The 44,962-nt window shown below is 42.6% G+C and carries 42 protein-coding genes and 2 pseudogenes; 40 read left to right on the forward strand and 4 right to left on the reverse strand.

Annotation, left to right across the window (positions count from 1 at the left end; genetic code table 11):
• Window positions 1–134: 134 nt before the first annotated feature.
• The 11 genes from DWX73_RS06675 to DWX73_RS06725 all read left to right on the forward strand — a co-directional run bounded on the left by DWX73_RS06675 (window position 135) and on the right by DWX73_RS06725 (window position 10,892).
• Entirely contained in the window at window positions 135–1,184 is a 1,050-nt protein-coding gene (locus DWX73_RS06675) for a LacI family DNA-binding transcriptional regulator (RefSeq protein ID WP_118348051.1), read from the forward strand.
• 81 nt (window positions 1,185–1,265) lie between these two features.
• Entirely contained in the window at window positions 1,266–4,340 is a 3,075-nt protein-coding gene (locus tag DWX73_RS06680) for a glycoside hydrolase family 2 TIM barrel-domain containing protein (protein WP_118348053.1), read from the forward strand.
• Window positions 4,341–4,373: 33 nt separating this feature from the next.
• Window positions 4,374–5,282, forward strand: a complete 909-nt coding sequence (locus tag DWX73_RS06685; RefSeq protein ID WP_118348055.1) for a carbohydrate ABC transporter permease — start codon at window positions 4,374–4,376, stop codon at window positions 5,280–5,282.
• A complete protein-coding gene (locus tag DWX73_RS06690; protein ID WP_118348057.1) occupies window positions 5,282–6,115 on the forward strand; it encodes a carbohydrate ABC transporter permease in 834 nt (277 codons plus the stop codon). The genes DWX73_RS06685 and DWX73_RS06690 overlap by 1 nt, the downstream gene beginning before the upstream one ends.
• A 24-nt stretch (window positions 6,116–6,139) precedes the next feature.
• Entirely contained in the window at window positions 6,140–6,658 is a 519-nt protein-coding gene (locus tag DWX73_RS14285) for an ABC transporter substrate-binding protein (RefSeq protein WP_118348059.1), read from the forward strand.
• The gene (locus DWX73_RS06700; protein ID WP_199413544.1) at window positions 6,601–7,431 is read left to right on the forward strand and encodes an ABC transporter substrate-binding protein; all 831 of its coding nucleotides are present in this window, start codon (window positions 6,601–6,603) and stop codon (window positions 7,429–7,431) included. Before DWX73_RS14285 ends, DWX73_RS06700 begins: the two co-directional genes overlap by 58 nt.
• Before the next feature lie 66 nt (window positions 7,432–7,497).
• Window positions 7,498–8,865, forward strand: coding sequence for an MATE family efflux transporter (locus tag DWX73_RS06705; RefSeq protein ID WP_118348063.1), 1,368 nt, complete (start codon window positions 7,498–7,500; stop codon window positions 8,863–8,865).
• Between the two features lie 7 nt (window positions 8,866–8,872).
• The gene (locus tag DWX73_RS06710; RefSeq protein ID WP_118348065.1) at window positions 8,873–9,766 is read left to right on the forward strand and encodes a DMT family transporter; all 894 of its coding nucleotides are present in this window, start codon (window positions 8,873–8,875) and stop codon (window positions 9,764–9,766) included.
• Window positions 9,738–10,325, forward strand: coding sequence for a M20/M25/M40 family metallo-hydrolase (locus DWX73_RS06715; RefSeq protein WP_118348067.1), 588 nt, complete (start codon window positions 9,738–9,740; stop codon window positions 10,323–10,325). The genes DWX73_RS06710 and DWX73_RS06715 overlap by 29 nt, the downstream gene beginning before the upstream one ends.
• On the forward strand, window positions 10,322–10,528 hold the full coding sequence (locus tag DWX73_RS06720) for a hypothetical protein (protein WP_118348069.1): 207 nt from the start codon (window positions 10,322–10,324) through the stop codon (window positions 10,526–10,528). Before DWX73_RS06715 ends, DWX73_RS06720 begins: the two co-directional genes overlap by 4 nt.
• Window positions 10,488–10,892: a hypothetical protein gene (locus tag DWX73_RS06725; RefSeq protein WP_118348071.1), complete on the forward strand. Its 405-nt coding sequence runs from the start codon at window positions 10,488–10,490 to the stop codon at window positions 10,890–10,892. The genes DWX73_RS06720 and DWX73_RS06725 overlap by 41 nt, the downstream gene beginning before the upstream one ends.
• Before the next feature lie 75 nt (window positions 10,893–10,967).
• Here the strand turns inward: DWX73_RS06725 and DWX73_RS06730 are convergent, their stop codons facing one another.
• Genes DWX73_RS06730 through DWX73_RS06740 form a run of 3 tightly spaced genes read right to left on the reverse strand, consistent with a single transcriptional unit; the run spans window position 10,968 to window position 12,052 of the window.
• On the reverse strand, window positions 10,968–11,582 hold the full coding sequence (locus tag DWX73_RS06730; RefSeq protein ID WP_118348073.1) for a manganese catalase family protein: 615 nt from the start codon (window positions 11,580–11,582) through the stop codon (window positions 10,968–10,970).
• Window position 11,583: 1 nt separating this feature from the next.
• A complete protein-coding gene (locus DWX73_RS06735; protein ID WP_118348075.1) occupies window positions 11,584–11,853 on the reverse strand; it encodes a spore coat protein CotJB in 270 nt (89 codons plus the stop codon).
• 4 nt (window positions 11,854–11,857) lie between these two features.
• Window positions 11,858–12,052: a spore coat associated protein CotJA gene (locus DWX73_RS06740; protein WP_334294654.1), complete on the reverse strand. Its 195-nt coding sequence runs from the start codon at window positions 12,050–12,052 to the stop codon at window positions 11,858–11,860.
• Window positions 12,053–12,221: 169 nt separating this feature from the next.
• Between DWX73_RS06740 and DWX73_RS06745 the strand changes: the two genes are divergently transcribed.
• The 26 genes and pseudogenes from DWX73_RS06745 (at window position 12,222) to DWX73_RS06870 (ending at window position 39,065) form a co-directional block, all read left to right on the forward strand.
• Entirely contained in the window at window positions 12,222–12,464 is a 243-nt protein-coding gene (locus DWX73_RS06745; RefSeq protein WP_118348079.1) for a hypothetical protein, read from the forward strand.
• A 102-nt stretch (window positions 12,465–12,566) separates the two neighbouring features.
• The gene (locus tag DWX73_RS06750) at window positions 12,567–12,998 is read left to right on the forward strand and encodes an ACT domain-containing protein (RefSeq protein ID WP_118348081.1); all 432 of its coding nucleotides are present in this window, start codon (window positions 12,567–12,569) and stop codon (window positions 12,996–12,998) included.
• Window positions 12,999–13,208: 210 nt separating this feature from the next.
• On the forward strand, window positions 13,209–14,117 hold the full coding sequence (nadA, locus tag DWX73_RS06755) for a quinolinate synthase NadA (protein WP_118348128.1): 909 nt from the start codon (window positions 13,209–13,211) through the stop codon (window positions 14,115–14,117).
• Window positions 14,118–14,133: 16 nt separating this feature from the next.
• Window positions 14,134–15,437, forward strand: a pseudogene (locus DWX73_RS06760) (L-aspartate oxidase).
• Complete coding sequence (gene nadC / locus DWX73_RS06765; RefSeq protein ID WP_118348083.1) at window positions 15,430–16,287, forward strand: carboxylating nicotinate-nucleotide diphosphorylase; 858 nt, start codon at window positions 15,430–15,432, stop codon at window positions 16,285–16,287. Before DWX73_RS06760 ends, nadC begins: the two are co-directional and overlap by 8 nt.
• Window positions 16,288–16,307: 20 nt before the next feature.
• Window positions 16,308–16,826 carry a transcription repressor NadR gene (locus DWX73_RS06770; protein WP_118348085.1) on the forward strand — a complete coding sequence of 173 codons (519 nt, stop codon included), beginning with the start codon at window positions 16,308–16,310 and terminating at the stop codon, window positions 16,824–16,826.
• Window positions 16,827–16,892: 66 nt separating this feature from the next.
• A pseudogene (gene asnB / locus DWX73_RS06775) lies at window positions 16,893–18,772 on the forward strand (asparagine synthase (glutamine-hydrolyzing)).
• A 22-nt stretch (window positions 18,773–18,794) separates the two neighbouring features.
• Window positions 18,795–19,973 carry an FtsW/RodA/SpoVE family cell cycle protein gene (locus tag DWX73_RS06780; protein WP_118348087.1) on the forward strand — a complete coding sequence of 393 codons (1,179 nt, stop codon included), beginning with the start codon at window positions 18,795–18,797 and terminating at the stop codon, window positions 19,971–19,973.
• 135 nt (window positions 19,974–20,108) lie between these two features.
• Window positions 20,109–20,948 (forward strand): DegV family protein, encoded by an 840-nt coding sequence (locus DWX73_RS06785; RefSeq protein WP_118348089.1) that lies wholly within the window; start codon window positions 20,109–20,111, stop codon window positions 20,946–20,948.
• A 19-nt stretch (window positions 20,949–20,967) separates the two neighbouring features.
• Window positions 20,968–21,186 carry a hypothetical protein gene (locus DWX73_RS06790; protein ID WP_330413519.1) on the forward strand — a complete coding sequence of 73 codons (219 nt, stop codon included), beginning with the start codon at window positions 20,968–20,970 and terminating at the stop codon, window positions 21,184–21,186.
• A 444-nt stretch (window positions 21,187–21,630) separates the two neighbouring features.
• Window positions 21,631–22,068 (forward strand): division/cell wall cluster transcriptional repressor MraZ, encoded by a 438-nt coding sequence (gene mraZ / locus DWX73_RS06795; RefSeq protein WP_118348091.1) that lies wholly within the window; start codon window positions 21,631–21,633, stop codon window positions 22,066–22,068.
• Window positions 22,069–22,094: 26 nt separating this feature from the next.
• Window positions 22,095–23,030: a 16S rRNA (cytosine(1402)-N(4))-methyltransferase RsmH gene (gene rsmH, locus DWX73_RS06800; RefSeq protein ID WP_118348093.1), complete on the forward strand. Its 936-nt coding sequence runs from the start codon at window positions 22,095–22,097 to the stop codon at window positions 23,028–23,030.
• Between the two features lie 34 nt (window positions 23,031–23,064).
• Window positions 23,065–23,580: a hypothetical protein gene (locus DWX73_RS06805; protein WP_118348130.1), complete on the forward strand. Its 516-nt coding sequence runs from the start codon at window positions 23,065–23,067 to the stop codon at window positions 23,578–23,580.
• Window positions 23,581–23,591: 11 nt separating this feature from the next.
• Window positions 23,592–25,514 (forward strand): peptidoglycan D,D-transpeptidase FtsI family protein, encoded by a 1,923-nt coding sequence (locus DWX73_RS06810; protein ID WP_118348095.1) that lies wholly within the window; start codon window positions 23,592–23,594, stop codon window positions 25,512–25,514.
• 56 nt (window positions 25,515–25,570) lie between these two features.
• A complete protein-coding gene (locus tag DWX73_RS06815) occupies window positions 25,571–27,325 on the forward strand; it encodes a peptidoglycan D,D-transpeptidase FtsI family protein (RefSeq protein ID WP_118348132.1) in 1,755 nt (584 codons plus the stop codon).
• Between the two features lie 115 nt (window positions 27,326–27,440).
• Complete coding sequence (mraY, locus tag DWX73_RS06820; RefSeq protein WP_118348097.1) at window positions 27,441–28,400, forward strand: phospho-N-acetylmuramoyl-pentapeptide-transferase; 960 nt, start codon at window positions 27,441–27,443, stop codon at window positions 28,398–28,400.
• An 11-nt stretch (window positions 28,401–28,411) separates the two neighbouring features.
• The gene (gene murD / locus DWX73_RS06825) at window positions 28,412–29,767 is read left to right on the forward strand and encodes a UDP-N-acetylmuramoyl-L-alanine--D-glutamate ligase (protein ID WP_118348099.1); all 1,356 of its coding nucleotides are present in this window, start codon (window positions 28,412–28,414) and stop codon (window positions 29,765–29,767) included.
• Window positions 29,768–29,781: 14 nt separating this feature from the next.
• A complete protein-coding gene (locus DWX73_RS06830; protein ID WP_118348101.1) occupies window positions 29,782–30,867 on the forward strand; it encodes an FtsW/RodA/SpoVE family cell cycle protein in 1,086 nt (361 codons plus the stop codon).
• Window positions 30,868–31,024: 157 nt separating this feature from the next.
• A complete protein-coding gene (locus DWX73_RS06835) occupies window positions 31,025–31,996 on the forward strand; it encodes a cell division protein FtsQ/DivIB (protein WP_118348103.1) in 972 nt (323 codons plus the stop codon).
• 201 nt (window positions 31,997–32,197) lie between these two features.
• The gene (gene ftsZ / locus DWX73_RS06840; protein ID WP_118348105.1) at window positions 32,198–33,415 is read left to right on the forward strand and encodes a cell division protein FtsZ; all 1,218 of its coding nucleotides are present in this window, start codon (window positions 32,198–32,200) and stop codon (window positions 33,413–33,415) included.
• 280 nt (window positions 33,416–33,695) lie between these two features.
• Window positions 33,696–34,481 carry a sigma-E processing peptidase SpoIIGA gene (locus tag DWX73_RS06845; protein WP_118348107.1) on the forward strand — a complete coding sequence of 262 codons (786 nt, stop codon included), beginning with the start codon at window positions 33,696–33,698 and terminating at the stop codon, window positions 34,479–34,481.
• Window positions 34,482–34,494: 13 nt separating this feature from the next.
• Window positions 34,495–35,235 (forward strand): RNA polymerase sporulation sigma factor SigE, encoded by a 741-nt coding sequence (gene sigE / locus DWX73_RS06850; protein WP_118348109.1) that lies wholly within the window; start codon window positions 34,495–34,497, stop codon window positions 35,233–35,235.
• 120 nt (window positions 35,236–35,355) lie between these two features.
• Entirely contained in the window at window positions 35,356–36,978 is a 1,623-nt protein-coding gene (locus DWX73_RS06855) for an MBL fold metallo-hydrolase RNA specificity domain-containing protein (RefSeq protein ID WP_118348111.1), read from the forward strand.
• A 121-nt stretch (window positions 36,979–37,099) separates the two neighbouring features.
• Complete coding sequence (gene sigG, locus DWX73_RS06860) at window positions 37,100–37,876, forward strand: RNA polymerase sporulation sigma factor SigG (protein ID WP_118348113.1); 777 nt, start codon at window positions 37,100–37,102, stop codon at window positions 37,874–37,876.
• 251 nt (window positions 37,877–38,127) lie between these two features.
• A complete protein-coding gene (locus DWX73_RS06865) occupies window positions 38,128–38,775 on the forward strand; it encodes an HAD family hydrolase (protein WP_118348115.1) in 648 nt (215 codons plus the stop codon).
• A 26-nt stretch (window positions 38,776–38,801) separates the two neighbouring features.
• A complete protein-coding gene (locus DWX73_RS06870; protein ID WP_118348117.1) occupies window positions 38,802–39,065 on the forward strand; it encodes a glyoxalase in 264 nt (87 codons plus the stop codon).
• A 51-nt stretch (window positions 39,066–39,116) separates the two neighbouring features.
• Here DWX73_RS06870 and DWX73_RS06875 read toward each other — a convergent pair whose 3' ends face one another.
• Window positions 39,117–39,548, reverse strand: coding sequence for a hypothetical protein (locus DWX73_RS06875; protein ID WP_118348120.1), 432 nt, complete (start codon window positions 39,546–39,548; stop codon window positions 39,117–39,119).
• Between the two features lie 120 nt (window positions 39,549–39,668).
• Here DWX73_RS06875 and pth point away from each other — a divergent pair, with 120 nt between their 5' ends.
• The 3 genes from pth to DWX73_RS06890 all read left to right on the forward strand — a co-directional run bounded on the left by pth (window position 39,669) and on the right by DWX73_RS06890 (window position 44,830).
• Window positions 39,669–40,253 carry an aminoacyl-tRNA hydrolase gene (gene pth, locus DWX73_RS06880; RefSeq protein WP_118348122.1) on the forward strand — a complete coding sequence of 195 codons (585 nt, stop codon included), beginning with the start codon at window positions 39,669–39,671 and terminating at the stop codon, window positions 40,251–40,253.
• Window position 40,254: 1 nt separating this feature from the next.
• Window positions 40,255–43,611 carry a transcription-repair coupling factor gene (gene mfd, locus DWX73_RS06885; protein WP_118348124.1) on the forward strand — a complete coding sequence of 1,119 codons (3,357 nt, stop codon included), beginning with the start codon at window positions 40,255–40,257 and terminating at the stop codon, window positions 43,609–43,611.
• A 121-nt stretch (window positions 43,612–43,732) separates the two neighbouring features.
• Window positions 43,733–44,830, forward strand: a complete 1,098-nt coding sequence (locus DWX73_RS06890; RefSeq protein ID WP_118348126.1) for a peptidylprolyl isomerase — start codon at window positions 43,733–43,735, stop codon at window positions 44,828–44,830.
• The last annotated feature ends 132 nt before the right edge of the window (window positions 44,831–44,962 follow it).

The following is a 44,962-nucleotide window of genomic DNA, read 5'->3' on the forward strand; positions in this document are numbered from 1 at the left end:
AATAAAAATATACAAAAAAATAATTAAAAACAGAATAAAATAATAGAAAGGTGCTAAAACAGATGCTATAATTACATTATCAAAAAAGTTCGAAAGTAAAAAGTAGTAAAACTGTTTGGTAAAAAGGTGGTAAAATGACGACGTTAAAGGATGTGGCAGCAAAGGCAGGCGTATCACAGGCCGCAGTTTCAAGGGTACTAAAGAATGACAGAACATTTTCTGTATCGGAAGGAACGCGACAGAGGATTTTGAGAGCAGCGGAAGAGCTGGAATACCGGGGGCGTTCAGAACGGTTGGAACATACATTCGTAGACCTGCCGAAGGGAAAGATAGGAATCTTTCTTTTATATCAGGAATTGTTGGAAATTGAAGACAGTTATTATCAGATTGTTCGTCTGAGTTTAAAACGGGAACTGGAAAAGAATGGTATGAAAGTCGAAGAGATCTTTCTGGATACGATGGAAAAAGGAATCGAAAAGTTTTCAGAATTTCAGGGAATTGTCTTAGTCGGTCATCCGGGACTGTGGTTTCATGCAAGCGAGCTGAGGACATTGCTCAGAGAAGCAAATATTCCTGTTGTCTGTGCGGATTTTGAACTGGAAGACGGAGAACTGGATGCAGATTACATTGTCAATGATTTTGAGAGCGTTGTACAAAAAGCAGTAGAATGTTTTGAAAGAAATCGATATGAGGAAATTGGTTATATCGGAACGTATGGAATTGAGATTTATGGGGCGCTAAAGGCGGACAGGCGTTATTTATATTTTAAAAAGATGTTAGAGCAAAAAAAATTATTTAGGGAAGAGTTTGTCTGGCTGACAAACAATAGCTATATTACGAATGGATATGAACTCGGAAAGAAAATTTTAAGAGAGCATCGCAAACTTCCGAGAGCAGTATTTGCAGAAAATGACAGTCTTGCCATTGGATTTCTGCGTGCGCTGAAAGAAAACGCAGTCAGTGTTCCGGATGAAATTGCAATCATTGGATGCAATGATGTGCAATCAGCAGCATTTATGACTCCGCCGCTGACAAGTGTGCGTCTGGCTAATGATTTGATCGGAACGATGTCAGCGAGGCTTCTTCTGGAGCGGATGATGACCGGAAGAACAGAGAGTGTGAAGGTTGTTGTTCCGAATAAACTGATTATTCGGGGAAGCTGCAGTGATAGTCAGCCGTTATAACTATAAAAGATAAAAGCGAACTGCCGGTGACGGGCAGAAAAATATTACAAAAATATAGGAAATGATTTTAGGAGGGCCGATATGGAATTTAATTATCAACATCAGGACTGGAGTAATCTGAAGGTGCTTGGAAGAAACCGGATGCCGGTTCGTCCATTCTACACAGGATGGCAGTCAAAAGAAGATGCAAGAACAAAGAAAAAAGAAGAGAGCGGAAAGTATACTTGTCTGAATGGAACATGGAAATTTGCTTATTTTACATCACCATTCCTTGTTCCGGAAGGCTGCACAGCAGAAGTGTTTGATGACAGCGAATGGGATCAGATGCCGGTTCCGGGACATTGGCAGTTAAATGGATATGATCATCCACACTATAATGATGCTTACGCATTATTCCCGATTACAGATGATCCGACAATTCAGGCAGACAATCCGACAGGGGTGTACCGCAGAACACTGCAGATTGAAAAACAGGATACATTGGAATATATTTTACGGTTTGACGGTGTGGAAAGCGCTTATCATGTTTGGGTAAACGGACAGCAGGTCGGATATAGCCAGGGACCGAGAAATACAGCAGAATTTGACATTACACCATATGTAAAGCATGGAGAAAATGTGCTTGCTGTTGAAGTTTATAAATATTCTGACGGAAGTTACCTAGAGAATCAGGATATGTGGTGGTTTGCAGGAATCATCAGAGATGTAGCGCTGATTACCCGTCCGCTTGTTCATTTATCCGATTATAAGATTGACGCATTGCTGGAAGAGGATCTTTCCACAGGAAGTTTTCATGGAGAGCTTGTCGTTGAAAATCATACATTAGAGACAGTAGAACTCACGGTAGAGACAGAATTATATGACGGAGAGAAGAAAGTTTTTGCAGAAGAACATCCGGTAATTCTTTCCGGTGTAAACGCAGATGATGAGAATCAATGCCGGGAAGGCAAAATGACGGTTGTAATCGATCAGAAGATTCCGGAAGTACAGCCGTGGTCAGCGGAAGTTCCGTATTTGTATGATGTTGTTATGACGGTAAAACAGAATGGAGAAGTTATTGAGGCATATTCCTGCCGGACAGGCTTTCGGACAATCTGCTTAAAAGACGGACTGTTCTATGTCAATGGCGTTCCGATTAAATTAAGAGGAGTAAACCGCCATGACTGGAATGAACATACAGGACGCTGTATCCGGGAAGAAGATATGCTGGCAGACTTATATCTGATGAAACAGAACAACATCAATGCGGTTCGTACATCACATTATCCGCCGACACCGGTATTTTTGGATATGTGTGATACCCTTGGACTTTATGTAATGGAAGAAGCGGATCTGGAATGTAACCAGATGTCTTATACAAAGAAAATGAACCGTATCAGTGATGATACACTTTGGGAAGCAGCTTATATTGATCGTGCAGAGCGCATGGTGAGACGGGATAAGAACCATCCATCCATTCTGTTCTGGTCACTTGGAAATGAATCCGGATTCGGTTCCGCTTTTGTGGAAGAAGGAAAATTTGTGAAAGCATATGATCCGACAAGATTAATCCACTATGAAGAAGACAGAGATGCTTCTATTGCAGATGTTTACAGTACGATGTACACAAGACACCATCAGTTGGAGATGCTTGGAAAAGATACTTCAAAACCAAAACCGCATGTGGTATGTGAATATGCTCATGCAATGGGAAATGGTCCGGGAGGATTAAAGGAATACTGGGAAATCTATGAGAAATATCCTCGCCTTCAGGGTGGTTTCATTTGGGAGTGGGTTGACCACGGCTTAAAGAGAACAGATGAAAATGGAAAATCATATTATACATATGGTGGAGATTATGAAGATCATCCAAACAGTGGCGCATTCTGCTGTGACGGACTGATCCAGGCAGACCGCACACCGACACCGGCGATTCTGCAAGTGAAGAAAGTGCTTGAACCGGTTGTTTTCCACGGCTTTGATCCATGTACAGGAATGATCACGGTAGAAAATAAATATGACTTCCAGGGATTAGAGCATTTGGAAGCAACAGCAGTGATTGAATATCCGGAAGCAGGAACAACTGTAAAAGAAGTTGCAGTAGACTTGAGTGGAATCAAACCGCATGAGATGAAGCAGGTTCAGATTTATCATCCGGAAGAATTACAGCTTGGGGATGCAGCAGAAGACTGTTGGATGACAATCCGTGTTGCATATCGCGAGAAACCGGTATGGGCAGCAGAAGAACACCATGAAGTTGCATTCCATCAGGAATTATTAAAAGCAGGTGTGAAAGAGGTTCAGACAGCTCCGGCGGCAGAGCTTCAAGTATCTGAGGCAGCAGGAGTGATCCTTGTTCAGGGAACAGACTTTGAAGTTGGATTTGACCGTGTTCATGGAAACCTGTGTAAATATGTATTTAAAGGAGAAACGCTGATCCAGGAAGGAAAAGATATGAACTTCTGGCGTGCTCCGGTAGATAATGATATTAATGCAAGAAAAATCTGGCAGACAGGCATGATCGATCATGTATGTAATGTTGTAGAAAATGTTGCAGTAGAAGAGAAAGAGAATGAAGTTGTGATTGCTGTAAAACAGTTCTATGCGCCGATTATTCTTGAATGGAAGATTTTAATTAAAGCTGAGTATCACATCAGCACAGAAGGAGTAGTCACTGTAAAATACCACGGAACACCGGTTGGAAATCAGCTTCCGGAATCCTTCCCTAGAATCGGGCTGCGTTACGTTCTTCCAAAAGAATGTGAACAGGTAAAATGGTATGGAAGAGGACCTCTGGAAACTTATAAGGACTGCAAAGAAGGAAACAGATTCGGCTGCTTTGAAAGCACAGTGTCAGACTTCTATTTCCCATATGTAGTGCCTCAGGAAACAGGGAACCATGAGGATACAAAATGGGTAGAATTTGCAGGAAAGAATGGACATATTCTCCGCATTGAAGCGAAAGATACATTTGCATTTGGAGCATTGCACTATACGCAGGAAGCGCTTACAAAAGCAACGCATACGAATGAAGTAGAACCGATGGAAGAGACTGTACTTTGTATCGATTATGCACAGCATGGCCTCGGAAGTGCAAGCTGGGGAGCAGAATGTCTTGAGAAAGATCGCCTGCATCCGGAAGTATTCGAATTCGAATGGAGCATCAGCGGAAAATAAAAAATACATTCTGAATAAAAGGGAGGTAAAGGAATGAGCAGCAAAACAGGCGCAGATTATAGTCTGCCAAAGAGAAAAAGCTTAATGACAAGGAAAAATGCACCGTATCTGTTTTTGACACCGATGATTATTTTGTTTGCAGTGTTTATGATTTATCCGGTTATTAAGTCATTAATACTGAGTTTCCAGGATTTTACAGATGGACAGTATATTTTCTGTGGAATTCAGAACTATGTTACGATGTTCAAAGATCCAATCTTTTGGAAATCACTGAAAAACACATTTATTTACCTGGCAGTACAGGTACCGGTCATGGTAGTGCTCTCACTGGTACTCGGAGTTATGGTGGAACAGGCTTTCTTAAAGTTCCGCTCCGGATTCCGTATGAGTATCTTCCTGCCGTCAGTAACAGCATTAGTAGCATATGCAATTGTGTTTAAGTTATTATTTAACACAGATTTTGGTCTTGTAAACCATGCATTAAGAGCACTCGGATTCACTGGAGTTGACTGGTTGAATACTGTGTGGGGTGCAAGAATGGCAATCATTATTGGTATCACATGGAGATGGACAGGATACAATACAATCATCATGATCGCCGGATTAAAAGGAATTCCGTTGGAGTTATATGAATCAGCAGATATTGACGGAGCAAATGCGTTCCAGAAATTCTTCTACATCACAATTCCGATGGTAAAATCCATCATTTTATTTGTCAGCATTACATCAACAATCGGTACATTGCAGTTGTTCGATGAATCCTTCATCTTAACAGGCGGAGGACCGGATAATGCTACCATTACGATTGGACATTATTTGTATAATACAGGATTCTCATATTACAAGTTCGGCTATGCAGCTGCAATCAGCTATGCGCTCGTTGTAATCATTGGAATTTTGTCAATCATTCAGTTTAGAATGTCGAAAGGAGGAGAAGACTAATGAAGAAAAGTAAAGCAAATGTATCTAAAATCTTTACATATGTATTTCTTATAATTGCAGCATTTGTCTCTCTGTTTCCGTTCTACTTTATGTTTGTATCAGCGACAAATACAAATGCGGATATTTTAAGTGCGACACCAAAGCTTTTCTTTGGCACAAACTTATTAGCCAACCTGGCAAACTTAAATAAACGTCTGGATCTGGGAAGAATTCTGTTGAACTCCTGTATTTTGACATTTACTTATACAGGACTGGCAATGCTTCTCCACTCTATGTCAGGATATGCATTTGCAAAATATGAATTTAAAGGGAAAAACCTTATTTTTGGTATCATTATGGTAACGATGATGATTCCGGGACAGGTAATGTATGTGCCGCTGTTTACATTAATGAATAATATCGGTTGGGCAAATACATATCAGGCAGTTATCCTTCCGGGTCTGGCAGGAGCGTTCGGAATGTTCCTGATGCGGCAAAATATGTTGGCATTCCCGACATCACTGATCGAGGCGGCGAGAATTGATGGATATGGCGAGTTCTCAATCTTTATGAAAGTCGTTATGCCTTCCATGAAACCTGCGCTTGGTGCAATGGGAATCTACATGTTCATGAGTATGTGGAACAGCTTCATGTGGCCGTTGATCATTTTAGGAACAAAATCTATGTATAACTTCCCGGTAGCGCTTTCTATGCTGGATGGAGTTGCATGGAGAAAAGATTACGGTGTAATTATGTTAGCGACAGTGTTTGCAGTATTACCAATCTTAATTGTCTTTCTTGTGTTTCAGAAACAGTTCGTTGCCGGCGTTATGGGTGGAGCTGTAAAAGAATAAATTTCATCAAAGGAGGAAAATGAAATGAAAAAGAAACTATTGGCAATTTTAATGGCAACAGCAATGACAGTATCATTAGCTGCTTGCGGCGGTGGCGGATCCGATGCGAAGAAAGAGGGCGGATCTGATGACGGAAAATTATCCGGTGAGATTACAGTATGGAGCTGGGATGTGGCTTTAGCTCATATGGAAGCTCAGGCAGAGAGATTCCAGGAGAAATATCCGGATGTAGAATTCAATTTTGAAGAGATGGGTGTTCAGCAGGTATACCAGAAAATGACAACATGTCTGCAGTCTGGAATCGGACTTCCGGATATTGTATCTCTCGAGGGTGAGCAGATGGCAAAATTCGGTGAGAAGTTCCCGGGCAAATTTGAAGAATTTACTGATATGATCAATAAAGATGATTCTTCCCGATTAAGATCGCCGAATGTACAAGCGATGACAAAATTATCGCATATCCGTGGGATTCCGGCCCGTGTGGAATGTTCTACCGTGCAGACTTATTTGAAGAAGCCGGAATCAAAGCTGAAGATATCGTAACATGGGATGATTTCATTGAAGCCGGTAAAGTTTTGAAAGATAAAACAGGTGTTGACATGCTTTGTATGGCAGAGTCAAGAAGTGATGCTACATATCGTTTCATGTTAATGCAGCTTGGTAAGTTCTATTTTGATGCTGAAGGAAATCCGCAGGTAAATTCCGAAGAATCTATTAGAGCAATGGAAATGTGCAAAAAAATGTACGAAGCAGGCATTACATTTAATAACTCATCTTGGGATGATATGGTAGCCGGCATGACAGCTGACAAATTTGCATGTATCGCAGAGGCAGTTTGGATGGTTGGTTCTATCAAAGATGCAGCTCCGGATCAGGCAGGTAAATGGGCATGTATGCCACTTCCAAAATTTGATGCAGATGCAGAAGCAATGGGCGCATCTAATGGTGGATCAGTTCTTGCAGTTCCGTCAGCAAGTGAAAATGCAGAAGCAGCAAAAGAATTTGTAAAATTCTGTATGGAAGATGTTGATGCAAACGTAGAAGGATTCCAGAACTATGGTTTATATCCGTCATACCTTCCGGCATTAGAGTCAGAAGTATTCCAGGAAGGCGATGAATACTTTGGCGGACAGAAATTATTTGATATGTTTACAGAGATTGGTAAAACAGTACCACAGGTAAACTATACTTCTAACTTCGCAGAAGCAATTGAAATGTCTAAAAACTGTGTTGCAAGAGTGCTCCTGGAGGATGCAGATCCTGCAAAAGTTTTAAGTGACGAACAAGAAGAAATGGAAGCAAAATTCGGTAAATAATAATCAGGATGAAAGATAAGTGTTGGGGGTTTTCCCCCGGCACTTATTTTTAGAAGGGAGGATTATTTGTACGAGACAAAGAAGATAAAACGAGAGATCTACCACATCATTATTCCGATGATCCTGGAAAACATTCTCCAGATTTCAGCGAGTCTTATTACAACAGCGATGGTTGGAAGACTTCTGGCAAATGATATTTCTGCACAGGGGATCTGCGTCAGGATAACGGATACGCTGTGGGTATTTTATAAAGGAGTGGCAATTGGTGCTACGGTTCTGATTGCGCGCGCCTATGGTGCAGGAAAGAAAGAAAACTGCAGAAAAATTATGGAGCAGACGTTGCTGACAGAATTAGCAGTCGTTCTGCTTGTGCAGATTTTTTTATTTTTCCGCGCGGATATTTTCCTCGGATTCTTTTCGAAAGATCCACAAATTCTGACACTTGCACAAAGTTATATGAAAATTGTAGTGATAGGATTTACAGGAAATGTTATAATGACTCTTGTTACAGCAGCGTTCCAGGGATATGGAAATACAAAAACACCAATGTATATTGCGGCAGCAATGAATATTGTAAACATTGTCTGCGGTTATGTATTCATTTTTGGAATTGGTCCATTGAAAGGAATGGGAATTCAGGGTGCAGCTGCAGCGCTTGTTACAGCGCAGACATTTGGAGCTGTTCTTGGATTGTATTTGCTGTACAATAAGAAAAAGGGATTATTCTCAGATACGGTACGTCAGGGAAGTTTCTTTAAGCTTGACCGTAAATGCATTTATGAAGTATATACAACAGGAATTCCGGCAGCTTTGGAAAGCATGTTCTGGCAATTTTCAGCTATCATTTTAAGTAAGATTATTCTTTCTTACGGAGCGGCGGCATTTGCAGCTTATCAGCTTGGAATCCAGGCGGAAACGATTACGGAAATGCCTGCGATCGGCTTCAGTACGGCTTCCACAACATTGGCGGCGCGTGCAATCGGAAAGCGGGATCAAAAGCTGCAGAAAATATACTTTAAAGAACTTTTGAAAGTAGGAACAGCTATCAGTGTTGTAACATCGCTTCTGTTGATCCTGCTGCCAAAAGTATTTATGCAGATGATGACGAACAAACCGGAACTTCAGGCAATTGGTGTTGTATATGTGTTTGTGATGGGATTTATTCAGATTCCGCAGAACTTATCAAGAATATACAATGGAACAATCCGGGCGCTTGGTTATAAGAATACGCCAATGCTCGTAGCAGGATTTGGAATCTGGATCGTCAGAATTCCGCTTTGCCTGCTGGCGGCATTTGTTCTGAAGCTTCCGATCACAGCAATTTGGATTGTGATTGCATTGGATCAGCTTTCAAGATTCTGTCTAAGTGTATTTTTGTACGGACGTATCGGCAAGAAGAATATATTCCCTGCAGATACATTAGAAATGGAGTAAAGAAACAATGAAAAACAAATTAGGAATTGCAGGACTTCTGGCAGTAACAATCATATGGGGAGGGGGCTTTGTAGCCAGCGATATTGCGCTTGTAGGGCTGACGCCTTTTCAGATTATGGCAATCCGTTTCCTGATTGCAACGATTGTAATGGCAGCACTTGCAGGAAAAGAGATTAAAACGATTCGGAAAGAAGAATGGAAATGCGGTGCAATTCTTGGATTCTTTCTGTTTGGAGGATTTGCACTTCAGATTATTGGACTTCAGTATACGACACCGTCCAAAAATGCATTTTTAACAGCTACGAATGTAGTGTTTGTTCCATTTATTGCGATGGTACTTTATAAGAGAAAAGTAAAAGCACAGTCTCTTGTAGGAGCGGCAATGGCAATCATAGGCGCCGGAGTTCTTTCGCTGCAGGCAGATTTCAGTATGGGAATCGGCGATGCCCTTACCCTTGTCTGTGCGGTCTGCTTCGCATTCCAGATTTTCCTGACAGGAGAATTTGTTGGAAGAATCCGGCCTATGGTACTGAATTTTATTCAGATGGCGATGGCATTTGTATGCTCTTTGGTGGGCTATCTCTTTTCAGGGGAGCTGGCGTTCCATGCAGATAAAAACAGCATCTGGGCAGTGTTATATCTTGGTCTGATCAGTACCTGCCTGACTTACTTTTTACAGACACTCTCACAGAGATATGTGGAAGAAACGAAAGCAGCTATTATTCTTTCGATGGAAGCAGTATTTGGAACAGTCTTTTCTGTTATTCTGCTTCATGAACAGGTAACCGCGAAGATGTTAATCGGATCAGCGCTGATCCTCGGAGCAGTGCTCGTTTCAGAACTTCCTGTATTTGCAGGCAAGGAGGCAAAAAATGTCCAGAAATTGGGAGAAAATCAATAGACAGATTGATACGTTTATTGAAAACAATCAAAATGAGATCATTGAAAATGTATGTCGTCTCGTAGGAATACCAAGTGTCGAGGAAAAAGGATGTACAGCATATCCATACGGGGTAAAATGTGCAGAAGCGCTGGACTTTTGTGCAGAGCTTGCCAAAGAAAAAGGATTAATTGTGGATAATTATGATTATTATGGCCTGGAGATCAGACTGCAAAAGGAGCAGAGTGGAAAACGTCTGCTTTTTGCAGCACATGCGGATGTTGTTCCGGCATCGGAAGGAAATCTGTACCCGCCTTTTCAGGGAATTGTGGATAAAGGCTATATTATTGGACGCGGGGTGGTGGATGACAAAGCGCCGCTGATCGCGCTTTTATATGCGCTGGCATTTTTAAAAGAAGAAGAGCTGATTCCGATGAATGATATCCGACTGTTTGTAGGTTCCCACGAAGAAACAGATATGGAAGACCTGAAATATTATCTCAAAGAGCGGGGCAGCCGGAGTTTGGAATTGCAGCGGATGATGATTTTCCGATTACGAATGGTGAGAAAAGCGTGTTGAAATTTCAGCTTAAAGGGAAAGAAACTGTTGATGAAGTCAAAGAACTATTGCAAAAAGACAGTACCGGAGAAGTGTTTGGACTGTCGGTAATAGATCCGGTTTGCGGAAGATCTCGATGCAAAGTGACAGAAGAAATCGATGAGATGACAAAAGAAAAGAATTTTGTGCTGCGATCTGAGACTTCCGTCCAGCGAAAACCTTGATGAAGCTGAGAAAAAAATCCGCGCCTTTGCGGAAAAACAGGGATTAGAGATGACTGTTCTGAGACTGGATCAGGGGTATTGGATCTCAGAAGAGGAAGAAATCCCATCGCTTCTTGTAGAGTTGTATCATAAGCTGACAACATTGGAGGATCGTCCATATATTATGGAAGGATGTACCTATGCAAGACATTTTAAACAGGGATGCGGCTTTGGTGCGGGACAGCAGGGAGAGAAGAAACCATTTCCCGAAGGTCACGGAAGCGCTCACGGACCGGATGAGGCACAGAATATTCAGGTGCTTTTGCGGGCGTTAAAACTTGATATTCTGGCGGCATTGGCAATTGATGAGCTGTGGAGCAAGTAATCATTATGAATAAAGGGAGCTGGGCAGATAAGTGCGCCAGCTCCTTTTATCTGTGAATACAGGAAAATGCTTATGCTATGATGTCTGGCAGTTTCTGCGGTCAAATTCCGGATTGAACGCATAGAAATTGCGGCTGTCGAGACGATCCTGCACATGTCGCAGTGATTCACCGAAGCGTTGATAGTGTACGATTTCCCGCTCTCTTAAGAAGCGGATCGGATCACAGACTTCAGGATCTTTTACGAGACGGAGAATGTTATCGTAAGTTGTTCTTGCCTTTTGTTCTGCTGCCATATCTTCGTGCAGATCAGTGATAGGATCTCCTTTTGACTGAAAATAAGTTGCTGTCCACGGAGCTCCGCTTGCCGCCTGCGGCCAGAGCGCCAGTGTGTGATCTACATAATATGGAGCAAAACCGGATTTTTCGATTTCTTCCGGAGTTAAATTGCGCGTAAGCTGATGGACAATCGCACAGATCATCTCCATATGGGCGAGCTCTTCGGTGCCGATGTCAGTCAGGGTAGCGGTTACTTCGTTGTATGGCATCGTATATCTCTGACTCAGATAGCGCATAGAGGCCGCAAGTTCGCCGTCCGGGCCACCAAACTGACTTATGATGACTTGCGCCATTTTGGGATTCGGTTGTGAGATTTTTACAGGGTACTGCAGTCTTTTTTCATAATTCCACATATTAACATCCTCCTTCCTGCCACGGCCACGGATCATTGATCCAGTTCCACGTATAAGAATCGGAGCGCATTGCGTAATCTACCGTGAGAGGACCGAATTCTTCAGCATATTTTTTCAGAGCTTCATTGCGGAGACGGCTGTATTCCTGATAGTAATTTAGCGCTTCCTGATTGTCCGGGTGCGTATTGAGAAATAATTTTATGTCATCTACAGCAAAGCTTACAACATTAATGTGATGGAGCATTTCCTGACGCCGGGATTGATTTCTCATCGCATCATCCTCCTTTTGGCATAAATGGTTTATCGAGGGCCTCGAAAATAGTTCCGCGGCAGAAGCCTTTTGTTGCTTCATATGGGCAGGCCCATTGCTGCCACGGAACATAAGCCATAGCAAGCGGCATGCCTTTTAATGGATCTTCGACAGCAGTCTGACGTATGCGGGTACATCCGCAGCTCTGACGATTTGGCATTCTCTGAGGCACATTCATATTTGGATAGTTTTGCATGTGCAGTTACCCCTTTCATTGAATTTACAATATATAGTATGAAAAATATAAGAAAGCGTGCATCTGTATGTGAGTCAGGATTGAATTTCTTGCGTCAGAATGTTATAGTAAGCAGAGGAAGGAGGCTTGTCGGATGAGACAGGAAGAATTTAGAATGGAACGCCCTGGACTTGTGAAGGCAGGCGATGTGGTTAAGATTACGGAGCGTGCGAACGGAAGTCTTTACAGTTATATTATCGAACCATCAGTGGCTATGTCAGGGATTTTCCGGAGTTTTGAGCGGATCAGATCGAAAGAGGGCATTGTCCATGAAGTGAAAGATACCCCAAGAGGGTTTCAGGTTGTAGTTAATTTTGATGAAGAACCGCGCAAATAGCGATGTTTTCTTTGAAGCAGGAAACGCATTGGCTTTGGAGAATGGAAGGTTCAAATAGATGAGCAGTTGGCAGAAAGAAGCGGCATGAAGGAGGAAGAGGACATGACAGTAAAACAGATTTCAGTATTTGTGGAGAATACAGCGGGAAAGCTGGCTGAATTTATTCGGGTGCTGTGTAAACATAATATTAATATACGGGCACTTTCACTGGCAGATACGAGAGATTTTGGAATACTCAGGCTAATTGTAGACGACACTTATGAGACGGTGCATATGCTGGAAGATGAAGGGTATGTATTTTCTATTACAAAGGTACTGGCAGTGGCAGTACCGGATGAGCCGGGATATTTGTACCGTATTTTGACAATTCTTGGAGATAATGATATTAATATTGAATATACATATGCGTTTCATCATAAGACGCAAGAGGTAGCTTATATGATCTTCCGTGTGGAAGATAATGAGAAGGCGGTAGAAGTGCTGACAAGAGAGGGCGTGAAGATGATCGATCAGGAGCATCTGAGAGAGATTTAACACGACAGTATTTTCTGAAAATCAGTTGGCAGATGATTATGGCAGATGAATAAAGACATTCCGGAGAAAGTTGCTCTGGGATGTTTTTTATTGTTTTTTGCGGGAAATTGCTTTGAAATTGTCTGTATTGACAAAAGTACAACAACTGTCTTGTCAGTTGTAAAGTTTTGGTGTATAATCCGTGGGAATGATAAAAAGGAGGCTCGGAAGATGGGAGCGTTGGAGGAAAAGATTTTAAAACTGAAACAGGAGAAAAATGCTGTGATCATGGCTCATTACTATGTGCCGGACGAGGTGCAGGCAATTGCGGATGATATTGGCGATTCGTATTATTTAAGTGAGCGGGCAACGAAGACAGATGCAGATATCATTGTGCTTTGCGGTGTTTCCTTTATGGGAGAAAGCGCAAAGCTTCTAAATCCGGAAAAGAAGGTACTGCTTCCGGATCTGCAGGCAGATTGTCCGATGGCGCATATGGCAAGCCTGGAACGGATTCGTATGGTAAGAGAACAGTATGAAGATGTGGCAGTTGTGTGTTATATCAACTCTACGGCAGAATTAAAAACACAGGCAGATGTCTGTGTAACTTCTGCAAATGCGGAGAAGATTGTGCGTGCCCTGCCGAATAAATATATTTACTTTATTCCGGATCAGCATCTTGGACAGCATGTGGCGGAGAAAGTTCCGGAGAAGAAATTTATTTTTAATGACGGATATTGTCCGATTCATCGTCAGATCCGAAAAGAAGATGTGCTTAGAGCGAAAGAAGAACATCCGGATGCGGTATTTCTTGTTCATCCGGAATGTGCGAAAGAAGTCGTGGATTTGGCAGAGTATGCAGGAAGCACTTCCGGAATTATCAAGTACGCATCTGCCAGTGAGCAGAAAGAGTTTTTGATCGGAACAGAAGCGGGAGTTTTTTACGAATTAAAGAAACAGAATCCGGAGAAGGTATTTTATCCAATTAATATTCATCAAGACTGTCCGGGAATGAAGCTTGTTACATTGGAGAAGATTTATGATGTGCTTCTGCATGAGACAAATGAGGTGCAGCTTGACGAAATGACGATGGAGCGGGCGAAACAGCCTTTGACCAGAATGCTTGAGTTGGCAAAATAAAGACAGGTGGAAGGAAATGGAAAAGACATATGATGTAATCATCGTTGGATGCGGGGCGGCAGGATTGTTCTGTGCGCTGCATCTTCCGGAGAAAATGAAAATACTGTGCATCACAAAGGATGAGGCAGATAAGAGCGACTCTTTTCTGGCGCAGGGCGGAATCTGTGTTCTGCATGATGAAAATGATTATGACAGTTTTATGGAAGATACATTGAAAGCCGGGCATTATGAGAACAGGCGTACTTCCGTTGATAAAATGATACGCTTATCCAGAAGTGTTGTAAATGAGTTGATTGAATATGGAGTGGCATTTGCGAAAAAGGACGGAGAGCTGAATTACACAAGAGAAGGGGGACATGCAAGACCTCGTATTTTGTTTCATGCAGATGTGACCGGTAAGGAGATTACAAGTACATTGCTTGCCCATGTAGAATCCAGGGCAAATGTAACGCTTCTGGAATATACCTGGATGGTGGATCTGATCACAGAAGGGAATCGCTGTCTTGGTGTTGTGGTGCGGGATAAAAATGGAGAGTTCCATACTGTAAGGGCAGATTATACTGTTCTGCCTGCGGCGGCGTCGGGGGGCTTTATGAACATTCAACGAATTTCCGGCACATTACAGGAGATGCGTTGGCGATCGGATTGAAACATGGGCTGAAGATGGAACATCTTGACTATGTACAGATTCATCCGACAACACTGTATTCCAAAAAGCCGGGGAGAAGATTTTTGATTTCAGAGTCTGTCCGGGGAGAAGGCGCTCTTTTATACGGTGCAGACGGGACACGTTTTACGAATGAACTGCTTCCGCGGGATATTCTCACAGGTGAGATCAGAAAACAGATGGAGAAGGACGGAACAAAACATGTGTGGCTTGATATGAGACCGCTTGGAGAAGAGATGATCTGCAGTCATTTCCCGAATATAAGAGAAAAGTGCATGGAAGAAGGCTATGATGTGCTGAATGAGTGCATCCCGGTTGTTCCGGCACAGCATTATTTTATGGGAGGTATCTGGGTAGATACGGAACACAGCAGAACGTCTATGGAAGGGTTGTATGCGGTTGGGGAAACAAGCTGTAATGGTGTTCATGGAAGAAACCGTCTGGCAAGCAATTCGCTTCTGGAGAGTCTTGTATTTTCAAGAAGCGCCGCAGAACATATCCGGGAACTGGAAGAAGAGAAGAACGGCTCAGAGGAAGTACAGCAGAATGAAAGCATAGATTTCAGTTGCTATGAAGATGCAGAGGCGCTTCGGGAAACATATAAAACGATGATATTGAATGAGATGGAAAGGATGCAAAAAGAGCATGTATAATCAGATTACAATGAAGGTCAATGCGGATCATCTGATCCTGCAGGCATTGGCAGAAGATATTACGAGTGAAGATATTACAACAAATGCAGTGATGCGAAATGCCTACAAAGGAGAAGTGGAGCTGATCTGTAAACAGGATGGAGTGATTGCAGGGCTGGATGTATTTGCCCGTGTATTTGAACTGCTGGATGAAACCGTGGAGATTGAGCGTTTCTGTGAAGACGGAGATGAAGTGAAAAATCAGCAGCTTCTGGCAATTGTGCGCGGAGATATCCGGGTGCTGTTATCCGGTGAGCGGGTTGCTTTAAACTATTTGCAGCGCATGAGCGGAATTGCCACATACACACATGAAACGGCAGCGCTCCTTGCAGACTGCAAGACAAAGCTGCTTGATACGAGAAAGACAACACCGAATATGCGTATTTTTGAAAAATATGCAGTAAAAGTAGGAGGAGGCAACAATCACCGCTATAATCTCTCGGACGGAATTCTTTTGAAAGATAATCATATCGGAGCTGCCGGAGGGGTAAAAGAGGCGGTGGCTATGGCAAAAGAGTATGCGCCGTTTGTAAGAAAGATTGAGATTGAGACAGAAAACCTTGAGATGGTCAAAGAAGCTGTCGAGGCCGGAGCAGATATTATTATGCTTGATAATATGAGTGTAGAAGAAATGAAGGAAGCAGTTCGGCTTATTGACGGCCGTGCAGAGACAGAATGCTCTGGAAATGTAACAAAAGAAAAGATTGCAATGCTGAAAGAAGTGGGTGTGGATTACATTTCCAGCGGCGCACTGACTCATTCTGCACCAATCCTTGATGTTTCTCTAAAACATCTTCATCCGATTGAATAGACAGGTTGGAGGAAAGCAGTATGAATGGAGAAGAACGAAGAAAGGCAATGCTTGACTGTATCAGGAAAAGCAATGCGCCGCTGTCCGGCTCCAGACTGGCAGAGCTGTTCGGAATCAGCAGACAGGTTGTTGTGCAGGATATTGCCCTTTTAAGAGCAGCAGACTACGAGATCATTTCGACGAACAGAGGGTATCTGTGCGCGTCAGGACAGCGCGTCAGGCGTATTTTCGAAGTGAAACATACAGAAAAAGAAATCGCAGAAGAACTCTATGCGATTGTGGACTGCGGCGGAACGGTGGAAGACATCTTTATACGGCATGAGGTATATGGAGAATTGCGTGCAGAGATGCATCTGAGTTCGAGGCGTCAGGTAAAAGAATTTTTAGGTGAGATTCAAAATGGCGGTTCTGCTCCGTTAAGCCATATTACATCCGGATATCACTATCACACGATTTCGGCAGAATCAGAGGATGTGCTTGACAGTATTGAAGAAGAACTGAGGGAACTTGGATATCTGGTCAAAAAACAGTTGTCTTGACAATCGGACAAGGGTATAATATTATAGTACGATAAAAACCCGGTCAGGGAATAAAGGAGATTGAATATGTGCGGATTTGCCGGATTTGTCGGAAAATTGGACGAGAAAGAACAGGTACTGACATCGATGATGGATACGATCGTTCATCGCGGACCGGACAGTGCCGGAATGTACTGTGACGAAGAGGTGGCTCTTGGTTTTCGCCGTTTAAGTATTATTGATATTACAGAGAGCGGAGATCAGCCGCTGTACAATGAAGATAAAAGCAAGGTACTTGTATTTAATGGAGAGATTTATAACTATCAGGAACTGCGCAGGGAACTGATTGAGGCTGGGCACGTATTTCAGACCAATACAGATTCCGAGACGCTTCTGCACGGATATGAGGAGTGGGGAACACTGCTTCTGAAGCGGCTCCGGGGAATGTTTGCATTTGTAATTTGGGACTGCAAAGAGAAGAAACTGTTTGCCGCCCGCGACATGTTTGGAATTAAACCATTTTACTATGCGCAGATGAATGGGACATTGCTGTTTGGCTCGGAGATTAAATCCTTTGTAGAACACCCGCATTTTGACAAGGTGTTTAACGAGAAAGCGCTCGGCAATTATCTGTCTTTCCAGTTTGTGCCGACGAATGAGACTTTTTTCAAAGGCGTTTTTTGCCTGCAGCCGGGATACTATATGACTTATGAAAATGGAATTTTGGAGCTGAAGCGGTATTTTGAACCGCAGTTCCATGAGAAGACGGACCGGTCTTTCGAGGAAGTGGTAGACGATGTGGAGCGCGTGATGAAGGAATCAGTGGAAATGCATAAGATCAGCGATGTAGAAGTTGCATCTTATTTGTCCAGTGGAGTGGATTCCAGCTACTTGACGTATCTGTCTCAGGTAGATCATACATTCACAGTAGGCTTTGATGAACAGAAATACAGTGAGATTCAGGATGCGAAGGAATTTGCCGATAGTATCCATATGAAGAATGACAGTAAGGTGATCGCGCCGGATGAATACTGGGACAATCTCTCTGATATTATGTATTATATGGATGAACCGGTAGCAGATCCGGCAGCGATAGCACTTTATTTTTTGAGTCGTGAGGCATCGAAGAAAGTAAAGGTAGTGCTGTCAGGAGAAGGTTCCGATGAGCTGTTCGGAGGCTATAATATTTACTGTGAGCCGCTTGAATATACCGGTTTCAATAAGATTCCATTCTGGATTCGCAGACTGCTCGGAACATTTGCGGAGAATTGTCTGCCGCGGGGCATGAAGGGAAGAAGTTTCCTGATGCGTCATGGAAAGACATTGGAAGAACGGTACTTTGCAAATGCAACGACAATCTTTACAGAGAAAGAGGCGAATAAGCTCTGAGAAAGGGCTGTGAACCGGGAATCCGCAGGGTAACAGCGCCTCTTTATGCGAGGGTAAAAGACAAAGATCCGGTAACGAAGATGCAGTATGTGGATATGCATCTCTGGCTTGTCCATGATATCCTGATGAAAGGGGATAAAATGGGAATGGCGAACTCGATCGAGGTGCGTGTTCCGTTTCTGGATAAAGAAGTATTTAAGCTTGCCAGCAGTCTGCCGATGGATTATAAAGTAAGAGCGCCGAAGACAAAGGTAGCGCTTCGGGCAGCGGCAGACCGTGTCATCCGCAAGAAGACAGCGGAGAAGAAGAAGCTTGGTTTTCCGATTCCGATCCGTGTATGGCTTCGGGAAGAGAAATATTATGAGCGTGTGAAAAAGATGTTTGCCACAGAGGCAGCAGAACAGTTCTTTCACACAGAGTATCTGAACCGTCTGTTAGAGGAACATAAAGAAGGAAAGCAGGATAACAGCAGAAAGATCTGGACAGTTTATATTTTCCTAATCTGGTATGACAGATTTTTTGTCAATGGAAAACCAGTCCATCCATCTGCAATGAAAGGTGAGAAACCTGCGGCATAGAATAAAGACAAGGAGCGATGATATGCGTAGAACGGCAGGGAGAAAGCCGGTATCCAGAAGAAAAAAACAACCGAAGACAATTCAATATTTCGATTACAGTCTGTTGGCAACGATTATCTTTCTGGTTTGTTTTGGGCTTGTAATCCTGTACAGTACAAGTGCTTACAGCGCTCAGGAAAAATTTAACGATCCTATGTGGTACTTTCGAAAACAGGCAATTATTACGGTAGGAAGTCTGATTGTGATGGCAATCGTGTCACGGATCAATTACCATGTATATGCAAGATTTGCAAAGTTATCTTATGTTGTAGCATTTATTCTGATGCTGCTGATCCTGACGCCATTTGGAATTGAAGCAAATGGGGCAAGGAGATGGGTAGGAATTCCGGATACGCCGTTGCAGATTCAGCCCGCAGAGGTGGTCAAGATTGCGGTTATCCTCTATATCCCATTTCTCGTATGCCGCACAGGCAAATACATCGAAAAGTGGGATCATCTGAAAGAAATTCTAATCTATGGAGGAGCAGCCGGAATCGGTGTGCTCATTCTGACAGACAACTTGAGCAGTGCGATCATTGTACTTGGAATTACTGCGATTATTTTATATGTATCTTATCCGAGGACAAAGAAAATCGTGCAGTATTCTATGCTTGCAGGGATCGTTGGATATATTGGAGTTCGGCTGTGGGCATCTTCACTGGCGAAAAGTGATAACTTCCGGCTGCAGAGGATTATTGTGTGGATTAATCCGGAAAAACATGCCGGCAATAAAGGATTCCAGACGCTTCAGGCTTTGTATGCAATTGGTTCCGGAGGTTTTTTTGGAAAAGGTCTGGGAGCCAGCACACAGAAAATGATTATTCCGGAGGTGCAGAATGATATGATTCTTTCAATCATCTGCGAAGAACTTGGAGTATTTGGAGCAATTGTTGTACTTGTAATGTTCGGAATGATGCTCTATCGTCTGATGTTTATTGCTCAGAACGCACCTGACAAATATGGTTCTCTGATTGTAACAGGAATTTTTGCCCACATTGCAATACAGGTGATTTTAAATGTAGCCGTTGTGACGAACCTGATTCCAAATACCGGAATTACACTGCCGTTTATCAGCTATGGAGGTACTTCGATTTTGTTCCTGATGATTGAGATGGGAATGGCTCTCAGTGTGTCGAGATCAATTCGATTTGATGAATCATAAAAAACTCTTTTCAGAAAGAAAAAAATGTGCTATTATAATGTAGTATTTAATACTACTTGTAATGGAAATAGTTATATAAAAGTGAGCAGTATTCTTATTGAGCGTTAGGAAAGAATACATGCGGGAGGATAGAAAATGAGTTATAAGATTGTAATCGACAGCTGCGGTGAATTGACAGAAGAGATGAAAGTATCAGGAATTTATGAAAGTGTAGCATTGGGAATTGATATTGATGATCATCATATTGTAGATGACGAGACATTCTGCCAGCAGGAGATGCTGCGTATGATTAAAGAAAGTCCGAATTGTCCAAAGTCATCCTGTCCATCTCCGGAAGCATATATGGAAAGTTATCGTTGTGAAGCGGAACATGTATATGTGGTAACGCTGACAGCGAATCTGAGCGGATCTTATAACAGTGCAGTACTTGGAAAGAATCTGTATCTGGAGGAATATGGCGAGAAGCAGATTCATGTATTTGATTCGAAAAGTGCATCCGTAGGGGAGACACTGATTGGTTTGAAGATTGCTGAATGTGAAGAAGCCGGAATGACTTTTGAAGAAGTAATTGCACAGGTAGAAGCATATATTGAAGAACAGCACACATATTTCGTATTGGAGACATTGGAGACGCTGCGAAAGAATGGAAGACTGACAGGGTTGAAAGCAGTTATGGCGACAGCGCTGAATATTAAACCATATATGGGAGCGACACCGGAAGGCACGATTCAGCAGCTTGGTCAGGCAAGAGGAATTACGAAGGCGCTGGCTAAGATGTGTGATACTGTTGTGAAGGAAGTGAAAGATCCGGAGAAGAAAGTTCTCGGAATTACGCATTGTAATTGCAGAGAGCGGGCAGAGAAAGTGCGCGATCTCATTTTGAGCAAGATCCCTGTGAAAGACGTAGTGATTCTTGATACAAGAGGGATTAGTACCGTATATGCCAATGACGGTGGAGTGATCGTTGTAATTTAAGATAAAAAGGAGCAGAACAATGAGTCAGGAGAAAGTAGATAAATATAAACAGGAAAAAGCAAATCGTAAGCAGATTATGCAGAAAGAGAAGCGAATGAAAGTAGTTCGCAAATGTCTTTATTCCGTGATCGGAATTGCGCTTATAGGATGGCTTGGCTATTCTGCATATGATAATTATCAGGCGAATCAGCGAGAGAAGTTGCAGAAGTGGACTACAGTGCATTCGAGAATTATCTGAACGAATTGAACAGCGCAGAGTAATCAGAAGAGAGAAGATTCCGACAAAGGGAGTCTTCTTTTTTTGAGTTTTTTATCAGGTTATAGAAGCTTTAAGAAAAATTTAAGAAACAAAAAAATATATACTGAAAAGTCCGGTCAAATGTGGGGGATAGGGATTTACCCCCACAGCCGGTCTGTTTTTTTGTCTAAAAATACTTCTGGGAAGTGTTTGAAGGGAATTTGCTGTAAAACACACCCCACTTTGCCCCACTAAATTTTAAAAATCTTAAGAATTTGCTAATTTTCTCTGTATTTTACCGGAATTTGCCAGTCCACTTTTTTGAAAATAGCACTTGAAATCACTATAAAAGTAGTTTACAATAAGTTCAGGTGGTAAAAAGTGGTGACAAGTGGCGCAAAGTGGCACGAAAGTGGCAGGCCACTTTGGAAGTAGGTGTTTTGGATGCTGACAGGTGAATTTAATCACAGTATTGATGCAAAGGGCCGGTTGATTATTCCATCAAAGTTTCGGGAAGATCTTGGGGAGGATTTCCTGATAACGAAGGGGTTTGATCACTGCTTATTTGTGTATCCAAATAGCGAATGGAAAGCACTGGAAACCAAGTTAAAAGCCTTACCACTCAATAATCCGAACGCAAGAAAACTGACACGATTCCTCGTAGGAAGTGCGGTAGACGGCGGCGTGGATAAACAAGGTAGAGTATTAATCTCTTCTGCCCTCAGAGAGTTTGCAGGACTGGACAAGGAAGTTGTTCTGGTTGGCGTACTGAATCGTGTTGAGATTTGGGACAAAGCAAAATGGGATGAAACAAATGCACTTGTGGAAGAAGATGTAGATGACATTGCAAGCGGTATGGAAGATCTGGGGTTAATGATTTAAAAATATTTTCCGGGGAGCGATTGTAAATGGAATTTAATCACACATCTGTATTATTGGAAGAGACAGTAAATGGTCTGAACATCAAGCCAGACGGCATTTACGTGGATGGAACGCTTGGTGGCGGCGGACATGCCTATGAGGTATGTAAGCAATTAAGTCAAATGGGGAGATTTATAGGAATAGATCAGGATGAGGCGGCGATTGAAGCTGCCGGTTCCAGATTGCGTGACTTTGGGGAGAAAGTTACAATAGTGCGGAGCAACTATTGTGATATGAAGTCGCGGCTCCGTGAACTTGGCATTGACAAAGTAGATGGGATCGTACTTGATCTGGGTGTATCGTCTTATCAGTTGGATACAGCAGAGCGAGGTTTTTCTTATCGCGCAGATGCTCCTTTGGACATGAGGATGGACAGGCGTCAGCCTGTAACGGCAAAGGACATTGTCAATGGCTATTCCGAGAAGGACCTGTTTCGTATTATCCGGGACTATGGGGAAGATCGTTTTGCGAAGAATATCGCAAAGCATATTTGTCTCGCACGCGAAAAAGGTCCGATTGAGACAACAGGGGAGTTGGCTGAGATTATCAGTCATGCAATCCCTATGAAAATACAGAAAACATCAGGACATCCGGCAAAAAGGACGTTTCAGGCAATTCGGATTGAATTGAATCATGAGCTGGATGTATTGAGAGATACGCTGGATGAGATGATCGATCTGTTGAATCCGGGTGGAAGGATTTGTATTATTACATTTCATTCACTGGAAGATCGCATCGTGAAGAGCAATTTTAAGAAGAATGAAGATCCATGTACATGTCCGAGTGATTTTCCGGTCTGTGTGTGTGGTAAGAAATCAAAAGGTAAAGTAATTACGAGAAAGCCAATCCTTCCGGGAGAAGAAGAACTTTCGGTGAACAGTCGCTCGAAGAGTGCGAAGCTCCGGATTTTTGAGAGAAGATAGATTGGCAGAACAAGAAGAAAGGAAGACGTGCAAAGTGGCAAACAGAAGGCATGCAGGACAAATAAATAGACAGCCTTACTATGTATACGGCAATACAGTGCGGAAGGAAGAGATACTGCCGCAGCAGGAACAGCCGGTGGAGATGCCAAAGAAACGCGCAAGCGTTCAGGTACGGAGAAACCGCAGAAATGCAATGCATATGAGTCCGGGATATGTGGTGTTTTTAAGCGCTGCAGCAATATTGGTATTGGCAGTTTGCGTTTCTTATTTGAAACTTCAGAACGAAGCTGTGAACCGTTCGGAAACGATTGCTGTGATGCAGCAGGAGCTTGCAGCACAGAAAGAAGAGAATACCACACGCTACAATGCACTGATGGATAAGATCAATCTGAATGATATCCGCACGCGGGCAATGAATGAACTTGGGATGGTATATGCTTCAAAGGATCAGGTGATTTCTTACCAGAGCCCGACCAATGACTATGTGAAGCAGTACGAAGCGATTCCGGACAGCGGTGTTGTTGCCAGAGCTGAAAAAGCAGAGAAATAACAGGTGAGTGAATGGCGAAGAAAAAAAAGAGAAAATTTGAATTTTTGCGGAAAAAATTTCCGATGAAAATGCAGAAAAAGCTGGTAATGCTATTTATGGCAGTTATACTGGCTTTTGTTGGTTTAATTATTCGAATTACATACATTAATGCATCCAGCGGAGAAAAGTATACAAAAATCGTTTTGGATCAGCAGCAATATGACAGCAAGATCATTCCGTTTAAGCGGGGAGATATTCTCGACAGGAACGGCAGTAAGTTAGCGACAAGCGAGAGAGTATATAATGTAATTTTAGATGCAAAGGTGTTATTGTCAGATGAAAAGAAGCAGGAAAAGATTATTTCTGAGACAGCATCTGTTGTGCAGGAATGTTTCGGAATTACAGAAACAGAACTTCGTGCAGCTTTAAAAGAGAAACCGGAAAGCCGGTATATTATTATGAAAAAGCAGATTGATTATGATACGGCAAAGAAATTTGAAGAAATGGATGAGGACAATGAAAATTATCCGCTTCTTATGGGAATCTGGCTGGAAGATGATTACATCAGATCCTATCCGTATGATACGCTTGCAAGCGATGTGCTTGGATTTACGTCTTCCGGAAATGTGGGAAATGGCGGTCTTGAGAGTTCTTACAACGATATTTTAAATGGAACCGATGGAAGAGAGTATGGGTATCTTGATTACGATTCCTCGTTAGAGCGGGTAGTAAAAGAAGCAAAGAATGGCGACCATATTGTTACAACGCTTGACCTGAACCTGCAGAGTATGGTAGAAGAAGTTATTGCGGAATTTAATAAAGAATATGAGAAATATGACGAGACGACCGGACGGAGAACGGAGCTTGGAAGTAAAAATACAGCTGTGATCATTATGGATCCGAATACAGGAAATATTCTGACAGAAGCGACTTATCCGTTTTACAATCTGAATGATCCAAGAGATCTGACTTCTTTCTATTCCGATGAAGAAATTGCGAATCTGGAAAACACAACGAATGAAAAAACAGGTGTGAATGGAAAGATTGAAGCGCTTCAGGAAATCTGGAAAAACTTTGCAGTAACAGATACATTTGAGCCGGGTTCAACAATGAAACCATTTACCGTGGCAGCGGGGCTTGAAAGCGGAAAACTTACCGGTAACGAAACATATGTCTGCGGCGGTTCGCTTCGGGTTGTGGAAAATGCAGCGCCGATTCCATGTCACTACAAAGATGGACATGGAACGGAAACAATTCAGGATGCGGTGGCAAATTCCTGTAATGTGGCTCTGATGCATATGGCAAGCGCTATTGGTCCGGAAGAATTTTGCAAATATCAGAAGATTTTTGGATTTGGCGAGTATACCGGAATCGATTTACCGGGAGAAGCGCTTGGTATTTTATATCAGGCAGAAGATATGGGACCGATTGACCTGGCGACCAACTCTTTTGGGCAGAACTTTAATGTGACGATGACACAGATGGCAGCAGCATTTTGTTCGCTCGTAAATGGAGGCAATTATTATGAGCCGCATCTCGTGAAACAGATTCAGGATGCAGATGGAAATGTAATTGAGAATAAAGATCCGGTTTTAATGAAAAAAACAATTTCCCAGAAAACTTCTGATATGGTAAAAGAATACCTTCGGGCAGTTGTTGAATACGGAACCGGAACCGACTATCAGATTGAAGGCTATGATATTGGCGGTAAGACAGGTACAGCGCAGAAGCATCCGAGAAGTGAAAATAAACATTTACTTTCATTTGCCGGAGCAGCGCCGATTAGCAATCCGGAAGTTGTGATCTATGTTGTGATTGATGAGATCAATACGGATAATCAGTCCAACAGCGCTTATGTGGCAGACCTTTCGAAAAGAATTATGGAAAAGGTATTCCCGTATCTGGGGATTACCCAAATAGAACCGGCGGCAGATGATGTGCCGGCAGAAGAATAGGAATAACCCTGTGGAATCATTAATAAACTGTATCAATGATTCTGCAGGGATTTTTTATGCGAAATAAGACTTATAATAAGAAGAAAATGTTTGTAATCTTTCTCTGTGCCGGCGCTGTATTGCTGGCGCTGGTTGGGCGGCTTATCTACTTAATGCTGTTTGATGCAGAATACTATCAAAATCGGGCAGAACAGCTCCATGAGCGGGAGCGGGATATTAAAGCAGCCAGAGGAGAAATTGTAGATGTAAATGGAAAAGTATTGGCGACAAACAGGACGGTATGTACGATCTCTGTAATTTATAATCAGGTGGAAGACAAGGAAGCGGTAATACAGATGCTTGTAAGAGAGCTTGGAATGTCAGAAAGCGCTGTGAGGAAACGAGTAGAGAAAGTATCTTCGATTGAACGGATTAAGACAAATGTGGATAAAGAGACCGGGGATAGGATTAGAGGTTATGATCTTGCGGGAGTGAAAGTGGATGAAGACTTTAAGCGATTCTATCCGTATGAAGATCTTGGCGCCACGGTAATCGGCTTTACCGGTGGAGATAACCAGGGAATTATTGGTTTGGAAGTAAAATATGAAGAGTATCTAAAGGGAGTCAATGGGAAAATATTGACTACAACAGATGCGAGAGGAATCGAATTAAATGGAGTGGCAGAGGATAGAATGGAGCCGGAGACCGGACATACACTGCAGATCAGTATGGACTATAATATTCAGGAATATGTGCAGCAGGAAGCTGAAAAAGTTATGGAACAAAAACAGGCGGATGGGGTATCGATTCTTTTGATGAATCCGAAAAACGGTGAGATAAAGGCTATGGTAAATGTACCGGAATTTAACTTGAATGATCCATTTACATTACACGAAAAGGAAGAAGAAGGTGAGCTGACGCCGGAAGAGAAACAGGATCGGCTGAACCGTATGTGGAGAAATCGTTGTATCAACGATACCTATGAACCAGGTTCCACATTTAAAATCATTACTTCTTCAGCCTGCCTGGAAGAAGGTGTTGTTACGCCTGAATCAACTTTTTCCTGTCCGGGCTATAAGATTGTGGAAGATCGGAAGATCCGGTGCCATAAAGTGGGAGGGCATGGAAGTGAAACCTTTGTCCAGGGAGTTCAGAATTCCTGTAATCCGGTTTTCATGGAGATTGGTCTGCGGCTTGGTGCGGAAAAATTTTGTGATTATTTTAAACAGTTCGGATTGATGAATCTGACAGGGGTGGATCTTCCGGGAGAAGCAGGAACGATTATGCATAAGCAGGAAGATATCGGACTGGTGGAGCTGGCAACGATGACATTTGGACAGTCATTTCAGATTACTCCGGTGCGGATGGCTGCCACGGTAAGCGCTCTGATTAATGGGGGAAAGAGCATTACGCCTCATTTTGGTATGAAAGTGCTGGACAAAGACGGAAAAGAAATTAAAACATTTCAATATAAAAAAGATGATCGGATTGTATCAGAAGAAACTTCTGCGTTAATGCGAGGAATATTGGAAAGCGTAGTGTCGGAAGGCTCTGGAAAGAATGCCTATATTGATGGATATCGAATCGGGGGGAAGACGGCAACTTCACAGACATTGCCGCGGAGCGCGAGAAAATATATTTCTTCCTTTATTGGGTTTGCTCCGGCAGATGATCCGCAGATTCTTGGCATGGTCATTATCTACAATCCGCAGGGAATTTATTATGGGGGAACGATTGCAGCGCCGATTCTTAGGGAAATCTTTGAAAATGTTCTTCCATATATGGGACTGGAGAAAGATCCGGCAATTATGCGGGAGACAAAAGAGGAGTAATTGGTACATTTCAATGGAGACAGATCATCGCAAATGTGGCAGAATAGTTGAAAACAGAGGGAAAATAAGGTATACTGAATAAGTTAAAAAAACAAAAGAGATAAAGAGGTGGCGTATGAATTATTATATCATAGTAATACCAGTATTGATTTCGTTTGTACTCAGCGTGCTGATGGGGCCGGTTGTGATTCCGTTTCTGCGCAGATTGAAGATGGGGCAGACAGAACGTGTAGAAGGTGTCCAATCGCATTTGAAGAAAGCCGGAACTCCTACAATGGGCGGTGTGATGATCTTGATCAGTGTACTTGTAACATCCCTGTTTTATGTGAAGGATTACCCGAAGATCATCCCGGTACTTTTTGTGACGGTCGGATTTGGTTTGATCGGATTTCTGGATGATTATCTGAAAGTTGTAATGAAACGCTCTGATGGACTATTTCCGATGCAGAAGATGGCGCTTCAGATCGTTGTTACGGCTGTGTTTGCATTTTACCTTGTGAAGTTTACAGATGTTTCGCTGACGATGCTGATTCCGTTTTCAGGAGGAAAATATCTGGATATTGGCTGGCTTGCGATCCCACTGCTGTTTATTGCGGTGATTGGTACTGTAAATGGTGTGAATTTCACAGACGGTCTGGATGGTCTGGCATCAAGTGTTACAGTTCTTGTAGCTACGTTTTTCACGGTCATTGCTGTTGGAACAAAGAGCGGACTGGAGCCGGTTACATGTGCGGTTGTCGGAGCGTTGCTTGGATTCTTATTGTTTAATGTTTATCCGGCAAAGGTATTCATGGGAGATACCGGTTCACTGGCGCTTGGAGGATTTGTTGCATCCACAGCGTATATGCTGCAGATGCCGATCTTCATTGTAATTGTGGGAATGATCTATTTTGTGGAAGTTCTTTCTGTTATGATCCAGGTTACATATTTTAAAAAGACCGGAGGAAAGCGTTTCTTTAAGATGGCACCGATCCATCATCATTTTGAATTATGCGGATGGTCAGAGACAAGAGTTGTTGCGGTATTTTCAATTATTACTGCAATTCTCTGTCTGATCGCGCTGTTGGCGTTATAGGAGGAAGAATCATGGATGTTAGAGGTCAGAATGTACTTGTATTCGGTTCCGGAAAGAGCGGGATCGGAGCATGCCGTCTGTTGGAACACCAGGGCGCTTCCGTCATTCTCTACGATGGAAATGCAGCGCTTTGTGCAGAGGAATTAAAAGAGAAAATAGGGTGTGACAGTATTGAAGTCATACTGGGAGAACTCCCGGAAGAAGTGATTGAGAAACTGACGCTGGCTGTACTAAGTCCGGGTGTGCCGACAGATATTGAACCGGTAAACCGCATGCGGGAAAAGGGCGTGAAGATCTGGGGAGAGATTGAACTTGCCTATACATATGGCAAGGGAGATGTACTTGCCATTACCGGTACAAATGGAAAGACGACAACAACGACATTGCTCGGAGAGATTATGAAAGCATGGAAAGAAAGTGTCTTTGTTGTTGGGAATATCGGAAATCCATATACAGAAGAAGTGGAGAAGATGACCGGGGAGAGCGTGACTGTTGCTGAGATTTCCAGTTTTCAGCTTGAGACAATTGAGAAATTCTGTCCGAAGATCAGTGCGATTCTGAATATTACACCGGATCATTTGAACCGGCATCATACAATGGAGGCTTACATTGAAGCAAAGAAAGCCATTGCAAAGAATCAGGGTGCAGAAGAATACTGTGTGCTTAACTATGAGGATGAAGCGCTTCGCTCGTTTGGAGAAGAGATTCAGACAAATGTATTTTATTTTAGCAGCAGAAGAACACTGTCAAGAGGAATTTATCTGGAAAATGGCAATATGATATATAGAGACGGCGAACAGGTGACTCTCTGCCATGTAGAGGAACTGAAACTTCTCGGTGTGCATAATTATGAGAATGTAATGGCAGCAGCAGCTATGGCACTGCTTTATAAAGTACCGGTGGAAGTGGTTCGAGAAGTGATTTTAAAGTTTACCGGAGTAGAGCATCGGATTGAGTTTGTTGCAGAGAAACATGGAGTTTTCTATTACAATGATTCTAAAGGAACAAATCCGGATGCAGCAATCCGTGGGATACGGGCGATGAACCGTCCAACGTGTCTGATCGGCGGAGGATATGATAAGGAATCGGAGTACGATGAATGGATTCAGGCATTTGACGGAAAAGTAAAAAAATTTGTTCTGATTGGTAAAACAAGAGAAAAGATAGCTGCCTGTGCCAGAAAATACGGATTTCCGGAAGAGGATATTCTTATGGCAGACACTTTTGAAGAGGCAGTGGCATTCTGTACGGCGAATGCACAACCGGGAGACGCAGTGCTTTTATCACCGGCATGCGCAAGCTGGGGAATGTTCAAAAATTATGAAGAACGTGGAGATAAATTCAAAGAACTTGTAAATGCATTATAGGGAGTGATGAACGATTGCCGCGTTCCGATAAAAAGAAAACATACGATACAACACTGCTTGTAATTGTATTTCTGCTGGCGGGGATAGGACTTTTAATCCTTTACAGCACAAGTGCATATAACGGGCGTGTGAAATTCCATGATTCTTTTTACTATTTGAAAAAACAGGCTTTTGCCACACTACTTGGATTTGGGATGATGTTTCTTACCGCGAAGATTGATTATCATATATGGCGGCCGTTGGCGCTGCCGGGATATCTGCTTGCGATTGCGTTGTCTACAGCCGTATTGTTTGTGGGAGAAGAGATTAATGGGTCCAAAAGATGGTTATCTTTGGGCCCTTTGTCATTTCAGCCGTCTGAATATGCAAAGGTAGCGCTGATTCTCTATCTGGCCTGTATCGTTGTACAAAATGTAAAAAAGATTGACCGGATCGGGACGTTGATCCGGATTATGCTTCTGGTGCTTCCGATCGTAGGACTTGTAGGCTCTAATAACTTGAGTACGGCAATTATTATTCTTGGGATTGCGGTTATTTTGATTTTCATCGCAAGTCCGAAATACGGACAGTTTATATGGATGGGGGCAGCCGGAGCAGGATTTCTTGGGATTTTTCTTGCGCTGGAGAGCTATCGTCTGGAACGGATTGCAATCTGGAGGCATCCTGAACTTTATGAAAAAGGGTATCAGACATTGCAAGGGCTTTATGCCATTGGCTCCGGAGGGCTGTTCGGCGTGGGACTTGGGAAAAGTATTCAGAAACTCGGGTTTGTACCGGAAGCGCAAAATGATATGATTTTTTCTATTATCTGTGAAGAACTTGGTCTTGTCGGGGCGAGTACGATCATTATTTTGTTTCTTATATTAATCTGGCGTTTCTTCGTAATTGCGACAAAGGCAAAGGATCTCTTTGGGGCGCTGATTGCATCAGGAGCTATGGCGCATATGATGATTCAGGTCATTTTAAATATTGCGGTCGTTACCAATAGTATTCCAAATACCGGGATCACACTTCCGTTTATTAGTTATGGAGGAACTTCTGTCATGTTTCTTCTGATTGAGATGGGGCTTGTATTGAGTGTTTCAGCCACAATCACATAGAGGATAAAAGACATAAGAGATGAGTTGTGAAGCCGGCTTCCTTGTGGTTGGAAAAGTTTGTTGGAAGTTTTGCGGGAAAAAGGGGTTGGCGAAGAATCGGAAGTCTGATAGAATAAAAAGGATACCAGAAGAAACAGCAATGCGAGGAGGATCTGTTATGGAAGGAGAAAAACGAAGGATAAAAGGAAAAATCGTGCGTCAGATCTATGCAGTTCTGATTATACTTCTAGGCCTTCTGATTCTGGGAATGAGTGTTGTGATTTTATTTCACACAAAAGAGATTGAGGTTGGCGGATTGGAATATGCTTCCGACACGGAAGTCATAGAATGGGTAAAGCAGGATGAGATGTCTGCAAATACACTTTATCTGCTTTGGAAATATCGCATGCAGAAACCGGAGCTCCTTCCGTTTATAGATGAGGTAAAGGTTACGTTAAAGTCTCCCTGGTCAGTCAAGATAAATGTTACGGAGAAAAAAATTGTCGGATATATTGCAGCGGAGGAAGGCTATTATTATTTTGACAAGGAGGGACTTGTTGTATTCCAAAATGAAGTACCATTGGAAGAGGTTCCGTGTATTGAAGGAATGGAAGTGGAAGAGAAAAAGCTGTACCATCAATTAAAGACTGCAGACAATAAGGTGTTTGCACATATTCTTGATGTAACACAGCTTTTGAAAAAGGAAGAATTAAAACCGGACAGAATTTTAAGTGACGGAAAGAATGTAACGCTGTATTTTGGCGCAATTTGTGTGGAGCTTGGTTCAGGAGGTTATGCCAATAAAGTTGTACAGCTTCCGGCAGTGCTTGGGAAGCTGGAAGGTCAGACCGGAATTCTGCAGATGAAGTATTATAATGCAGACAGTAAATATATTAGTTTCCGCCGGACGGATCCGGAAGCGGAGGCGGCAAAAGCGGAAGCAGAAGCTGCAGCAGCAGAGGCAGCCCGGCAGGAAGCTGAAAATCAGGAAGAAGGAGCCGGGGATGCGCAAGAGAACGCAGAAGAAGACGGCATGACAGATGACGGCATGGGAGATAATATCGACAGCAGCGATACATCCGGGGAGGACTACGGAAGCGATTCCGGAAGTGACTCGGGAGAAGATTCTTATGAGGGAGAAGATTATTAAATTCCAAAGAAAAAGAAATGCATTTTAAGAAACAAAAAATATTCCCGTAAAAAGCATAAAAATTTAGAAAAATAGAAAAAATGCTATTGATTATTTTCCAGAAAACTTATATTATATAACTATGTGGACATTGCACTATTAAAATAAGAAAAGGCAGCAAGGGAAGTATAAAGATAAAAGGTGACAAAGGAGGAGAAACTCTTGTTAGAAATTAAGACAAATGAATCAGAAGCAGCAGCAAGAATTATAGTGGTTGGTGTCGGTGGAGGCGGAAATAACGCAGTCAACCGAATGATAGATGAACAGATCGTTGGTGTTGAATTTATCGCGATCAACACAGATAAACAGGCACTTCAGTTATGTAAGGCTCCGACATTAATGCAGATTGGAGACAAGCTTACAAAAGGACTTGGTGCAGGAGCAAAACCGGAGATCGGTGAGAAAGCAGCAGAAGAAAGTGCAGAAGAAATCCAGGCAGCATTAAAAGGCGCAGACATGGTATTCGTTACATGTGGTATGGGCGGCGGAACAGGAACAGGTGCAACTCCTGTTGTTGCGAAGATCGCAAAAGACATGGGTGCTTTGACTGTAGGTGTTGTTACAAAACCATTCCACTTTGAGTCTAAGACTCGTATGAACAATGCGTTATCAGGAATTGAGAAATTAAAAGAAAATGTAGATACATTAATCGTCATCCCGAATGACAAGCTTCTTGAGATCGTTGACAGAAGAACAACAATGCCGGAAGCTTTAAAGAAAGCGGATGAAGTACTTCAGCAGGGTATTCAGGGAATCACAGACCTGATCAATGTACCGTCTCTGATCAACCTTGACTTTGCCGATGTTCAGACAGTTATGACAGACAAAGGTATTGCTCATATCGGTATCGGTTATGGTAAGGGTGATGAGAAAGCATTGGATGCAGTAAAAGAGGCTGTAGCAAGTCCATTGCTTGAGACAACGATTGCAGGTGCTTCTCATGTTATCATCAATATTTCCGGAGATATTTCTCTTATGGATGCAAGTGATGCAGCAGAATATGTTCAGGATCTTGCAGGAGAAGAGGCAAATATCATCTTTGGTGCGATGTATGATGATTCTAAGACAGATGAAGCAATCATTACAGTTATCGCTACAGGTCTTCATACAACCGGAGGCGCAGCAGCAAAATTGAAATCAAGACTGGAAGGACAGCGTCAGGCATCCGTATTTGGCGGACAGCAGGCTCCTCACCAGGGAACACAGAGAGGTCTTGATTACAGCATGGCACCGGGACAGTATGCGACACCGCATTACACACCGGGACAGTATTCTCAGAGAACATCTGATCAGGCTCCTTCTTTCAATCAGCCAAAGGCTCCGCAGGGAAGCAGAGTGAAAGAACAGTCCATTAAGATTCCGGATTTCTTTAAGAGATAAGAAATGTTATAAAAGAATCAGAACATAATCAGAAGAGTCATTGTGACAGGCAGAACAATTGCCGTCCGATGACTCTTTTTTTGGTTACATAGAAAATCTCTTTGGAATCCTATGTAATCGAAAACACATTTCCTGTAAAAAGGAGCAGATAGCAGTTCCTGTCGAAAGATTTCCGGTTTTTCTTACTGCATCTGACAAAATTCTAAAACATTTTATTCTATAATAAACGTTGCTTGCATACCAAATCGATTTTGTATCAAAAGAAGAAAGAGGGCGGAACATGTATTATGAATTGTATATAGATGTCTTGTTTCTCGTAAATTTTATGATGGATTATCTGCTTTTACTGGCAGTAAGCAGAATCCTCACATGTACTGCCACACATGTGTCAATCTTTGCGGGAGCATTTATGGGAGCAATATCTACCTGTGCGGTTATCTGCATACCGGGGCATCATTTTCTGATGAAATTCATTTTGTTCCATATTGTCATAAATACTATTATGATTCGAGCAGGACTTAAAATCAAGGAAAGAAAAAAGTTTCTTCAAGCGTATTTACTCCTTTACATATGCGCTTTTTTTCTGGGAGGTGCGATGCAGTTTCTCGGGAGTCATGTGAAAACAGCGGGGCTTTTTGTGCTGATTGCTGCAATCAGTTATGAAGTGATGCAGGGAGCTTTCTGGATGCTGGCACAACTGCGGAGTATTCAGAATTACAGATGCAAAGTGACGGTGTATTTGAATGGAATTTCCCATACCGTAGAAGCGCTGATTGATACTGGAAATCAGCTCTGTGATCCGATTACAAAAGTACCGGTTCATGTACTGGGTGCAGAGGTACTGCCAAAGGAGTGGAAGAGACAGAAGGTGCAGGGAATTCGCATGATTCCATTTCATTCTGTTGGAAAGAGTGAAGGAATGATTCCGGCGATTTTTGCAGAAAAGATGGTTGTAGAATCGGGAAAAGAGAGTATCTGTATTGAGAAACCTTTAATTGGAATCTGCCAGGAAAAAGCGGTTTTTCAGGGGAGCTGCCAGATGATTTTAAATCCTGATATATTTTAGGAGGGATAGGAAAATGGTCATTAAAGTTGCCGTACCACACCAGTTTAAATTTAAAGTGATTCCAAATCTTCGGACATTGCTGTTTCAGAAAGAACAGGAAGTACATTATATCGGCGGTTCGGAGGTGCTTCCGGCGCCGCTGGAGGCAGAAAAAGAAAATGAAGCAATCAGGAATCTTGGATCGGAATACGATGAAGAGGCAAAAAAGCTTCTGATTGAACATAATCTTCGGTTAGTTGTTTATATTGCAAAAAAATTTGACAATACGGGAGTAGGAGTGGAAGATCTGATCTCGATTGGAACCATTGGGCTGATCAAAGCAATCAATACATTTAATCCTTGTAAAAATATTAAATTGGCTACATATGCTTCCCGCTGTATTGAAAATGAGATTCTCATGTATCTGCGCAGAAACAGTAAGACAAAAATGGAAGTCTCGATAGATGAGCCGCTTAATGTGGACTGGGACGGAAATGAACTGCTGCTGTCGGATATTTTAGGTACAGAGGAAGATACGATCTACAAGGATATGGAGACAGAAGCAGAGAGGAAAGTGCTGATCCGGGCGATTGGAAAGCTGTCTGACCGTGAGCGTACGATTGTGATGATGAGATTTGGGCTGAATGAACCGGATGGGAAAGAAAAGACACAGAAAGAAGTTGCAGATCTTCTTGGAATCTCTCAGTCTTATATATCCAGACTGGAGAAAAAAATCATGCAGCGGCTTCGAAGAGAAATTGTCAGATATGAATAAAAATATGTTAAAAAATATTATATTTTTGTAAAATATAAAAAAATAGTCAGATTTATGATATAATATTGGAAGATAAATGCTTTTGACATAATATTATGACTGACAAAGGGGGTTGAACTTATGAAATTAACATTCATAGGAGCAGCGCATGAGGTGACAGGAAGCTGTCATTTACTGGAAACGAACGGGAAACACATTTTGATTGACTGTGGTATGGAGCAGGGGCCGGATTTGTATGAGAATCAGGAACTGCCGGTAACAGCAGGGGAAATCGATTATGTACTTTTAACACATGCACATATTGATCATTCAGGTTTGCTCCCTTTGCTTTATAAAAATGGATTTACAGGACAGATTGTTACCACATTTGCTACAGCAGATCTTTGTAACATTATGCTTCGTGACAGTGCCCATATTCAGGAATTCGAGGCTGAGTGGCGTAACCGTAAGGCAAGGCGTTCCGGAGCAGAATTATATGAGCCATTGTACAAGATGCAGGATGCTTTGGGGGCAATCGAACATCTTGCACCGTGCGGCTATAACCAGATCATAGATCTGTGTGATGGTGTCCGGGTAAGATTTACAGATATAGGACATTTGCTTGGATCGGCAAGTATTGAAATCTGGATCAAGGAAGCGGATGTGGAGAAGAAGATTGTCTTTTCCGGTGATGTAGGTAATGTGAATCAGCCGATTATTAAAGATCCGACACCGGTAAGATCCGCAGACTATGTTGTGATTGAATCCACTTATGGCGACCGGACGCACGGAGATGAGATACCGGATTATGTGACAGAATTTACAAGAATCCTTCGGGAGACATTTCAAAAAGGCGGCAATGTTGTCGTACCTTCCTTTGCGGTTGGCCGTACGCAGGAACTGCTGTATTTCATTCGTGAGATCAAAGAGAAGAATCTGCTTCCGGAATTTCCGGGCTTTGAAGTGTATGTGGACAGCCCGCTTGCAATTGAAGCAACGCATGTATTTACAAAGAATATGAGGGAGTGCTTTGACGAAGATGCACTGGCTCTTGTGAATGCGGGAATCAACCCGCTGATCTTTCCGGGATTAAAGACAACGATTACAAGCGAAGAGTCAAAACAGATCAATGCAGACGAGCGGCCGAAAGTAATCATTTCCGCTTCAGGTATGTGTGAAGCAGGTCGGATTCGCCAGCATTTGAAACATAATCTCTGGAGAAAAGAGAATACGATTCTGTTCGTCGGATATCAGGCAGTAGGAACGCTTGGACGTAAGCTCCTTGAGGGAGCCCAGGTTGTGAAGCTCTTTGGAGAGACGATCGAGGTTCATGCGAGGATCGAATCTCTTCGCGGTATCAGTGGTCACGCAGATATGAATGGACTGCTTGGATGGCTTGATGGATTTGAAAAGAAACCGGAGCAGGTATTTGTAGTACATGGCGAGGATCAGGTTACAGATTCCTTTGCCCAGACGATTACGGACAGATTTGGGATTTCGGCATTTGCACCGTATTCCGGCGGAATGGTAGATCTCGCTTCCGGAAAGATTCTGACAGAAGGCGTAAAACAACCGAAGAAGAGTGTTGAGAAGCCGTCTACTGCAAGAGCACGCAGTGCATTTGAACGTGTCATTGCAGCTGCAAGACGCCTCATGAATGTTGTTTTGAAGAATGAGGGGCTTGCCAATAAAGATCTGGCGAAGTTTGAATCCCAGATTCATAATCTGGCTGATAAATGGGACAGAGATGATGTGGATCTGTAAAGAAATAAGATCAGAAGAGTTTGTCAAGGTCTATTAATTTTTATATTTTCCTTAGAATTGTATAGAAGCGCCGGTATAGGTGAAGAATCTTAGAAAGAAATCTTTCTAGGAGGATACTAGCATGGCGCTAAATAAAGTGGAAATATGCGGTGTCAATACGTCAAGTCTGCCGCTGCTAAAAGAGGAAGAAAAAGACGCTCTGTTTGAGCGGATCAAGGCAGGAGATGAAGCGGCAAAGGAAGAATATATCCGCGGGAATCTCAGACTGGTTCTGAGTGTAATTAAGCGTTTCTCCGGCAGCAACGAAAATGCGGACGATCTGTTTCAGATTGGATGTATTGGGCTGATTAAGGCAGTGAATAATTTTAATACAGAACTGGATGTAAAGTTTTCTACTTATGCGGTTCCAATGATTATCGGAGAGATTCGCAGATATATGAGAGACAATAATTCAATCCGTGTCAGCCGATCGCTCAGAGACACCGCTTATAAAGCAATTTATGCGAAAGAAAGTTATGTGAAAAGAAATTTAAAAGAGCCAACGATTCAGGAGATCGCAGAAGAGATTGGAATTTCAAAAGAAGATATCGTATTTGCGCTTGATGCGATCCAAAGTCCTGTCAGTCTGCAGGAGCCGGTATATAATGACAGCGGCGATGCAGTCTATGTGATGGATCAGATCAGTGATAAAAAGAACCGGGAGGAAAATTGGATAGAGGAGCTGTCTCTTCAGGCGGCAATGAACCATTTGAATCCGCGGGAGCGTTATATTATCGAGCTTCGCTTTTTCCATGGGAGAACGCAGATGGAAGTAGCGGAGGATATTCACATTTCCCAGGCGCAGGTCAGTCGTTTGGAAAAGAATGCGCTGAGAACAATGAAGCATTATTTAGAGTAGCCGAATTTGTAAGCACATACAGGAATAAAAAATGCAGCCCCTGCATATACTGTAATGTAAGGGGTTGATAGAAAGCATGTGTGCGGAAAAAAGAAAACGGTTCCTGAAAAAAGCGGGAATTGCAGCGATCATCTTATTGAGCATCATCGTGCAGACGGCAAGCTCGGCAATGTTTTAATGCCGGGGTTGCCGTTTTTCGTTGCAAGCAAAGCCTGAGCGTGTTATCATGTTTCCGAAAGGATGTGGCAGGAATGAATGTATGTATATTTGATCTGGACGGAACGCTGACAGATACACTGGAATCGCTTGTATATGCGACGAATCAGACGTTGGAAAACTTAGGACTGAATCCGATCACAGTGGAGCAATGCCGGACATTTGTGGGAAACGGTGCGAGAAAATTAGTGATGGCTGCACTGGAAGCAGGAGGAGACAGAGAACTTACACATATGGAAGAAGCAATGGAATTGTATCTAAAGATATTTTCTGAGAACTGTCTTTATCATGTGAAGCCGTATGAAGGAATTTTAGAATTACTAAAAGATCTGCAGGAGAGAGGAATACGTCTTGCGGTACATTCGAATAAACCGCATGAACAGGCGGTAGATGTCGTGAGAAATATTTTCGGAGACGGGATTTTTGATGTTGTACAGGGACAGGAGGAAGGTCTTGCGCGAAAACCTGATCCGGCCGGAGTTGTACGGATTGCCGGACAGATGGACGTGGATATCAAGGAATGTATTTACATTGGAGATTCGGAAGTAGACATTCAGACCGGGGCAAATGCAGGCATTCCGGCAGTCGGAGCAGCCTGGGGATTTCGCGGCAGAACGCTTCTTTCTGAGGCGGGAGCAAAAATAATAATTGACAGACCGGAAGAATTGCTGCATTATGTTTAATATAGGACATATGAGGAGGAGAGACAATGTACGAATATGATGAAGAATGTTTAAGAGTATTCTTAAAGAAACAGGCACAGTTATTTGATGAACCGGTGGCAGAGACACTTGAGGAAGCAGAAGCGTTTCTGGAAGATTGTATGGCTGTTGTCGTAGATTCCGTGAAGGAAGTGAAAGAATACCTTGATGAAGCAGGAATGGATGTGGATGGTATGAGTGATGAAGAGATCGAAGAAGCATCCGAAGTATTCGCATTATCTGACGGACGTTATCTGATCGTAGAAGGATAACAGAGGAATCCAGAAGGTCCGGATTCGGACGACAGGAAAGAAGCCACAGTTTTATGACGCTGTGGCTTTTTTCAATGCTGTCTCGATGGCATCTAAAATGATGCGGGAAGTATACGGATTATCTTCAGAACAGGAAATGTCTTCAAGGGATTGTTTCTCGCAGATTTGTTCTGCAATTTCTTCAATAGTTGGCTGGATAAGAGGAAACATAGTAGTGACAGCTTCACTCAGATTGACAAAGCGAATGGAGTTGATTTTGTTTTTATCAACAGTAACTTCTACTTCCAGTTCCATATTGTTTAAAGTAATCCCCGAAGTATACACACCTGGCACATAGGAGGCGCTTTTGGAGGCGTCTTTTTTGTGACCGGAACCGAACATAAAGAAGAGAAAAAGGATGAGAAGAATTGTCAGAACAGCGAAAATGACAGTGTAGATAATTTCCTTCATATGAAGTACAACGATTTTAGTTTTTGAATTCATACAGGCCTCCTGATTCATGAAAAATTCTGATGTTGTTTTTAATAATATATGAGACAGCGCAGAAAAGTATTCATAATCATGGGCTTAGGAATAGATTAAGAAAAGAGAGGAAGATAGAAGATGTTTATTATTGTAGGACTTGGAAACCCGGGAAAAGAATATGAAGGTACAAGACATAATGCGGGATTTGATGTCATAGACAGACTGGCAGATCAATATCATATTTCTGTAGAGGAGCGCAAGCACAGAGCTTTCTGCGGGAAGGGCGTGATCGGAGGACAGAAGGTAGTTCTTGTGAAGCCACAGACATACATGAATCTTAGTGGGGAGAGTGTAAGGAGTATTGTAGATTACTATAAGATTGATGAAGAAAGTGAGCTGCTTGTAATCTTTGATGATATCAGTCTTGATGTAGGACAGATCCGTATCCGGAAAAAAGGAAGTGCGGGAGGGCATAATGGGATTAAAAATATTATTGCTCAGCTTGGGACAACGGAGTTTCAGCGAATTAAGGTCGGAGTTGGTGAGAAGCCAAAACACTATGATCTGGCAGATTATGTGCTTGGACATTTTTCCAAAGGAGAACGGGAAATTATGGAAGAGGGCTATGAAAGAGCAGTAAAAGCAGCAGAACTGATTGTAGCCGGAGCAATTGAAGAAGCAATGAATGAATATAACAAAAAAGTTGTTGTAAAGGAGTCTTAAGATGAAGGCTTTTGTAGAGCCGCTCTATGAGCTGGCAGAATTTGAGGAAATCAGAAAAAAGAGTAAGACAGGCGGTGGAATGCTGCTTCTCTCAGGTTGTGTTACTTCTCAGAAGACACATATGATGTATGCGCTGAGTGAAGGATTCCGACACAAATTAATCATCTGTGCCAGTGAATCTAAGGCGAAGGAGATGTTTGAGGAGTATCGGTTTCTTGATTCAGACATTTACTATTATCCGGCAAAGGATCTTCTCTTTTATCAGGCAGATATCCGGGGAAAAGAACTGATCCGGGAGAGAATGGAAGTGCTTCAGGCATGGATGGAGGAGGAACAGCTGACGGTTGTTACAAGCTTTGACGGTTTTATGGATTCTCTGATCCCACCGGAAGAGATGAAGAAGCGAGTGATTCGGATTGGGGCAGCAGATGAACTGGATCTTCAGAGTATGGAAGAGTGTCTTGTAAAATTCGGATATGACAGGGAAGTACAGATTGAGGCGCCGGGACAGTTTGCAGTGCGCGGAGGGATTCTTGATATTTATCCATTGACGGAGGAAGTACCAATCCGTATTGAACTGTGGGGAGATGAAGTGGATTCCATCCGTACTTTTGATGTGGAAAGCCAGCGTTCTATTGAGAATCTGGAAGAGGTTCTGATCTATCCGGCAACAGAGTTTCCGGAAGAAGAGGCAAAAAGAAAGTCATTTCTTGAGTATTTTGATGCGAAAGATACGATTTTGTTTCTTGATGAGCCGTCGAGATTGCTGGAAAAGGGCAATGCGGTAGAGGAAGAGTTTGTTCAGGCGCAGACCAATCGATTTGAGAGTGGCTATCATGTATCAGAGGAAGAAATGAAACTCTTTTCGGTAAAAGAGATTGTAAAGAAGATGAACGGATTTTCCATGATAGGATTCTCTATGTTAGATACGAGAAATCCGGAATTTCAGCTCAAAGACAGTTATCTGCTGACAGCAAAGGGGGTAAATCCCTATAACAATAGTTTTGAGACGTTGACAAGAGATCTGAAGCGGCTGAAACGAAGCGGCTACCGGGTAATTCTTCTGTCAGGTTCCAGGACGAGGGCAAAACGTCTTGCGGAGGATCTGAGAGACTATGATCTGAGCAGTTTCTACAGTGAAGATCAGGAACGGGCAGTAGGAGCGGGAGAGATTATGGTGTCTTATGGCCATGTGACGGAAGGATATGAGTATCCGATGCTGAAATTCATGGTCATTTCAGAGACGGACATTTTCGGAAAAAAGAAAAAGAAACGGAAACGTAAGACGTATGACGGACAGCGGATACAGAGCTTCTCAGAATTGAAGATTGGAGACTATGTGGTACATGAAACACATGGACTCGGAATTTATCAGGGAATTGAGAAGATGGAAGTGGACCGGGTAGCAAAAGACTATATTAAAATTGCTTATGCGGCAGGAGGAAATCTCTACATTCCTGCAACGCAGCTTGATCTGATCCAGAAATATGCCAGTGCGGATGCAAAGACGCCGAAGTTAAATAAGCTTGGCGGAACGGAGTGGAAAAAGACAAAAGCCCGTGTGCGTAGCGCCGTGCGGGATATTGCGAAAGACCTGGTAGCGCTTTATGCTGCAAGACAAAAAGAGCAGGGATTCCAGTATGGGCCGGATACGATCTGGCAGCAGGAATTTGAGGAAATGTTCCCGTTTGAGGAGACAGATGACCAGCTGGCAGCGATTGCGGCTACGAAGGAAGATATGGAAAGTACGAAGATTATGGACCGCCTTGTCTGCGGAGATGTGGGATACGGAAAGACGGAGATTGCGATCCGGGCAGCATTTAAAGCAGTGCAGGAAAGTAAACAGGTTGTATATCTTGTTCCGACAACGATTCTGGCTCAGCAGCATTATAATACATTTTTACAGAGAATGAAGGAATTTCCGGTGCGGGTGGATCTGCTCTGCCGTTTCCGAACAAGCGCCCAGCAGAAAAAAACGATAGAGGATACGAAAAAAGGACTGGTAGATATTTTGATCGGAACACACCGGCTTCTGAGCGATGATATTGTGTATAAAGATCTGGGGCTGCTAATTATTGATGAGGAGCAGCGGTTCGGGGTACAGCATAAGGAAAAGATCAAAAAATTAAAAGAAAACGTAGACGTACTGACATTGACAGCGACACCAATCCCGCGGACGCTTCACATGAGTCTGATCGGAATTAGAGATATGAGTGTTCTGGAAGAAGCGCCAATGGACCGTATGCCGATTCAGACGTATGTGATGGAATATAGTGATGAGATGGTGCGGGAGGCGATTGAACGTGAGATTTCCAGAGGAGGACAGGTATATTATGTGTACAATCGCGTCAACGATATTGAAGAAATCACAGATCGGATCAGGAAACTTGTTCCGGATGCAGTCGTAGAATATGCCCACGGGCAGATGCGGGAACATCAATTAGAAAAAATTATGTTTGAATTTATTAATGGTGAGATTGATGTGCTCATTTCCACAACAATCATTGAAACCGGACTTGACATTTCCAATGCCAATACAATGATTATTCACGATGCAGATCGCTTCGGTCTGTCGCAGCTTTATCAGCTTCGCGGCAGGGTGGGACGTTCTAACAGGATGGCGTATGCATTTCTTCTCTATAAACGTGATAAGCTGCTGAAAGAAGTGGCAGAGAAAAGACTGGCGGCGATCCGTGAGTTTACCGATCTTGGTTCCGGTTTTAAGATCGCAATGCGTGATCTGGAGATCAGAGGCGCAGGAAATCTGCTTGGAGCGGAACAGCATGGACATATGGAAGCAGTGGGATATGATCTGTACTGTAAGATGCTGAATGAGGCGGTGAAACATCTAAAAGGAGAACGGGAAGAGGAAGAAGATTTTGTGACAACACTGGATCTGAATATCGATGCCTTCATTCCTTCGTCTTATATTGCAAATGAATATCAGAAGCTTGACATTTATAAGAGGATTGCAGCAATCGAATCAGAAGAAGAAATGGATGATATGATCGAGGAGCTAATTGACCGGTTTGGAGATATTCCGAGAAAGGTACAGAAACTTTTAAATGTGGCGCTGCTGAAATCTCTTGCCCACAGCGCTTATGTGGCAGCAGTAGAACAAAAGGGAGATGTATTTCAGTTTACAATGTACGAAAAAGCGAAAGTCAACGCACAGCAGATTCCGGTACTTCTGCAGAAATATAAAGGAGAGCTGCAGTTTAAGGTAGAGACGCCGCCATATTTTATTTATGAGAAGAAACGTAAGAATAAGGTGGAGAAAGATGAAGATATCCTTCAGCTTGTGAAACAGATTTTGACTGATATGAAAAGTCTTTCTTTTGGCTGGCAGAAACAATAATTTACAAAGACCGGATAAACATTTCCGGGGGATTGAAAACGTGAAAAATTTGTGATAAGCATTGATACTCATAAGAAAAAGGACTATAATAGGATAGTTACTAAGTATCAGGAGGAAGAAGATGAAAGGCTTAAAGAAAAGAGCAGCAGTACTTGCGGCAGCAGCAGCGCTGGCGATTTCAGGTGTTACTGGCTGCGGGACAGTGAATGCAGATAAAGTTATTGCAAAAGTAGACGATACAGAGATCACAACGGGACTTTTAAATTTCTATGTGCGCTATCAGCAGGGTGTTTATGAGACAAATTATGCACAGATGTTGGGCGGCATTGATGCGATGTGGTCTGCAGAAGTCGGTGAAGGGAAAACATATGAGCAGTCTATGAAAGAGACATCTGTAGAGCTGCTGAAACAGATGTGCGTTCTGGAAGATCATATGGACGAATACGAAATCACTCTGACAGAAGCAGAGAAGGAAAAGATTAAGAAATCTGCCGAAGAGTTTGTAAAAGCCAATAAGGAAGAAGATCTGGAGGCAGTTTCAGGAGATGAGGAGACAGTGGAACGTCTTCTTACACTTATGACAGAGCAGAAGAAGATGCATGATGCAATTACTGCAAAAGCAGATACGGAAGTTTCTGATGATGAGGCAAGACGCAAAGGAATGCAGTATGTACTTTTCTCTTTTACAAAGACGAAAGATGATGGAACAACTGAGACAATGACAGCGGAAGAGAAAAAGGATCTGAAGAAGGAAGCGGAAGCATTTGCAAAGAGTGTCAAAAATGAAAAAGATTTTGAGGCATTTGCAGAGAAAAACGGATATTCAGCGGTAGATTCTTCATTTGGAGAAGGTACGACAGCGCCGACAGAAGATATGGTAAAACAGCTGAATGAATTAAAAGTGGGCGGAACAACAGATGTATTTGAGTCAGACAATGGTTACTATGTTGGCCGTGTAACAAGTGAACTGGATCGGGACGCAACAGATCAGCGAAAAGAAACAATTGTACAGGAACGCAAGCAGGAGAAATTCAAAGAAGTATACGAAGGCTGGGAGAAAGAAGCTGACATTACAGAAGATAAGAAACTTTTGGAGAAGCTTGACTTTGAAAAGCAGGGAGTAACGCTTAAGACGGAAGAGGCGGATGCAGAAAATGCAGACGCAGACAGTGCAGATACCGGAAGCGCTGAGGAAAGTACAGACACGACAGAAGAATAGAAAACAAAACATGTTTATGAACGGGGGCTGTCGGTTAATACCGATTTTTAGCTTCTAAATCTTAAAATAAGAATCTCCTGTAGAAATCAGTGTTTTTATACCTGATTTTCTACAGGAGATTCTTATTTTTTT

The sequence above is a fragment of the Coprococcus sp. AF21-14LB genome, from assembly GCF_003458885.1.
In the GTDB taxonomy this organism is placed as follows: Bacteria; Bacillota; Clostridia; order Lachnospirales; family Lachnospiraceae; genus UBA9414.

What these genes read in the sequence shown, in the direction of transcription:
- DWX73_RS06745 (WP_118348079.1), top strand. Translation starts at nt 12,222, where the DNA reads ATGAGACAGGAAGAATTTAGAATGGAACGCCCTGGACTTGTGAAGGCA.
- DWX73_RS06815 (WP_118348132.1), top strand. Translation starts at nt 25,571, where the DNA reads ATGCGAAATAAGACTTATAATAAGAAGAAAATGTTTGTAATCTTTCTC.
- DWX73_RS06845 (WP_118348107.1), top strand. Translation starts at nt 33,696, where the DNA reads ATGTATTATGAATTGTATATAGATGTCTTGTTTCTCGTAAATTTTATG.
- DWX73_RS06865 (WP_118348115.1), top strand. Translation starts at nt 38,128, where the DNA reads ATGAATGTATGTATATTTGATCTGGACGGAACGCTGACAGATACACTG.
- DWX73_RS06710 (WP_118348065.1), top strand. Translation starts at nt 8,873, where the DNA reads ATGAAAAACAAATTAGGAATTGCAGGACTTCTGGCAGTAACAATCATA.
- mfd (WP_118348124.1), top strand. Translation starts at nt 40,255, where the DNA reads ATGAAGGCTTTTGTAGAGCCGCTCTATGAGCTGGCAGAATTTGAGGAA.
- DWX73_RS06735 (WP_118348075.1), bottom strand. Translation starts at nt 11,853, where the DNA reads ATGAGAAATCAATCCCGGCGTCAGGAAATGCTCCATCACATTAATGTT.
- DWX73_RS06835 (WP_118348103.1), top strand. Translation starts at nt 31,025, where the DNA reads ATGGAAGGAGAAAAACGAAGGATAAAAGGAAAAATCGTGCGTCAGATC.
- DWX73_RS06750 (WP_118348081.1), top strand. Translation starts at nt 12,567, where the DNA reads ATGACAGTAAAACAGATTTCAGTATTTGTGGAGAATACAGCGGGAAAG.
- mraY (WP_118348097.1), top strand. Translation starts at nt 27,441, where the DNA reads ATGAATTATTATATCATAGTAATACCAGTATTGATTTCGTTTGTACTC.
- DWX73_RS06785 (WP_118348089.1), top strand. Translation starts at nt 20,109, where the DNA reads ATGAGTTATAAGATTGTAATCGACAGCTGCGGTGAATTGACAGAAGAG.
- nadA (WP_118348128.1), top strand. Translation starts at nt 13,209, where the DNA reads ATGGGAGCGTTGGAGGAAAAGATTTTAAAACTGAAACAGGAGAAAAAT.
- murD (WP_118348099.1), top strand. Translation starts at nt 28,412, where the DNA reads ATGGATGTTAGAGGTCAGAATGTACTTGTATTCGGTTCCGGAAAGAGC.
- DWX73_RS06715 (WP_118348067.1), top strand. Translation starts at nt 9,738, where the DNA reads ATGTCCAGAAATTGGGAGAAAATCAATAGACAGATTGATACGTTTATT.
- DWX73_RS06770 (WP_118348085.1), top strand. Translation starts at nt 16,308, where the DNA reads ATGAATGGAGAAGAACGAAGAAAGGCAATGCTTGACTGTATCAGGAAA.
- DWX73_RS06790 (WP_330413519.1), top strand. Translation starts at nt 20,968, where the DNA reads ATGAGTCAGGAGAAAGTAGATAAATATAAACAGGAAAAAGCAAATCGT.
- nadC (WP_118348083.1), top strand. Translation starts at nt 15,430, where the DNA reads ATGTATAATCAGATTACAATGAAGGTCAATGCGGATCATCTGATCCTG.
- DWX73_RS06780 (WP_118348087.1), top strand. Translation starts at nt 18,795, where the DNA reads ATGCGTAGAACGGCAGGGAGAAAGCCGGTATCCAGAAGAAAAAAACAA.
- DWX73_RS06690 (WP_118348057.1), top strand. Translation starts at nt 5,282, where the DNA reads ATGAAGAAAAGTAAAGCAAATGTATCTAAAATCTTTACATATGTATTT.
- DWX73_RS14285 (WP_118348059.1), top strand. Translation starts at nt 6,140, where the DNA reads ATGAAAAAGAAACTATTGGCAATTTTAATGGCAACAGCAATGACAGTA.
- pth (WP_118348122.1), top strand. Translation starts at nt 39,669, where the DNA reads ATGTTTATTATTGTAGGACTTGGAAACCCGGGAAAAGAATATGAAGGT.
- DWX73_RS06855 (WP_118348111.1), top strand. Translation starts at nt 35,356, where the DNA reads ATGAAATTAACATTCATAGGAGCAGCGCATGAGGTGACAGGAAGCTGT.
- DWX73_RS06890 (WP_118348126.1), top strand. Translation starts at nt 43,733, where the DNA reads ATGAAAGGCTTAAAGAAAAGAGCAGCAGTACTTGCGGCAGCAGCAGCG.
- DWX73_RS06730 (WP_118348073.1), bottom strand. Translation starts at nt 11,582, where the DNA reads ATGTGGAATTATGAAAAAAGACTGCAGTACCCTGTAAAAATCTCACAA.
- DWX73_RS06675 (WP_118348051.1), top strand. Translation starts at nt 135, where the DNA reads ATGACGACGTTAAAGGATGTGGCAGCAAAGGCAGGCGTATCACAGGCC.
- DWX73_RS06740 (WP_334294654.1), bottom strand. Translation starts at nt 12,052, where the DNA reads ATGCCAAATCGTCAGAGCTGCGGATGTACCCGCATACGTCAGACTGCT.
- mraZ (WP_118348091.1), top strand. Translation starts at nt 21,631, where the DNA reads ATGCTGACAGGTGAATTTAATCACAGTATTGATGCAAAGGGCCGGTTG.
- sigE (WP_118348109.1), top strand. Translation starts at nt 34,495, where the DNA reads ATGGTCATTAAAGTTGCCGTACCACACCAGTTTAAATTTAAAGTGATT.
- DWX73_RS06870 (WP_118348117.1), top strand. Translation starts at nt 38,802, where the DNA reads ATGTACGAATATGATGAAGAATGTTTAAGAGTATTCTTAAAGAAACAG.
- DWX73_RS06810 (WP_118348095.1), top strand. Translation starts at nt 23,592, where the DNA reads ATGGCGAAGAAAAAAAAGAGAAAATTTGAATTTTTGCGGAAAAAATTT.
- sigG (WP_118348113.1), top strand. Translation starts at nt 37,100, where the DNA reads ATGGCGCTAAATAAAGTGGAAATATGCGGTGTCAATACGTCAAGTCTG.
- DWX73_RS06700 (WP_199413544.1), top strand. Translation starts at nt 6,601, where the DNA reads ATGTTCTACCGTGCAGACTTATTTGAAGAAGCCGGAATCAAAGCTGAA.
- DWX73_RS06875 (WP_118348120.1), bottom strand. Translation starts at nt 39,548, where the DNA reads ATGAATTCAAAAACTAAAATCGTTGTACTTCATATGAAGGAAATTATC.
- rsmH (WP_118348093.1), top strand. Translation starts at nt 22,095, where the DNA reads ATGGAATTTAATCACACATCTGTATTATTGGAAGAGACAGTAAATGGT.
- DWX73_RS06680 (WP_118348053.1), top strand. Translation starts at nt 1,266, where the DNA reads ATGGAATTTAATTATCAACATCAGGACTGGAGTAATCTGAAGGTGCTT.
- DWX73_RS06685 (WP_118348055.1), top strand. Translation starts at nt 4,374, where the DNA reads ATGAGCAGCAAAACAGGCGCAGATTATAGTCTGCCAAAGAGAAAAAGC.